Source organism: Methylovorus glucosotrophus (assembly GCF_009858335.1).
Lineage (GTDB): Bacteria > Pseudomonadota > Gammaproteobacteria > Burkholderiales > Methylophilaceae > Methylovorus > Methylovorus glucosotrophus.
Window position 1 is genome coordinate 511,531 of record NZ_VMSE01000002.1, and the last position, 55,868, is coordinate 567,398.

The following is a 55,868-nucleotide window of genomic DNA, read 5'->3' on the forward strand; positions in this document are numbered from 1 at the left end:
GAGTAGTAGCCGATCAGCTGTTCGGTCTGCTCATGGTAAACCTGCAGGCGCTTTTGCACGGTTTCTTCCTTGTCATCTTCACGCTGCACCAGGTCTTCGCCGGTGATGTCGTCCTTGCCTTCGACCTTGGGCGGGTTGAATTTGACGTGGTAGGTACGGCCGGAAGCCGGGTGCGAGCGGCGGCCGCTCATGCGTTCGACAATCGCTTCGTCGGGGACGTCGATTTCCACGACGTAATCGATGCCAACACCGGCTTGCTTCATCGCTTCGGCTTGCGGAATGGTGCGTGGAAAGCCATCAAACAGGAAACCGGCCTTGCAGTCGTCATCCTTGATGCGCTCCTTGACCAGACCGATGATCACTTCATCCGGCACCAGACCACCCGCATCCATGAATTTCTTGGCTTCCAGCCCCAGTTGCGTGCCTGCCTTGACTGCTGCGCGCAGCATGTCGCCGGTGGAAATTTGCGGAATATTGAATTTTTCCTTGATGAAATTGGCCTGGGTGCCTTTACCGGCGCCGGGAGCGCCAAGAAGTATCAGTCTCACGTGAGGTTCCTTTTTTGTACTGAGTGCGGAATCGAAACCGCGATTATATCAAACGAGGTAATTGGCGATGCTGACAAATGCGGAGAGCGGCAGATTTTCTGCGCGCCACTGCGAATCGATGCCGAGCGCTTCAAAGCCCGCGTCATCCAGCAGGCCCTTGAGCGTGTTGCGCAGCGTCTTGCGGCGCTGGCCGAATGCGGTCGCCACCACACGGGAAAACAAGGCGTAATCCTTGGCGGGAAATGGCAGCTCGGTATGCGGCACGCAGCGTACAAAGGCGGATTCCACCTTGGGGGCCGGGTCAAAGGCTTCAGGCGGCACGGTGAACAGATACTCCATGTGCAAATGGTATTGCAGCATGACCGACAAACGCCCGTAAGCCGCGCTGGAGGGCTCGGCGACCATGCGCTCGACCACTTCCTTTTGCAGCATGAAGTGCATGTCGATGATGTGGGTTACGTTATCCAGCAGATGAAACAGGATGGGGGTGGAAATGTTGTATGGCAGGTTGCCGACCACGCGCAGCCGGGGCGCAATGCTGGCGAAATCAAATTTCAGTGCATCCATGTTGTGCATGGTGACCTTGCCGGGGGCGTAGTGCTTTTCCATCCAGGCGATGATGTCGCGGTCAATTTCCACCACGTGCAGGTTTTCCAACCGTTGCAACAAGGGTTGGGTCAGGGCGCCAAGACCAGGGCCGATTTCGACCATGAGGTCATTCGCCTGCGGGGCGATGGCATTGACCAGGCTGGTGATGATGGCCTGATCTGTCAGGAAATTCTGGCCGAAGCGTTTTTTTGCAACGTGTTTCATGCGGAAGCGGATGTTTTCTGTGAGAGTTCAATGGCAAGCTGGATGGCGGCCAGCAGGCTGCCAGGGTTGGCGTTGCCGGTGCCAGCAAGGTCGAGTGCCGTGCCATGGTCTACCGAGGTGCGGATGATGGGCAGCCCCAGCGTGACGTTGACGCCGCCGCCGAAGCTGGCGTGTTTGAGCACCGGCAGGCCCTGGTCATGATACATCGCCAGCACCGCATCGCCGTGCTGCAGGTGATGAGGCGCAAACAGCGTATCTGCCGGTAGTGGGCCTTGCAGCAGCATGCCCTCGCTGCGCAGCTGATCCAGCACGGGGGTAATGGTGGTGATTTCTTCATCGCCGAGATAACCACCTTCACCGGCGTGCGGATTCAGCCCGGCCACCAGAATGCGCGGCTGGGCGATGCCGAATTTATGGATCAGGTCGTGATGCAGGATGCGCAGCGTGGTTTCCAGGCTGCGGCGTGTAATGGCAGCACTGACGGCGGTTAAGGGCAAGTGGGTGGTAGCCAGTGCCACGCGCATGCCGCCGCCTACCAGCATCATCACCACTTGCGCGGTGCCGGTTTTTTCTGCCAGAAACTCGGTGTGGCCGGTAAAGGCGATACCCGCATCATTGATCACGCCTTTGTGTACGGGAGCGGTGACCATGGCGTTGAAGCGACCATTGGCGCAGCCCTCTAGCGCGATCTCCAACGTGCGCAGCACATAGGCGCTGTTGCGCGCATCCAGCGTGCCTGCCATGGCCGGGCTGGCTAGCGGGGTATGGTGCACCCGCAGCTCACCCTTGCCCTGGTGCAGGGATGGAGCCGTTTCGTCGGAGGTGATGGTGAGGGGCAAGCCCAGTTGTTGTGCGCGTGCTGTGAGCAGGTCGCGGTCCGCAATGACGGTGACGCAGGCCGCCAGTGGCTGACTGGCCAGCATCACACACAAATCGGGACCTATGCCGGCGGGTTCGCCAGCGGTAATGGCAATGTGGGGTAAGCGCCTGTCCACTGCTTAATATTTGTCTTCCAGGCGCAGCTCGACATAGGCGCGGTCACGCAGTTCGCGCACCCAGTCCTGGTAAGCTTCATCAGCTTTGCGCTGGCGGATTTCCTGACGCGCTTTCATGCGTTCTGCTTCGCGCGTCATGTCCTGGTTGCGGCGTTCCAGCACCTGAATCAGATGCCAGCCAAAAGGCGAACGCACGGCGTCACTGATCTGCCCTGGCTGCAAGGCATTCATGGCTTTTTCAAATTGTGGAACGGTGTCACCCGGGTTAACCCAGCCGAGGTCGCCGCCATTGGCTGCCGAGCCATCGTTGGAATAGCGTTTGGCTGCCTCACCAAAATCCTCACCGTTATCAATCAGTTGCTTGATGCCATCAATCTTGCGCTTGGCTTCTGTTTCCGACAGCACTTCGCTGGTCTTGATCAGGATGTGGCGGGTATGCGTTTGCTGCACCATGGTGGAGGTATTGCCACCACGACGGTCGGTAAGCTTGAGAATATGAAAGCCATTGGGGCTGCGCAGAATGCCGGATAACTGGCCGACCTGCATGGGCTTCAGTGCTTCCAGGAATAAGGCGGGCACCTGGGCCGCGGTCTTCCATCCCAGCTTGCCGCCTTCCAGTGCATTGGGTGCATCGGATACGCGGGCGGATACCTGTCCGAAGTCCTCGCCGGCCTGAAGTTTTTTCAGGGCATCTTCGGCTTTTTCACGCAGGCGCTTCAGATCTTCAGGCGATCCATCTTCTGGCGCGCGGATGAGGATGTGGGAGATTTCATATTCGTCCGACGAGTCCTGACGGGAGGATTGCGTGGTCAGGAAGTTATCCACTTCGGATTCGGTGACATTGACGCGGTTGTCCACTTCACGCTCGCGCAAGCGCGCCAGCAGGATTTCGTTGCGGATGTCTTCGCGGAATTTCTTGTAGACAATGCCTTCTGCTGCCAGGGCTTCCTTGAACTCCGGTACTCCCATCTTGTTCTGCTCGGCGATACGCATGATGGTCTTGTCGAGCTGGTCATCGTCTACGCGCAGGCCGGTCTGCGCTGCATACTGAAGCTGCAACCGGTCGTTGATCAGGCGCTCCAGTATCTGTTTTTCGAGCACATTGCGTGGCGGTAACTGGTTGCCTTGCTTTTCCAGTTGCGCGCTGACGATTTCAATGCGGTCGTTTAATTCTTTCTCGGTGACGACGCCTTGGTCGACGACGGCCACGATACGGTCAATCTTGTTGACAGAGCCGTCCTGTGCGGCGATAGCGACATGCGGCAGCAAGGCGCCAGCCCACAGGAACAGGCCTGCCATCAGGCAGTTTTTAATGGTCATATTACTCATAGGAGGATGGTTGTTGCTGAACGGTATCGGGGAGCAAGCCAGTGCTGGTGTAGCCTGGAATACCCCGGTTTAACAGAGTTAACGGATTGGAACCAATGGAGGCCAGGCCGCCCAGTTCCAGTTGGATAAAGAAGGCATAGTTGGCACTGGCCGTTGCGGTGGAGACGCGTTGCAGCACGGTACGCGCCTGCCAGCAGCCTGCGTTGTATTCAAGCCCCGCCAGACCTTCAATCGGGCGGGTTTCACGCAGGGAGTAGTTCCAGCGGCCCAGGCCATACCAGCCATTGCCCAGCGGCCATTGGCTGGAAAGATTGATCTGTTCGAGGCGATCCTCGGTGTAACGGTAGCCGATATTCAGCACTTTGCCGGGCTCGGGGTTGTAGCGGGCACCGATGTTGGCCTTGGTGGTGCGGCTGCGATCCGTATTGAACTGCCATGCCGTATCCAGGCTCCACTTGTTGAGCAGCTTGGCAGTGAGGGCGGTCACGATATCGGAGGAGTCACCGGTACGCAGGTTTGCACCGGGAAGACCCACCTTCTGGTCAGCAAAGTAAAAGCGCTGGCCTACGGTGGCGGCAAGCCGCTGCTCACCCGTGCGACTGTCGATCATGCGTGAGGTGACTGCCAGGGTTATCTGGTTGGCGTTGTTGATGCGGTCATTGCCGTTGAACTGGTTTTCCAGGAACAGGGTGCTCATGCTCAAGTCGGACTGTGAACTGTCAAACACCGGCAGCATGGACTGATCGCGATACGGAATGTACACATAGTAGAGACGGGGCTCCAGTGTCTGTGTGTACATGTTTTTGACCACACGTACCTGGCGGTCATAGAACAGTCCGCTGTCTATGCTGGCGATCGGCAATGTGCGGTCGGTGGATTCATAATTGCCGCTGACTGAACCCAGGGTGTAGGCGGAGTTTTCCAGTCCGTAGCTTGTGTAATGCAAACCAATTTTTGGTGTGATATAGCCATATGGCCTGGCCATGGGCAGGCTGACAGATGGGTAGGCGGTAAAGCGATTGCCGGTAACAGAAGTGGTCAGTGTCTCGCCGCTATCGGTAGTACGATTTACTGGACTGCTGGGGTTGCGGTCAAAGCTGACCCATTGGGAGTACAGGTTGGTGTTGAATGCACCGACATCTTTGTTGCCGGTCAGTGTCAGTTGTGGCAGGCGTTCATATGGGTAAGATACCCCATCCAGTGTCTGGTACTTTTGCACGAGGCCATTGAAATTCCATGTGTCGTCCGAGTAATTCAAATATGCCTGTTGCGGCAAATTCACGCGGCTGGTTACCGTAATGCGGGTAGAGAGTTCGGAGAAGTATTTGTCATCCGATACCTTTTCGAACTGGTAACCCGTCGACCAACCATTGGGCAATGTCTGGTCATGCTTGAAGCGCATGTAGTAACGCGTATCGCCCGTGCTGGAGTCACTTGGAAGATATTCGACGTTATCAATGCCCGAGTAGGTTTCACCCAGATAGCGGAATTCCCCTTGGTATTGCATGCCGCGCGTACCCAGATAACGGGTGGCGACGGTGGCGTCCATATTGGGCGCGATGTTCCAGTAAAACGGGGTCAGCAATTCAAAACCGCTACGCGATGTGGTGCCAAAGGTCGGCGACAATAAACCGGTCTTGCGCTGATTCAGGAAGGAAAAACTGATCCATGGCGTATACAGAATCGGCGTATTCAAGAACTCCACGCGCGCATTGCGGGCGGTGGCCGTCTTGGTGTAATCATCCAGCTCAAGCTCACTGGCCTTGATGTACCAGTCATCCTTGCCCACTTCGCAAGTGGTGTAGCGTGCACTGGTCAGGCGCTTTTTATCCTGGCCTTCAAAGAAAATGGCCGAGGCATCACCGCGCGATGCGCCTATTTTCTTCTGGAAGCCTGGCGAACTGCTGGATTTGTCGTCTATATTTTGTGAGCTGATCTGCGAGTTGCTGTCCGCTATGATTTCATTCGGGTCGGCAAAGGTTTTTGTGGTGCCCAGGTTGGCAGCGCCTGCCAGCGGGATCCCGGTGAACTGATTATTGAGCTTGAAGGAGGCGTCGCGCATTTCGCCTATGTTTTCATGCAGCTGCATGCGCAGCTCCGGGCCGGTGACGACACCGCCACCAGACTCGATGCGGGCATTGCCCAGCACGTGCAGGGCTTCGTTTTGCTCGTCGTACTCAATCACATCGCCGTATACATCCTGACTTTGCTGGTGCAGCGAGGCATTGCCGGTGGCTTTCATTTTGCGGCCCAGATTCATCTGCAGCTTGTCGCCTTCAATGACGACTTCACCCGGCTGGCTGTTGACGCCCACGGTCTGCAACGGAGCGCTGCCCATTTGCTCGAGTTCGGATGTCTCTGCGGCTTGGACTGAACTGTAGTTGAGGCAAATGAGGGCTACGGCAAATGGTAGTCGGCGGATTTTCACTATGGTTGGGCTACGCAAAAAGTGTGGGTGGGACTTTGTTATAGGGTGATAAAATCGCATAAATTCAATTTTTAGGCAATGCATATCTTTGCCGCCGATAGCGTGAAAACCGCGTCGCGCAAGCATTCGCAGGCGTTGCCACAAGTGTTAATTTTGTCAGGAAGTTTTTACCCCATGCGATTGACTCAACTGCAGGCGTGGCTGGATCAGGTTCTGAACCATGCCGCTTATCAGCTGACCACGGCCTCGGCCGATGCCAGTTTCCGGCGTTATTTTCGAGTACATCTGGCGGACCGCACCCTGATTGCGATGGATGCGCCGCCGCCTCAGGAAGATTGCCGGCCATTCGTCGAAGTCGCCAGGCTGCTACTGGAGGCTGATCTTCATGTGCCGCAGGTACTGGCGCAAGATCTGGAGCAGGGATTTTTGTTATTAAGTGATCTGGGCGACACGACCTACCTGCAAGTGTTGACGGCAGACAATGCCAGTGCCTTGTATCGTGATGCCTGTCAGGCGCTGGTGTCATTGCAGCGCGCCAGTCGCCCTGGCGTTTTGCCTCCATACGATGAAGCCTTGCTCATGCGGGAAATGCAGCTGTTCCCGGACTGGTATGTCAAACGGCATCTGAACAGGGAGCTGGATGCAAAACAACAGGCGGTGCTGGACAGCACCTTTGCCGTCCTTACCCAAAATGCGCTGTCTCAGGGCCAAGTCTATGTGCATCGTGATTACCATGCCCGCAACCTGATGCTCTGCGAGCCTAACCCCGGCGTGCTGGATTTTCAGGATGCCGTGTATGGGCCGATTACCTATGATCTGGTCTCTCTGTTCAAGGATGCCTACATCGCCTGGGAAGAAGAGCAGGTGCTGGATTGGACGGTGCGCTACTGGCAATCGGCACGCGATGCAGGTTTGCCGGTGCCGCAGGATTTTTCCGAGTTTTATCGCGATTTTGAGTTCATGGGCGCGCAGCGTCATATCAAGGTGCTGGGGATTTTTGCCCGTCTGAATTACCGCGATGGCAAGGATGGTTATCTCAAGGACATGCCACTGGTGCTGGAATATTTGCGCCGTGTCTGCGCCCGCTATACCGAGCTGCGCCCGATGTGGCGCCTGCTGGATCAACTGCATGATGTTGCCCCGCAGCAGGGTTTGACCTTCTGATGCGCGCGATGATACTGGCGGCGGGCCGCGGCTCCCGCATGCGGCCGCTGACCGACCATACGCCCAAGCCTTTATTGAAAGCGGGTGGCAAGCCATTGATCGTGCATCACCTCGAGCATCTGGCCGCCGCGGGCTTTTCCGAGGTGGTCATCAATCATGCCTACCTCGGCGCGCAAATTGAGCAGGCACTGGGGAACGGCAGCGCCTGGGGCCTGTCGATAGAGTACTCGCGAGAAGCCGAGGCGCTGGAAACAGCGGGCGGCGTAGCCGCGGCCTTGCCTTTGTTGGGCGATGCGCCTTTTCTGGTGATCAGTGGCGACATTTATGTTGAGGCGGATTACCGGGAGTTGAGCGAAGGTTTGCTGGCCGAAAATGATGCTGCCCTGGCCTGCCTGTGGATGGTGGACAATCCATCCTGGCACGCGGCCGGGGATTTTGGTCTGGTCGATGGCTTGATTCAGCTGGATGGCAACCCCAAGCTGACCTATGCCAATATCGGGGTTTTTCAGCCTGCTTTTTTTGCCAGCGTACCCGCGGGGGCAAGCATGCCCATGCTGCCCCTGTTCAAACAGGCGATCGCCAGGCAGCAATTGGCCGGCCGGCATTTTTCGGGTGTTTGGGACAATATAGGCACGCCTGCCCAGCTGGCGCAGCTGGATGCCTATCTGAATGAGTCACATGCTTAAGGTCATGCCATGCTAGATATACCGCATTTGCAATCCCGCCGTGCCACCCTTGCCAGCCGCATGGGGCAGGGTGTCGCCATCATCCCTACCGCCGCAGAGGCCCTGCGCAATCGGGATACCCATTATCCCTATCGCTATGACAGCTACTTTTACTACCTGACGGGCTTTACCGAGCCCGAAGCCGTGATCGTGGTGATTGCCGGGGATACCCCCAAAAGCATCCTGTTCTGCCGCAACAAGGATATGGAACGCGAAATCTGGGATGGCTTTCGCCATGGTCCCGCCGGTGCGTTGGCCGAGTTCGGCGTCGACGAAGCCTACTCCATCAGCGAACTGGATACCCGCATCCCGGCCTTGCTCGCCAATCAGCCCGAACTTTACTTCAGCCTGGGCGCCGATGCGGCCTGGGATCAGCGCGTGACGGGGTGGATCAATCAATTGCGCAGTCAGGGCCGGGCGGGGGTCAGCGCGCCTGCTGCGATTCGCGATGTGAGAGCCTTGCTGGACGAGATGCGGCTTATCAAGTCGCCGCAGGAGCTTGCCACCATGCGCCGTGCGGCCGTTATTTCGGCTGAAGCACATGCGCGTGCCATGCAGGTCACCAGGCCCGGCAAGCATGAATACGAAATTGAAGCCGAGTTGCTGCATACCTTTTATCACCATGGCAGCCAGTATCCAGCATATACCTCCATCGTGGCCGGCGGCGCGAATGCCTGCGTGCTGCATTACATCGCCAACAATGCGCCGCTCAACGATGGCGATCTGTTGCTGATCGACGCGGGCTGCGAACTGGATGGTTATGCTTCGGACATTACGCGGACTTTTCCCGTCAATGGCCGATTCAGTGGGGCGCAAAAGGATGTTTATGAGCTCGTGCTGGCGGCGCAATACGCCGCCATCGCCCAGGTCAACCCGCAATCGCACTGGAACGCCCCGCATGAAGCCGCACTCAAGGTGTTGGCGCAAGGCTTTATTGATCTGGGCCTGTGTCGTGGCACAGTGGATGCGGTGCTTGAGTCGGGCGATTATCGCCAGTTTTACATGCATCGCACTGGCCACTGGTTAGGCCTGGATGTACATGATGCAGGTGAGTACAAGCTGGACGGCGAATGGCGCACATTGCAGCCAGGCATGGTGCTGACGGTGGAGCCGGGTTGTTACATTCGACCTGCCGACGGTGTGCCGGAAGCGTTCTGGAATATCGGCATCCGTATTGAAGATGATGCGCTGGTGACTGCCGAGGGTTGCGACATCATTACCGAATCGGCACCTAAAACCGTCGCCGCGATTGAAGAGTTGATGAGGGCAGCATGAGTGATCAGGCCGATATCATTATCGTAGGTGGCGGTCCGGTCGGCGCTACTCTGGCACTCACGCTGCGCAAGCAGGGCCTGCGTGCCACCTTGCTGGAAGCCCGTGCGCCCGGTGCAGCACATGCGGATCAGCGCGCGCTTGCTTTGTCTTATGGTACGCGCGTCATTCTGGAAAAGCTCGGTCTATGGAGCCAGCTTGCAGAGCAGGCGACCGCCATCAACACCATTCATATTTCACAACGTGGCAGCCTGGGCCGCTCGCGCTTGCGGGCGGAAGAGCACGGCCAATCGGCGCTGGGTTATGTGCTCTCCTATGGCAATCTGAGCCGTGTGCTTGATCGCGCATTACAGCAGGATAACGAGACCGATATCCGCCATGAAGCCGAGGTGCTGACGATTACGCCTTCAGCCGAACATGGTGAAGTGAGTTACCGGCAGCATGGCGTGACACATACCCTGACCGGCAAGCTGGTAGTCCTGGCCGATGGTGGCCGCAGCCTGGGCGATATTCCGGGGCTGAAGCGCGAAACCAAGCACTATGGACATGATGCCCTGGTTACCAAGGTCCGCGCCGAGCTGGCCCACGACAATATTGCCTATGAGCGATTCACCCCGGATGGCCCGGTCGCCCTGTTGCCCAATGGGCCGCGTGACTTTTCGCTGGTATGGACTGGACAGGCAGATGCCATCCACGGTTTGCTGGAACTGCCGGACGAGGTCTTCCTGCAGCAGTTGCATCAGCACTTTGGTGATCGCGTTGGGCGTTTTTTGCAGGTGGAAAAGCGCATGAGCTTTCCGCTCAAGCTGTCCTATCTTGATCCCGTAACTGCGCCCCATCTGGTGGTGATCGGCAATGCCGCCCAGACCATGCATCCGGTGGCCGGGCAAGGTTTCAATGTGGGGCTGCGCGATGCCTGGGAGCTGGCCAGGAAAATTGCCGAAACGCCTGCCGCCGCATGGGGAAGCCCGGATATGTTCAAGGCTTACAGTGCCAGCCGTAAAACCGATACCAAGCGCGGTTTGCTGTTTACCGATTTCCTCGTCAACCTGTTTTCCAATGACATTGTCGGACTCAATCGCATGCGGGGTGTAGGCCTGGGTTTGCTGGATGTGGTGCCTTTTGTTAAACACAGATTGGTGCGCAAGATGAGTTTTGGGAGCCGTGGATGAGTACCCGCGCTGAGATGGTAGTGGTAGGTGGCGGCCTGGTGGGGTTGGCAACGGCGCTGGCGGCCACGCCCCAGGGCATGCATGCTATTTTGCTGGATCGTGCAGCACGCTCTTCCGAGGAACTCACGCATGACTGGGATAGCCGGATTTATGCCATCACCCCGGGCAATGCCGAGTGGCTGGCAGCGCTGGGTGTCTGGTCGCGTATCCCCGCGGAGCGAATTTGCCCGATCGATCGCATGATGGTCTGGGGCGATAGCGCCCAAGACCAGTTGCATTTTGACGCCGAAGACATAGGCGCCTCCCAACTGGGGTTTATTGTTGAAAACATGGCCTTGCAGCAGGCGCTACTGCAAGCTCTGGACGAGGCTGGCGTTGATCTGCGATTTGGTACTGCGTGTGCGGGTGCCTCTTTCAGTGACAAAGCCGCTACGCTGACGCTGGAAAGTGGTGAGAAAATTAGTGCCGACCTGCTGGTGGCAGCCGATGGCGGGGCCTCCTGGGTACGGCAGCAGGCCGGCATCAGCAGCGATAAACATGTGTATGCCCAGCAAGGGTTGGTGGCGAATTTCGAAACGGCATTGCCACACGGCAATATCGCGCGGCAATGGCTGAATAAGGATGGAATCCTGGCCTGGTTGCCATTGCCGGGGAACCGCATTTCGATTGTCTGGTCCACGGAGGGGGCAAAAGAATTACTTGCCATGGATGCCGCGGCGCTGGAGGCACGTGTGGCTGAGGCTGGGCAGCATGCCTTGGGCGCTTTGCGCCTGATTACGCCAGCTGCTGCGTTTCCTCTGGTCAAACAGACATCGCATGTGCTGGTGAAGCCCCATCTGGCGCTGGTGGGCGATGCCGCGCATCAGGTGCATCCGCTGGCTGGGCAAGGAGTGAATCTGGGCTTTCGCGATGTGGTTAGCCTGATGCAGAGTCTGACCCGGCGACACGCCCTGCAAAGCTGGGGCGATATTCAGCTTTTGCGTCATTACGAGCGGTCGCGCAAGACGGATATGGTATCGTTGCAGGGATTGACGCATGGCTTGCAACTGCTTTTTGCCAGTGAGCATCCGGTGCTACGGCGTTTGCGTAATCATGGCATGCGGCTGGTAGATGCTTCCGCATTGAAAAAACCGCTGATACAGCACGCTATTATTTAAGCAGTTTGATTAAGGAAATTTCATGATTAAGAAGTTGATGGGAATGATGCTGGTTGCGGCGTTCAGCCTGAATGTCCACGCCGATGAAGCCAGCCTGCGCAAGGCGATTGAAGCGACGTATCCCAAAGTGCGGGTTGAAAGCATTACCAAAACCAGCTATGCCGGCTTGTATGAAGTATTTCTGGATGGTCAGATTATCTATACCGACGACAAATTCAGCTTTCTGATTGCGGATGGCCGTCTTATCGAGCCCAAGTCCAAGCGTGATGTGACTGGCGAGCGTCTGGATGAACTGACCAAGGTGGACTTTTCTTCCTTGCCGCTGGATCAGGCCATCAAGGTCGTCAAGGGCAATGGCAGCCGCAAGCTGGTCGTGTTTTCTGACCCCGACTGCCCTTATTGCAAACGGCTTGAGCAAAAGGAGCTGGTGAACATCAACGATGTCACGATCTACACCTTCCTTTTCCCGCTGGAACAACTGCATCCTGATGCGGTAAACAAATCCAAGGCGATCTGGTGCGCTGCTGATCGCGCCAAGGCCTGGCAGGATTGGGTACTGAATGGTCAGCTGGCCAAAGCCGGTAACTGCGATACTTCTGCGATTGATAAATCGGCCGAGCTTGGTCGCAAACTGGGCGTGGTGAGCACCCCCACCCTGATTTTTGCCGATGGCAAACGCATGCTGGGTGCGTATCCTGCGAAGGATATTGAAAAAGCCATGAGTACCACGCCAGCCAAGAAATAACAGTCACTGTTTTCGGGCTGTAAAAAAAGAGGCGGTAATCCGCCTCTTTTTTTGTGTCCGCAACCCGCTGAAAAGCCAGCGGGCTAATCTGTTGCAACGCGCCTTAAACCACTTGCCCCATCTTGAAGATAGGCAGGTACATGGCGATGACCAGCCCCCCGATCAGCGTGCCCAGCACGACCATGATGATAGGCTCCATCAGGCTGGACAAGGCTTCTACGGCATCATCCACTTCTGCTTCGTAGAAATCGGCGACCTTGGACAGCATCGAGTCAAGCGCACCCGATTCCTCACCAATGGCGACCATTTGCAATACCATATTCGGGAAAACTTCTACATTCTGCATGGCCACGGTGAGGCTGGTACCCGTGCTGATCTCGCTTTGAATCTGCTTGGTTGCCTCATAGTAAACGCGATTGCCCGATGCGCCGGCAACGGAGTCCAGTGCTTCCACCAGTGGCACGCCGGCGGCAAACATGGTGGAGAGGGTGCGGGCAAAGCGGGCGATGGTGGCCTTGCGTATCAACTCTCCAAATACCGGAATTTTAAGAACAAGCCGGTCCATGGTCGCTTGCATCTTGATCGAGCGCTTCCATGAGTAGAAGAAAAACCACACGCCGCCACCAATGGCCCCAAAAATTGCCCACCAGTATTCGACGAAAAAGTCGGAAATCGCCATGACCAGCAAGGTGGGCGCTGGCAAGTCTGCACCAAAGCTGGTGAACAACTCCTTGAATGCCGGAATCACGAAAATCATGATGACGGCAGTGATGATAAAGGCGACGACAACGATGGAGACGGGGTAAAACAGCGCCGATTTGATCTTGCTTTTGATCGCGAGGATTTTTTCTTTGTAGGTCGCCAGGCGCTCCAGTAGCGAATCCAGAATACCGGCTTGCTCACCCGCGCCTACGAGGTTGCAATAAAGGGCATCAAAGTAAAGCGGGTATTTTCGGAACGCCTGGCTGAGACTGCTGCCAGTTTCCACGTCGGATTTGATATCGCCCAGCAGTTTGGAAACCGCGGGATTGTTATGCCCTTTGCCGACAATCTCAAATGCCTGTAGCAGCGGCACGCCGGCTTTCATCATGGTGGCCAGTTGACGCGTAAATAGCGTGACATCCTTTTCCTTGACCTTGCCGCCAGACTTGAGGCCGCTCTGTTTTTTGATCTTGGTAACGGTAATGCCCTGGCGACGCAAGGTGGCATTGACGAAGGCTTCGCCACTGGCTTTGACTTCGCCTTTGATTTTTTTGCCTTTTTTGTCCGTGCCTTCCCAGGCGTAGATCACTTCCTTGCTAGCTTGTGCGGCCATAATTACCCCTGAGTGATGCTATGGTTGGCGGATTATTCATTGGTCACTGCCTCAACCTCTGCGATGGAAGTGAGACCCTGTTTGACTTTCATGAGACCTGACTGGCGAAGGTCACGTACGCCTTCGCGCTTGGCCTGGTCCGCAATATCATGCGCGGTGCCGTTTTTCATGATGATACGGCTCATTTCGTCTGAAACGGGCATGACCTGGTAAATCCCCACCCGACCTTTGTAGCCGCCATTGCACATCTCGCAGCCACCCTCGCGCGGCCCATACAGTTGCCAGCTTCCATCCAGATCAGCTTCGGTGAATCCCACACTGAGCAGCGCTTCTTTTGGCAGGTCGAGTGGCTCTCTGCAATGCGGGCACAAGCGTCGTGCCAGGCGCTGGGCTGTAATCAGCGAAACAGCCGAGGCAATGTTGAAAGGCGCTACGCCCATATTCATCAGGCGGGTCAGGGTCGATGGCGCATCGTTGGTATGCAGGGTGGACAGCACCATGTGGCCGGTCGAGGCGGCCTTGATCGCCATGTCGGCGGTTTCCAGATCGCGAATTTCCCCGATCATGATGATATCGGGATCCTGCCGCAAAAATGCTTTCAAGGCAGCGGCAAAGGTCAGGCCCTGCTTGTCATTCACATTCACCTGGTTGATGCCAGGCAAGGGTATTTCCGCCGGGTCTTCCGCAGTGGAAATGTTGACGCCTGGGCTATTGAGAATATTGAGGCAGGTATAGAGAGACACGGTTTTGCCAGAGCCAGTGGGCCCAGTGACCAGTACCAATCCATATGGGCGGCTGACGGCACTGAGCAGTGCCTCTTTCTGGTCAGGCTCATAACCCAGTGCCTCAATGCCTAGCGTGGCGCTGCTTGGGTCCAGAATCCGCATGACGATTTTTTCGCCATTGATCATGGGCAGGGTGCTGACGCGGAAGTCGATGGTCCGGGTTTTGGACAGCACCAGTTTCATGCGGCCATCCTGCGGAACACGCTTTTCCGAGATATCCAGATTGGAGATCACCTTGATGCGGGAGGCCATTTTTTCCTTGATGGCCAGCGGTGGCTGGGCGATTTCCTGCAACACACCATCTACCCGATAGCGAATGCGGTAATACTTTTCATACGGTTCGAAATGCAGGTCAGAGGCACCCATGTTGATCGCATCCAGCAGTATCTTCTGGATGTATTTCACCACCGGAGCATCGTCAATTTCCGCACTGCTGACTTCTTGCTCCACCGGCTCATTGCCGGATTCCATGTCCAGGCTAAATTCATCGCTCATGCTGAGCGATTGCATGCTGGTATCGCTCGCTTCCACCAGTCTGGCAATCCACTTGCTCAGTTTGTCTTCTTCGACCACCACAGGGGAAAGCGCCATGCCCACCTGAAACTGCACATCATCCAGGGCATGCAGATTGGTGGGGTCGGACAGGGCGACAAACAGCGAATTGCCGCGGCTTTGCAATGCCATGACACGGCTGCTCGCCATGAGCTTGGTGTCTATCGTTTTGGCCGGAATGTAATCGGGATTTAAAGCATCAAGATCAAACAAGGGGAAGCCGAAGGCATTGGCTGCCGTCTCGGCAATTTTCAGTGCCGGCAGTTTCTTGCTTTGTACCAGTTGGCTGACAAAGGGGATGCGTTGTGCAGTTGCACTGGCCTGTACACTGGCCGCGTCTTCTTCCGATAGCAGTTGCTCTTGCACCAGCATGCGTGCAAGCCCGCCTAACTTACTGGGAAGGGTGGTGGCTGCCATTCAGATAACCGACCTTGCTGTGCTTGTATTGGGAGTTTTCACGACATTTAATAATGCACGGTCGGCTTTTTTTTGTAAAGCAAGTGACATATACAGGTGACAAATTTTGCATTTCAATACAGATAAATAGCCATTGCACTTCAGAATCCAAGTGAATACTTGGCGTGCCCCGTCAGATTAGGGGTAAATAGCGTAGTTGAATTAGGTACTTAGCTGTCTTGTATTGGAACTGTTTTAAAAAGTTCAAATAAAATGCAAAAAACGCTAAAAAAACCTTGACTTCTTGATTCAACACACGTAAAAACGCGTTCAGGCGTTTGGATTCGAGGTCATAGTAGCCGGCACTACCGACTTAAAGTCTTGAAGTACAAACTTTTGAGGACGCCTCCTCTTAATGTTTTAGCAAGGAAGTATGAAATGGCAACAGGTACCGTAAAGTGGTTTAATGACTCCAAAGGTTTTGGTTTCATTACCCCGGACGATGGTGGCGACGATTTGTTCGCACACTTCTCCGCAATTGTAGAGTCTGGCTACAAAAGTCTTAAGGAAGGTCAGCGCGTAAGCTTTGACGTTACCGAAGGCCCTAAAGGCAAACAGGCTTCCAACATCCAGAAGGCCTAAGCTTTTTAAGCTAACCAGTCTTCATGAAAACGGCCCGTCACGCGGGCCGTTTTCATTTGTAGTGAGTTTTGCGCATGTTAGCCACCCGCATGGCGTGGCTAACATGGCTGGCTGATTACATGTTGTTGATGATTTCGTCGCCAAATTGAGCGCTGCCCACTTGCGTAGCGCCTTCCATTTGCGAGGAAAAGTCATGCGTGACGCGTTTGGCGCTAATCGCTTGCCCCACGCCTTTTAGCACCAGGTCGGCGGCTTCTGCCCAGCCCATGTGGCGCAGCATCATCTCAGCGGAGAGGATGAGTGAGCTTGGGTTGGCGATATCCTTGCCTGCAATCTTGGGGGCAGTGCCGTGTGTTGCCTCAAACATGGCCACGGTATCCGACAGATTGGCGCCTGGCGCAATGCCAATACCACCTACCTGCGCGGCCAGCGCATCGGACATGTAGTCGCCGTTCAGATTCAGGGTGGCTACCACGTCATAGTCCTGCGGATGCAGCAGGATTTCCTGCAGGAAGGCATCGGCAATGCAATCCTTGATGATGATGCCATTTGGCAGCTTGCACCATGGGCCGCCATCAATCTCCACCGCGCCAAACTCTTCCTTGGCAACTTCATAGCCCCAGGTCTTGAATCCTCCTTCGGTGAATTTCATGATGTTGCCTTTGTGGGCAATGGTCACCGATTTGCGGTTGTTGTCGATCGCATATTGAATAGCCTTGCGAACCAGGCGCTTGCTGCCATCCACCGATACTGGCTTGATGCCGATGGAAGAGGTTTCGGGGAAACGGATTTTCTTGCGCACGCCCATGTCGGAAAGGAAGTCGATGACTTTCTTGACTTCATCGGTCCCTGCCGCCCACTCGATACCAGCATAAATGTCTTCGGTGTTTTCACGGAAAATCACCATGTCGGTTTTTTCCGGGTGTTTAACCGGGCTGGGCACGCCAGTGAAGTACTGTACCGGGCGCAGACAGACATACAGATCCAGTTCCTGACGCAGGGTCACATTCAGCGAGCGGATGCCACCGCCTACTGGCGTTGTCAGCGGGCCCTTGATCGAGATCACATAGTCGCGCACGGCTTTCATGGTTTCTTCAGGCAGCCAGGTATTGTCTCCATATACCTTGGTGGCCTTTTCACCAGCGTACACTTCCATCCAGGCAATCTGGCGCTTGCCGCTGTAGGCCTTATTTACCGCAGCATCCACAACCTTGATCATGGGGGGCGTGATGTCAACGCCAATGCCATCGCCCTCAATAAATGGGATAATCGGCTGATCGGGAACGTTGAGAGAGTTATCTGCGTTTACGGTGATTTTTTCGCCAAAGCCAGGCACAACGATTTTTGTAGACATTGAGTAGATCCCTAGAAATTAAATGCTTATTCTGTTCAACAAGCCTTTTGGCGTAGTTTGCCAGTTCAGCGCGCATGAAAATCATCCCACGCTCAAGGATTACATCGCGATGCCGGATGTATATGCAGCGGGGAGACTAGATACGGACAGCGAAGGTTTGCTCATTTTAACCGATGACGGCCGCTTGCAACACAGGATTGCGCACCCCAAGCATAAAGAAATCAAGATATATTGGGCTCAGGTGGAAGGTGCGCCGGACGATGAAGCACTCTCGCCGCTGCGCCGTGGTGTCGATTTGGGCGATTTTGTGACTCAGCCTGCACAGGTGAAGATTATTGCCGAGCCTGCCCATCTATGGGCACGGGTTCCGCCCATCCGCGAGCGCAAAGCCATTCCCACCACCTGGCTGGAAATCCGCATCAGTGAGGGCAAGAATCGCCAGGTAAGGCGCATGACGGCCAAGATCGGCTTTCCTACCCTCCGGTTGATACGCTATGCGATAGGCGCACATACCCTGGCCGGGTTGCAACCTGGCGAGTTTAAGATACTGGCGACCTGATGGTTTTGTGTCAGCCAGCCGGTTGCCAGAAAAGCTATCTCTGATGGATGTCGTTTTTTAATTAACCCGCTTTTTATGAGGATTACGCATGAAGCCCGTCATCATTTTTCGTCACGCTGCGGTTGAAGGTCCCGGATTTCTTGCGCAGTTTCTGGATGCGCACCAGATCCCCTGGCAATTATTGAAGATTGATCAGGGTGAAAACTTGCCCACATCGATTGCCGACTACAGTGGCGTGGTCTTGATGGGTGGCCCCATGAGTGTGCATGATGATCTGCCATGGATAGCGCCTGTGCTGGGCCTTATCCGTGAAGCGTATGCACTGGATATCCCGCTGCTGGGGCACTGTCTGGGCGGCCAGCTGATCAGTCAGGCACTCGGCGGTCAGGTAACGCTGAACCCGATCAAGGAAATCGGCTGGGGCGAGGTGTCACCAACGGCTGCGCCGGAAGCAAAAGCCTGGTTTGGTGATCAAGCCCATTTTCTGGCATTCCACTGGCATGGTGAAACCTTTGCGCCGCCACCGTCGGCGACTCCATTGCTGGTCAGCCCGTATTGTGAGAATCAGGCTTATGCCATCGGCAAGCACCTGGCCTTGCAATGCCATATTGAAATGACCGAGCAAATGGTGCTGGACTGGTGCCGTGTCGGAGCGGATGAAATCCAGGCCGCTGCGGCCAGCCCTGGTGTGCAACAGGTCGCCGATATCACGGCGGCGCTAAGTGCAAATGTGGCGGTGCTGCAGAAAACGGCAGAGCGCGTCTACACGCAATGGATTCGCGGACTCAAGGCTTGAGGCGCGGCATGCCAGTCTGGCGCTTATGGTAAACTTCAGCCTTTTCAGGCTTATACGCAAGAGAATCTCATGTCCGGCAATACACTAGGCACACTTTTTACACTTACCTCCTTCGGTGAGTCTCACGGCCCCGCCATTGGCGGTGTGGTAGACGGGTGTCCGCCGGGCATGGCCCTCAGCGAGGCTGATCTGCAAGTGGAGCTGGACCGGCGCAAACCCGGTACCTCGCGCCATGTCACGCAGCGCAAGGAGCCGGATACGGTTGAAATCCTGTCTGGTGTGTTTGAAGGTAAAACCACCGGCGCGCCGATAGGCTTCATTATTCGCAATCAGGATCAACGCAGCCAGGATTACGGCAAGATCGCCGAGACATTCCGCCCCGGCCATGCTGATTACACCTACTGGCAGAAATACGGCATCCGCGATTACCGCGGTGGTGGCCGCTCCAGTGCCCGCGAAACGGCAGTGCGTGTGGCGGCAGGCGCCATTGCCAAGAAGTGGTTGAAAGAGCGTTACGGCGTCACCATTCAGGGTTATATGAGCCAGCTGGGTGAGCTGACCATTCCCTTCGAGACCTTTGATGCTGTCGCAGAAAACCCCTTCTTTGCGCCCAATCGCACCATCTTGCCTGAGCTTGAGGCTTATCTGGACAAGATTCGCGCCGAGCGTGACTCCGTGGGGGCCCGCATTTCCGTGGTGGCCCGTGGCGTGCCAGTTGGCTGGGGCGAGCCGGTCTACGATCGTCTGGATGCCGAGCTGGCATACGCCATGATGAGCATCAATGCCGTCAAGGGCGTTGAGGTCGGCGCAGGTTTTGCCAGCGTGGCGCAGCGTGGCTCGGAACATAGCGACGAGCTGACGGCGCATGGTTTTGCCACCAATCATGCCGGCGGCATACTCGGCGGTATTTCGAGCGGGCAGGATATTGAAGTCCACCTCGCGCTCAAGCCAACGTCCAGCATTCCCCAGGAGCGCCGCTCCATCGACAAGCAGGGCGACGAACTCACCATGCAGACGACTGGTCGCCATGACCCCTGTGTCGGTGTGCGTGCGACGCCCATTGCCGAGGCCATGATGGCGCTGGTGCTCATTGATCACGCCTTGCGTCATCGTGCGCAATGCGGCGATGTTGTGACCCCCACACCACATATCTGATTTTCTCTGAATAAAACCGCAGACGTCCGGTATGCATAAGTCTCTCTACTGGCGTCTGTCTGGTTTTTATCTTGCCTATTTTGGCTTCGTCGGCGCCTTTACGCCGTTCTGGAGTCTCTACCTGAAATCCCTCGCCTTCAGCGCTTTCCAGATCGCGATTCTCATGTCGCTGTTTCAGGTGGCGCGCATATTCTCGCCCAGTTTGTGGGGCTGGCTGGCCGATCATCTGGGCCATCGCGTCCGTATCATCCAATGGCTGGCGGGCTTGAGCCTGCTGGCATATGCCGGTGTCTTCTTCGGGACCTCATTTGCCTGGCTGTTTGCGGTGATGCTGGCGTTGAGTTTTTTCTGGAGTGCTTCCTTGCCATTGATTGAGGCAGTCACGCTCGGGCATCTGGGGGATAGGTTTGATCGGTATGGCCGCATCCGCCTGTGGGGGTCGATCGGATTTATTGCCGCCGTCATTGGCCTCGGTTACCTGCTGGATTTCAGTGATATCCGGGCGCTGCTGTGGGTGGTGCTGGGTTTGCTGGTCGGGGTGTTTCTGTTTTCACTCAAGCTGAATGATCCCGCCGTACTTCGGCACCATGATGATGCCGGATCACTCTGGGCGATTATTCGCCGGCGCGAAGTGATCGCGCTGATGGTCGCCTGTTTCACCATGTCGGCGGCGCATGGTGTGTATTACACCTTTTACTCGATCTATCTGGTGGCGCATGGTTATAGCGCCACCCATGTCGGCTGGTTATGGGGGCTGGGCGTGGTGTGCGAGATTCTGATTTTTCTTGGCATGCCGCGGCTGACTGCCATGTTCGGCTTGCGCCGCATCATGATGGGCAGCCTGGTCCTGGCCTTTGTACGATTCAGTGTGATTGGCTGGGCGGTGGATAGCTGGGTGCTGATTCTGCTGGCGCAGACCCTGCATGCGGCAACCTTCGGCTCTTATCACGCCGCCGCCGTGGCGCTGACCCATCAATACTTCAAGGGCCGTCATCAGTCCAAAGGGCAGGGACTGTATACCAGCGTCTCTTATGGCATGGGCGGCACGGCAGGAGCGATTGCCAGTGGTTATGCCTGGGATACGCTGGGTCCCAGCTGGACATTTACCCTCTCGGCCAGTTGCGCTATGCTGGGCTGCCTGTTATTTGCCTGGCTGATGCCCAAGAAAAACCACTGAGTCCTCTCTGAAGGAGACCCGCATGCCGCGGCTGTTCACTCTTGCTTTGCTCTGCCTGTGGCCGTTTGCCGTGCATGCGGATACCGATATCAATGTGGTGGCCCTGTTTAACAACAAGGCGATGCTGATTATCAACAAGGGTAAGCCGCAGACTCTTTCTGTGGGCCAGGTCTCGCGTGAAGGCGTCAAGTTGGTGGCGGCCGATACCAGCCGGGCGGTGCTTGAGGTGGACGGCAAGCGGCGTGAACTAGGGATGGGGCAGGCCGCTACTGTGGCGGGAAATCAGGCCACCGGCCCTGCCAGTGTCACTCTTTATGCCGATGGAGCCGGGCACTTTGTGACGGATGGCATGGTGAATGGCCGCGAGCTCCGATTTCTGGTTGATACCGGGGCTACATTGATCGCCATGAACAGTGGTGATGCGGTGTATGCAGGCATTGATTACAAAAAGGGAGTTCGCATTCCTATCCATACTGCCTCGGGGGAGGAGGTGGGGTACCGCGTGGTGATCAATACGCTGAAGCTGGGAAACGTGATCCTGAATCAGGTCGATTGTGTGGTGCTGGAGGGTGGTTCGCCCGCGATGGTATTGTTGGGCATGAGTGCGCTGAACCGCATGGAAATGCGGCGCGACGGTATCACCATGACGTTGACCAAAAAATACTGACCTTGCGATTTTTGCTGGGTTTCGGCAACAAAAAAGCGCATCTGGTGGGATGCGCTTTTTTATTTTCAGCTCGCTACAAGGCTTGCCAGCGTTAAGCCTGGATACGTTTATCCCGCTCGATCAAGGCATAGGCCGAGTGATTGTGAATGGACTCGAAATTCTCAGATTCCACCACGTATTTCACAATGCGCTTTTCCACATTCAGTTGGGCTGCTACATCGCGCACCATGTCTTCCACAAACTTGGGATTGTCATAGGCATGCTCGGTGACGTATTTTTCATCTGGACGCTTCAGCAGACCAAACAGCTCGGAGGAAGCTTGTGTTTCCACGATGCGGATCAGGTCTTCCACCCAGATGAAATCATTGATCAGGGCAGTGATGGTCACATGCGAACGCTGATTGTGCGCGCCGTAGTTGGAAATCTTCTTGGAGCATGGGCACAGGCTGGTGACCGGGACCATGACTTTGACCGTGATATCAAATTTGCCCTTGTTGATTTCACCAATGAAGGTGACTTCATAATCCAGCAGGCTTTGCACGCCAGAGATCGGCGCTGCCTTGTTGATGAAGTACGGGAAGGTCATTTCGACGTAACCGGACTCTGCTTCCAGCCGCTCTACCATGGCACGCAGGATAGTCTCGAAGGACTCCACCGAAATCTCGCGCTCGTTCATGTTGAGAATCTCAACAAAGCGCGACATGTGGGTGCCCTTGAAGTTGTGCGGCAGATGCACATACATGTCAAACATGGCGACCGTATGCTGCACACCGCCAGTTTTGTCCTTGACCTTTACCGGATGGCGTATGGATTTGATCCCCACCTTGTCGATGGCGAGATGTCGCGTATCCGGCGTGTTCTGGACATCTTCAATGGCTGGTGTAACTGGCTGGTTCATGGGGCGTTCCAATATCGTAAAGAGAGTGCGGTGTAATACTTGAGTATACTACTAGGTTAATTTTTTCTCAATTGAGGCAATGATGCCTTCCGCATTGAGACCGCATTCCGCCAGCATGGTTTCATGCACACCATGATCAATGAAGGTATCCGGTAAGCCCAGGCTAAGGGTAGCCACTTGCGGATTGATCTGCTGCAATGCTTCCATCACCGCCGCGCCTGCGCCACCGAGTAATGTGTTTTCCTCTACCGTCACCAGCAGGCTATGGCTGGCGGCCAACTCGGCAATCAGGGCCACATCCAGCGGCTTGACGAAGCGCATGTTGACGACGGTGGCATCCAGCTTTTCACCAGCTACCAGCGCGGGTGTCAGCATGCTGCCAAAGGCCAGTATGGCAACGTTCTTGCCATGGCGGCGCACTTCGCCCTTGCCGATGGGCAGGGCTGTCATGACCTTTTCAATGACGGCACCAGGGCCGCCACCGCGAGGGTAGCGCACCGCGCTGGGGCCATCATGCTGATAGGCGGTATACAGCATCTGGCGGCATTCATTTTCATCCGACGGCGTCAGGATCAGCATGTTGGGGATGCAGCGCATAAAGCTCAAATCAAAGCTGCCCGCATGGGTCGGGCCATCGGCACCCACCAGGCCAGCGCGATCAATTGCAAACACGACAGGCAGGTTTTGCAATGCAATATCGTGAATAAGTTGATCGTACGCGCGCTGTAAAAATGTCGAGTAAATGGCGACCACCGGCTTCATGCCATCGCAGGCCATACCCGCGGCAAAGGTGAGGGCATGCTGCTCGGCAATGCCCACATCAAAAAAGCGCTTGGGGAATTTCTCGGCAAAGGCATTCAGGCCAGATCCATCGCACATGGCCGGGGTAATACCGATCAGGCGCTCGTCTTGTTCTGCCATGTCGACCAGCCAGTCGCTGAATACCTGGGTGTAGGTTTTTTTGCTGCTGGTGGCAACAGAGCAGCCATTGCTCGGATCGAATTTTCCCACGCCATGGTATTTGCCGGGATTATCCTCGGCAGGCGCATAGCCATGGCCTTTTTGCGTGACGATGTGGAGAAATTGCGGGCCCTTGAGCTTGCGGATATTTTTCAGCGTGGTAATCAGGGTTTCAATATCGTGGCCGTCAATCGGGCCGATATAGTTAAACCCGAACTCTTCAAACAGTGTGCCTGGCGTGACCATGCCCTTGACGTGCTCTTCCGCACGCTTGGCAAATTCCAGCATGGGTGGCACCACGCCCAGCACCTTCTCGCCGGAGCGGCGCATGGACGCATAAAAGCGGCCGGAAAGCAGCTTGGCCAGATAGTTGTGCAGGGCGCCCACATTCGGCGAAATCGACATGTCATTGTCGTTGAGAATCACTAGCAGGTTGGCATCCATCGCCCCTGCGTTGTTGAGCGCCTCAAAGGCCATACCGGCGGTCATGGCACCGTCACCGATGATGGCAACCGCGCGGCGCTCTGAACCCTGCTGCTGGGCGGCAATCGCCATGCCCAGTGCGGCGGAGATCGAGGTGCTGGAGTGCCCCGTGCCAAAGGTATCGTATGGGCTTTCGTTGCGACGCGGGAATCCGGCGATGCCATTCGGCATGCGCAGATCGGCCATGCCATCGCGGCGTCCGGTCAGAATCTTGTGCGGGTAGGTCTGGTGGCCGACATCCCACACCAGCCGGTCTTCCGGGGTATTGAATACATAGTGCAGGGCGATGGTCAGCTCAACCACGCCCAGGTTGGATGAAAGATGGCCGCCCGTGCGCGCCACGCTATCAATCACAAAGGTGCGCAGTTCCTGGGCCAGCTCGGGAAGCTGCTTGCGATCAAGTAATCGTAGCTGTTCCGGCGATTGGATAGTGTCGAGTAATGGATACATATCAGAAGCTGCGTTGCGTAATGAATTTAGCCAGCTGCTGCAGGCGTAAGGCGGAATCCCCGTAAGCGGCCAATGGGGCCAGGGCTTCGTCGTAAAGTTCTTGCGCCAGCTGCTTTGCCCGCTCCAGACCGAGGATGGTGACATAGGTCGGCTTGTTGCTGTCGGCGTCCTTGCCAGCGGTTTTGCCCAGCGTGGTGGTGTCGGCTTCGCTATCGAGAATGTCGTCCACCACCTGGAAGGCGAGGCCGATCGCCTGGGCATAGTGGTCGACGGCTTTGACGCGGTCGGCATCAACCGTATCCGCGCTCTCGGCGCCCAGCAGGGCGGCCGCGCGAATCAGCGCACCGGTTTTGTGGATGTGCATCTGTTCCAGTTCGGTCTGCGTCAGGTCGAGGCCCACGCTGGCAAGGTCAATTGCCTGCCCACCGGCCATGCCGCGGGAGCCGCTCGCCACCGCCAGAATATGCACCATATGCAATTGGCGTGCTGCATCACGAAGCAGCCCCGGCTCCGCCAGCACTTTGAAGGCCAGCGTTTGCAGGGCATCACCGACCAGAAGTGCGGTGGCGTCGTCGTATTGTTTATGACAGGAGGGTTTGCCGCGGCGCAGATCGTCATCGTCCATGCAGGGCATGTCGTCATGCACCAGGGAATAAGCGTGTATCAGCTCTACCGCAGCGGCTGATTGTTCCACCGCCGAAATCGGCGCCTGACAGAACTCCCCCGCAGCGTGGGCGAGCAGGGCGCGAACGCGCTTGCCTCCGCCCAGCACAGCATAGCGCATCGCCCCATGCAGGCGCGATGGTATGATATTTGCAGCAGGTAATATGTCGTCCAGCACCCGCTCCATGCGGGTCTGGATATCCAGCGACCATGCGTTGAAATCCATTATTGTTGATCGCTAAAAGATTTGAGTTGGTGGGTATCGTTCAGTATCTGAACTTGTTGATCGACATCGGCCAAGGTCTGCTGGCAGAATTTCAATAACTCGGCCCCGCGTTTGTAGGCGGCCAGCGAGAGCTCCAGCGGTAGCTGGTTGGTCTCCATCTGCTGAACCAGTGCTTCGAGTTCGCTCACAGCACTTTCGTAAGTGAGTGGCGCATCGGCAATTTTTTTGCTCATGACATTGATTATTCTGGGGCGTGCGTCTGTAAAATGAAGGCCGCGAGGCGATAACGAGTATGCATTTCTAGCCTGAATTATATAGTTTACGCTATATCTTTGTCAGGGCTAAATGCAGGGTCGGGAATAACAATACAACAGGGAGCAGCGCAGGCTGCAATAACGATGATGAAGAATGCTACCTCGCTGGACGAAGGCTGGCTGGTTCGCCTGGAGTCAGCCAACCAGGCCTTGTCCAAAGCCATGCCGCTCGGTGATCTTGAAGCGGTGATCTATCTGCAACAATCGTGTCGGCCGGATTTGCTGTCACTGACGCGCTACTTTGCTACCACGCCCAAGCTCGATGTCGTGATGGAAAACCGCATTGTGCGTACCGTCGGCGAGCATCTGCAACAATCGCGCGTGGCATGCACCAACCATATCAAGGCCTTGATGGCCCGCCAAAGCAAGCAGCAGCTCATGCAATTGCTGCTGGAAAAGCTGCAGGTCATGGCCTTGATCGCCAAATGGTGTTATCTGCGTTATCAGCCTATCCCCGAGCGTTACTGGCTGGAGCTGCATGCGGATTATCTGCTGGCCGAACGCTTGCGGTTGGATATCCCGGCATTTCAGTCTGGCTATGTGCATATTCTGATGCTGGACAGCATCAATCTCAGCAGCATGCAGAAAGCAGAAATCGAAGCGCTGGATCGCTGGGTAGCGCAGTGGAGCGTGCAAGTGGCAGTCACGGCGCATTGCGACGACCGGCCGCATGCCATGTTTGTCGACCTGGGGCAGGATGTCGGTGCCCGTCGTCTGCGCAACTTTACGCCGACTGAAAATTTTCGCTGCTGGGTGATTGAGATGATCTTGCGTGATCTGGAGCAGATGCGCGAGCAGCTCTCTGCTGGCGCCATCAGCCTGCCGATATTGCCAGACGCCACGACAGTCCGAAGCGCCCAGATCATTGACCTGCTTATCATGGCCTGGTCTGATCTGCGTGAGCAACGCCGACGCGTCGAGCGTGCCGCCGTCTCCAAGCTGGCGCAAGCGGTCAATGGCCTGTTTGCCGTATGTCAGCAAATCCGAAACGAAGCCTACCGCCCGACTTTTCTTCATCCGGATGATGTGCAGCCCCTGCCCAATTCGTGGGAGGTGCAGAACGAGAGCGTATTTGGCTTGGGCGCTGTCGTGAATGCGGACCTGAATCTGTGGGTCAAGCCCGGCGCCTTGCTATCTCTGCAGTTTGCGCTGAATCCGGATATGGAAGTGCTGGCCGTGGTGCGTAGCCTCCAGCAGCGGCCGGGGCGCGAGCTTTATGTCGGCCTGGAAGTGATTTCCTATACGCCGGCCTATGTGCAGCTGACGACAGAAGACCCACCTGCCGACGAAGAGCCCATTCCTGGTCTTTACCTGGGGCGCGATGACGACAGAAACTGGCCGCCGAGTTTGCTGCTGCCTCTGCAGCCGCAAGCCGACGTTGGCGAACTGGTAATGCATCTGGAGCATTCCGATTATCGTGCCACGCTGGGCGATGTGCTGGAACAGCAGGCCGACTGGGTGCGCATAGCCGTCATGGTGCGCGATTAACGCGCTGCGCCCGGGCATGCTCGAGGTTGTTGAAGAGTATGCCGCGTGCCGGAAAGCGATGAGCCTTAACGCAGCACGCGCTGCAAAAACTGGCGGATGTCGTCAATTTCTTCGGCGCATACGCTATGCGGCATGTCGTAGGTATGCCATTCCAGCGCATAGCCATTCTCCCGGAATACATCCCGCGAGATAGCCGCCGTCGCCGGCAGAATCACGCTATCGTCCGTGCCGTGCGCCATGAAAATGGGCGTCGCCTGGTTGGCGGCGTGTTTCTCATTAGCCAATGTCTGCTTGAGTGGTAAATAAGTCGAGAGCGCGAGCACGCCAGCCAGTCGATGCGAGTAGCGCAATGCTGTTTGCAGCGCCATGGCGCCCCCCTGTGAAAAGCCCGCCAGTACAATACGCTCAGCCGGGATTCCACGCGCTATTTCATCCTGAACAAGGGTTTCGATCTCGGCCTGCATGGCGCGTATGCCCGCTTCATCCTGCTGGCTATCCAGCCCCAGGCCAAAAATATCGTACCAGCCGCGCATGGGGTAGCCATTGTTGAGACTGATAGGCCGTACCGGCGCATGCGGAAAAATATACCGCACTTGCGGCAAGTCCAGCTCCTCGGCAATCGGCACGAAATCATGACCATCGGCGCCCAGGCCATGCAGCCAGATAATGCTGGCGGTCGCCAGCGCTTGAGGTTCCAGGGTGATTTTTTCGAGCATGTGTGGATTATCCAGATAATGTTGTTGGCCGGGCGCTGCTAGGCTGGGCGGGGAATACGCGCTACCATCGTGCCATGCCCGTCTGTCAGGCAGTGGGCAAGCATCTATCATAACAAAAGACGGAAGCGGGGCTATATGGAGCGAGCGCCATGCAAGTGAAAGTATTGGGATGTAGCGGCGGCATAGGCGGCAATCTGCGCACGACCTCATTGCTGGTGGACGACGATATCCTGATCGACGCAGGCACCGGGGTGGGCGATCTCAGTATTGAGCAGATGGCGAAAATTGATCACGTCTTCCTCACCCATTCGCACCTGGACCATATTGCCTGCTTGCCGCTGATGCTGGATACGGTGGCTGGTCTGCGCGAAGCGCCCGTGACTATTTATGCGCTCCCCGAGACCTTGCATGCGCTTAAAACCCACATCTTCAACTGGATCATCTGGCCTGATTTCAGCGTGGTCCCCAGCGAAACAAGTCCCTTGATGCGCTACGCCGAGGTCGCGCTAGGTAAAGCCGTAAGCTTAAGCGGACGCAGCATTACTCCGCTACCTGCTAATCATACGGTTCCCGCCGTTGGCTACTGGCTGGATAGTGGTAGTAATAGCATCGTATTCACGGGTGACACGACCACGTGCGATGCCCTGTGGGAAAAGGTAAACAGGATTGAAAACCTTAAATATGTGCTGATTGAAACAGCGTTTGGCGATGGTGAGAAGGAATTGGCACAAGCGTCCAAGCATCTGTGCCCGGCATTATTGTTTCAAGAATTGAGTAAACTGGAGCGATCCGCCCATATTTACATTACCCATCTGAAGCCGGGCGAGGGAGGGGAGATCATGTATCAGATTGAGGCGCGCGCTGAACACGTTGCCTTGAAAAGCCTGCAGAATATGCAGGTGTTTAAGCTGTAGTTACTTCCAGGATTCTGGAAGAAAACGCGTAGGAATAGTGCCGCCCGTTATTGACTGTCTGGTTTCAAATACACCACTGCTGACATCATAAGTCATTTTAATCGTTGTGTTTTCTATGCCATTGGTCACATCAGAATTTTTAAATGTTGAGCTTATCGTGCATACAGGACTGGCCCAAGTTCCGGTGGTCGAGGCTACATATTTGCCTGAAGTAGCCGCCGAAGCGGGGACTGTGCAATTAAATTCCGAGGGGTCTTGAGACAGCAATTCTGCCATTGTCGATTTGAGCCCATCCATCAATGAAATAGCCTCCGAGGCTTGCGCTTTTCCTATGTAGGATTGGTAGGACGGAATTGCAATAGCGGCAAGAATGCCAATAATAGCCACCACTATCATGAGTTCGATCAAAGTAAACCCGTGATTCTTTTTCATGATGTACCTCTGGGTTGAGCAATGATGATGGAAAAAAGCCCTGCTCAGATGTGCAGGGCTTTTTAGACATAACCGAATTTATTATTGCCAAGCTTTAGGACGATATTTTGCTTCCAAGTCACCGCCATTATATGTAAACGCATTGGTTGAGGCTGTGTAGGTCATGATAACGGTTTTATTTGCGATATTGCTATTGACCCCAGCTGCTTTGATGGTAGCAGTTGCGGTACAAACACCGTTAGCGTTGGTTGGCTGAGCGATTGTCGTGTATTTGCCATCGGCTGGAGCAGCTGTTACGCCACAATTGGCTGCCGTTGGGTCTTCGGACATAGTGCTGGCGATAGTGGATTTCAGGCCGTCTAGTTGTATGAATGCTTCAGAAGCCTGAGCTTTAGCGGTGTAATCCTGATAAGCCGGAATGGCTACCGCTGCCAAAATACCAATAATCGCGACCACGATCATCAGTTCGATAAGAGTAAAACCTTGCTGTGCGTTTTTCATGTCATCACCTTTCAATCAATTTAGGAGAGTCTCTAGCAGATGTCTGCCAGGGGTGTTGCGTCGATAAACGGGGTGTTGGTTGATCACTTCGTTTATCAGATGAATCAAGCATAACGCAGGCATAAAAAAAGCGGATGGTGTCATCCGCTTTTTTGATTTTCAGTGACAAAAAATGTCACCGTTTGCTGATGGCAATTATTTGCCTTCAGCCACTTTCTTCAGGTTGGCCAGGCCAGCGTCGTAGACACCGGTCACCGCGTTGATGGCGGATTCGTCATCCTGACCTGGTGGGATAGGTGGGTTCAGCTTGTACACGCGGTAGAAGCGACCTACCCAGGTCACGGTGCTTTCGCCAGCGCCAGGGCCTGCCTTGACGGTGATGAAGGAGTTGTAATCAGCCACGGGCAATACGCCTTCCACGATTTCATATTTCAGCTTCATGTCGGCATCGTCAGCGCTACGCAGTTTTTCGTAGATGGTGCCGCCGCCTTTGAGGGTCAGCAGGCGATAGGTGTCACCATCCTTGGTTTCCAGCTTGGTGCTGGCAACGGCGGGGTGCCATTTCTGCATGTTGCCGAAGTCCTTGATCAGCGCCCACACCTTGGCTGGTTCAGCCTTGATGGTGACTGTTTTTTCAACTTTTTGTGGCGATGGACCGTGCGCAGCGGCGGTCAATGGAATGACGGCCATGGCAATGAGGGCGAGTAGTTTTTTCATGCGATTTTTCTCCGTTGATAAAAGTCTTGGTGCTAAATCCGAATCCGGGGCTGGATTCATTCTCAGTGCGCCGTCTCCTGAATAAACTGGCCAAATGCCCGGCTTTGCTTGTCCGTGGCAATGGTATTAACCAGTTTATTGTTGCTGGCGTCGATCACTGAAACCGTGTTGTCGAACCAGTTGGCAACATATACCCGCTGGTTCGCATGATCAAAACTGATGCCTTCGGGGTAACCTCCCACCGGCACGATGCTGATGACTTTTTGCTGGGCAACATCAATTACCGAGACATTGTCGCTTTGCGTATTGGTGACGTAGATGCGGCTGCCATCTGTGCTGACCGTGACGCAATAAGGATGTTCCCCCACCTTGATGGTGTTGACCCGGTGTGTTTGCGTATCAATCATGGAAACGCTGTTGCTATAAACATTAACGGCGTAAAGCTGCTTGCCATCCCGGCTAAGGCCCAGGCCAAATGGGTGTTCACCCACGGCAATACGCTTGACGATCTGCATGCTGGCGGTATCAATGATGGCGACATCGTTGCTATCGCGATTGGCAACATAAAGCTGCTTGCCATCCGGGCTGACGATAATGCCTGCTGGCGCCTTGCCGACATTGACTGTGCGCTGTTGTGTAAGATCGGCGGTATCCAGCGCCAGTATCTTGTCTTCAAACCAGTCGGCGACAAACAGGGTTTTGCTGTCTGGCGAGAGGGCAATGCCGACCGGCGAGCCATGCAATGGCAACTCTTGCAATACTTTGTAATGCTGAGAGTCAATCACGCTGATGGATTGGCCGTCGACATTACTGATATAGGTGCGGCCCAGGGCTGCAGAAGTCGCGACACCAACAGGCGCTTTGCCAACTTCTATGCTGGCAATGACCTGATTCGACGCAAGATCAATCACCGATACCGTGTTATTCCCCTGATTGCTGATGTAGGCAAAGCCGCCAGCCTGGCATGACCATGCGATACAGGCGGAGAATGCGGCAAGGAAGATAAGCAACGGTTTCAATGGAAAGCGGATCTGCGGAATGGTTGTGATGTGAATCAAACGCTTGAAAAGCCGATATGGTTGACTACGCAGTATACGGGGGGCTTGCAAACAGCGTCAAGGCGCGCTTGGCAGGTGATATTCCCGAATTTGCACGGCCTGCAGGCGTGATCCTCTGGCTTCCAGTAAGGCAAGTTGGCATGCGGCTTTCAATCGGGGCTGAAGTGTGAAAAAATTACACTAAATTATTAAGGTAGTACGTCATGATAGATCGCGATGGATATCGCCCGAATGTCGGCATCATATTATGCAATGCCCGCAATGAGGTTTTTTGGGGCAAGCGTATTCGCGAACACTCCTGGCAGTTTCCGCAGGGTGGCATCAAGCACGGCGAAACGCCCGAGCAAGCCATGTACCGTGAGCTTATGGAAGAGGTTGGCTTGCGCCCGGAGCACGTCAAAATTCTTGGCCGCACCCGCGACTGGTTGCGGTATGAAGTCCCCACCAACTGGATCAAGCGTGAGTGGCGCGGTAGTTATCGCGGCCAGAAGCAGATCTGGTTCCTGCTGCGTATGGTAGGTCGCGATTCGGATGTGTCACTGCGTGCCAGCACGCATCCTGAGTTTGATGCCTGGCGCTGGAGCGAGTATTGGGTGCCCATGGAGAGTGTGATTGAGTTCAAGCGCGAGGTGTATCGCCTGGCCCTGAATGAGCTTGCGGCTCACCTCAGCGGGGATACGCGCAAAAAACCGCGCAATCACAGCAGTTCCATTATTGCCTCCTGAGCAAGGCTTGCGTGGGGCTGATGCGTGCTAGCCCCTGTTTGCCATGGCTTCGCCCAGCTGGATCGGGCGGCCTTCCTGCCATACCGGATTAAACTGCAAGGGCTGTTTTGGAAAAAGCAGCACCACCGTCGAGCCCAATAAAAACCGACCCATTTCCTCATTCTGCTTGAGGTGAATCTGGTGCTCGGCATATTCCCATACCGAAATATTGCCCGGACGTGGCGGATTGACCACGCCATGCCAGGTGGTGGCCATGCTGCCGACGATGGTGGCGCCCACCAATACCAGCACAAACTTGCCATGCGCTGAGTCAAACTCGCATACCACGCGCTCGTTGCGCGCAAACAGGCCAGGCACGCCTTGCGCAGTCACCGGGTTGACCGAAAACAGATCGCCGGGGACGTAGGTCATGCGCAGCAGGTGCCCATCGCAGGGCATGTGGATGCGGTGATAGTCTCTGGGGCTGAGGTAGAGGGTGGCAAAGTGGCCATCCTGAAATTCATCTGCCAGTGCCTGATTGCCTGCCAGCAATGCCGTGGTGGAGTAGTGGTGGCCTTTGGCCTGAAAAATCTGGTCGCCAACAATGGGGCCGATCTGGCTGATAGCACCATCAACCGGGCATAGCCAGGTAGCCTCAGCGACGGGGCGGGCATCTGCGCGCAGGGGGCGGGTGAAGAATTCGTTAAAACTGGCGTAGCGCTTGATATCGGCCTCAACGGCCTCTTGCATATTCACTGAGTAGCGAGCGACGAACCAGCGAATAATCGCTGTTGTTACCCAGCCCATGCGGGCATTGGCGACCCATCCGGCGAAAACGGTGATGGCCTGTTTGGGCAAGAGATATTGCAGGGAGACGGCGAGACGGTTCAACACACAAGATTCCGGATGGGCAATGAGCGGACTATTATAATGATAGCGGAGGCAAGTCCCAAGGATGGTGGTGTATAGGCAATAAAAAAGGCGATGCATGAGCATCGCCTTTTTTATGGTGTCATGCGTTGAATTTACGCATGACGGAGATGTTGCTTAGTTCTTGCTTTGGTCAACCAGCTTGTTCTTGGTGATCCAAGGCATCATGGCGCGCAGTTGGCCACCAACTTGCTCAATCGGGTGAGCAGCGTTCAGGCGACGACGTGCGGTCATGGATGGGTAGTTGGTGCGGCCTTCAGCGATGAACTGCTTGGCGTATTCGCCAGTCTGGATGTTCTTCAGGCATTCCTTCATGGCAGCACGTGCCTGATCAGCAATCACGCGTGGGCCGGTCACATATTCACCGTACTCAGCGTTGTTGGAGATCGAGTAGTTCATGTTGGCGATGCCGCCTTCGTACATCAGGTCCACAATCAGCTTTAGCTCGTGCAGGCACTCGAAGTAGGCCATTTCAGGCGCGTAACCAGCTTCGGTCAGGGTTTCAAAGCCAGCCTTTACCAGCTCAACCGCGCCGCCACACAGCACAGCCTGTTCGCCGAACAGATCGGTTTCGGTTTCTTCGCGGAAGTTGGTTTCGATCACGCCACCCTTGGTGCCGCCGTTGGCGCAAGCGTAGGACAGTGCAACATCCTTGGCCTTGCCGGATTGGTCCTGGTAAACAGCGATCAGGGTAGGTACGCCGCCGCCCTTCAGGTATTCGGAACGCACGGTGTGGCCTGGGCCCTTGGGTGCAATCATGATCACATCCAGGTCGGCGCGTGGCACGATCTGGTTGTAGTGAATGTTGAAGCCGTGAGCAAATGCGACGGTAGCGCCTTGCTTCAGGTTGTTTGCGATGTCGGCATGGTAGATTTGCGGCATGGTTTCATCTGGCAGCAGAATCATGACCAGATCGGCCTGCTTCACAGCATCGGCGATTTCAGCGACTTGGTGGCCGGCATTCACAGCCTTGCTCCAGGAGCTGCCGTCTTTGCGCAGGGCCACGGTCACATTGACACCGGAGTCCTTCAGGTTTTGTGCATGGGCATGGCCTTGAGAGCCATAACCGACGATGGTGACTTTCAGATTCTTGATCAGTGAAAGGTCGGCGTCTTTATCGTAATAAACTTTCATTTCAACTCCTAAATTTATAGTGTTTGGCGTGAGTCCGGATATTTGAAATCAGGTCTGGGCCATGCAGCGCCAGAAAACGGGCATCCAATTGCCCGAACTCACATTGATTAAATCTTGAGAATCCGGTCGCCGCGTCCGATGCCAGAGGCCCCGGTACGCACTGTTTCCAGTATGGCCGTCTTGTCCAGCGCTTCCAGAAACGCATCCAGCTTGCTGCCAGTGCCAGTCAGCTCAATGGTGTAACTGCCATCGGCCACATCGATGATGCGACCACGGAAGATATCGCACATACGTTTCATTTCGTCGCGGAAAGGGCCAGTGGCCTTTACCTTGACCAGCATCAGTTCGCGTTCGATATAACGACCATCGTTAAGGTCGAGTACCTTGACCACATCGACCAGCTTGTTGAGCTGCTTGATGATCTGCTCGATCACTTCGTCGGATCCGGAAGTGACGATGGTCATGCGTGACAATGTGGGATCTTCGGTAGGAGCCACAGTCAGGGATTCAATATTGTAGGCACGCGCCGAGAACAGGCCGGCCACGCGGGACAAGGCGCCCGCTTCGTTTTCCATGAGTAAGGAAATAATGTGTTTCATCTAACAGCTCGCTCTACAGTTCTTCGGCCAGAATCATCTCGGACAGCCCCTTGCCATTTGGCACCATCGGGAATACGTTTTCCTTCTGGTCAGTGAGGAAGTCCATGAATACCATGCGCTCTTTCAGCTTGGGGCCAAAGGCCTCTTTCAGCGCTGGCTCTACATCGGATGGCTTCTCGATGCGCATGCCAACATGACCATAAGCCTCCGCTAGCTTGACGAAGTCAGGCAGCGCATCCATATAGGATTCGGAGTAGCGGTTGCCATAGAAGAATTCCTGCCACTGGCGCACCATGCCCATGTAGCGGTTGTTCAGCGTGACTACCTTGACCGGCAGGTGGAACTGCTTGCAGGTGGATAGCTCCTGAATACACATCTGGATCGAAGCTTCGCCAGTCACGCAGGCTACCTGCGCATCGGGGTAAGCCAGCTGCACGCCCATGGCGTAAGGCAGGCCCACACCCATGGTGCCCAGGCCGCCAGAATTGATCCAGCGACGTGGCTTGTCGAATTTGTAATATTGCGCCGCCCACATCTGGTGCTGCCCCACGTCGGAGGTGATAAAGGCATCGCCCTTGGTCACTTCCCACAGTTTTTCCAGCACATACTGGGGCTTGATGATGTCGCTGTTGCGGTCATAGCTCAGACATTTCTTGCTGCGCCATGCCTCGATCTGGGTCCACCATGCCTGAATGGCCGCTTCTTCCGGCTTCTTGTCGGCAGCGGCTTTGAATTCGCCATCCAGCAGATCATTCATCTCGCCGAGCACTGACTGTACGTGGCCGACAATCGGCACATCCACTTTCACGCGCTTGGAGATGGAGGAGGGGTCGACATCAATGTGAATGATGGTGCGGCTCTTGCTGAAGAAGTGATCCGGATTGCCGATAACGCGGTCATCAAAACGCGCGCCGATGGCAATCAGCACATCACAGTCCTGCATGGCCATGTTGGCTTCCAGCGTGCCGTGCATACCCAGCATGCCGACAAACTGACGGTCGGTGGCGGGGTAGCCGCCCAAACCCATCAGGGTATTGGTGATTGGGAAGCCCAGGCGACGTGCCAATTTGACCAGCTGTTCGGACGCATCGCCCAGAATAATGCCGCCACCGGTGTACAACATCGGGCGCTTGGCATCCAGCATCAGACGCAGGGCTTTCTTGATCTGGCCGGAATGTCCCTTGAGTATCGGGTTGTATGAACGCATTTCCACCGTTTCAGGGTAGCTGAAGGCATGGAACTGCGCTGTAATGTCCTTGGGAATATCGACCACAACCGGGCCTGGACGGCCGGTGCCTGCAATATAGAAGGCCTTCTTGATGGTGGCAGCAAGATCCTTGATGTCCTTCACCAGGAAGTTGTGCTTAACACAGGGGCGTGTAATGCCGACCATGTCGACTTCCTGGAAGGCGTCCATGCCAATCGAGGGCGCAGGTACCTGGCCACTCAGCACAACCAGTGGAATCGAGTCCATATAAGCAGTTGCAATGCCGGTCACGGCATTGGTCGCACCTGGACCTGAAGTCACCAGTGCAACACCGACCTCGCCCGTGGCGCGTGCGTAAGCATCCGCCGCATGCACGGCAGCCTGCTCATGGCGAACCAGCACGTGCTTGAAGTGGGATTGATTGAAAATCGCGTCGTAAATGTTCAGGACAGCGCCGCCAGGATAGCCGAAAACGAATTTAACGTTTTCTTCCTGTAAGCAGCGAATAACGATTTCTGCGCCCGTGCATTGATTGCCCGTGGTCGGATTGCTAGGGTCTTCCATAAATCTTGCTGTTTTTACTGAGAATTGGGGAACCCTGAACAGTAACTGTTTGAATGTATTTGGTCAAGAATCAAAATGCGAAATTGACGGATGTACAAACATATTCGGCACAGATAATGAAATTTGCGCCAAGCAGGCTTATTCCAGAGGTGGCGCGACCTTGCTCAATTCTTCCATGGTGGTGAGTCCGGCCGCGATTTTTTCGGCACCATTGATGAGCAATGGTTGCATGCCTTGCTTGTAGGCCATGGCACGAATTTTCGCCAGGTCGGCATCCGGGGTGATGAGTTTTTTAATCTCGGGGGTGATGGTCAGCATTTCATAAATACCGCTACGGCCGCGATAGCCGGTCATGCGGCACTCCAGGCAGCCGGTAATGCCATGTGCATGCGCTGGCGCGGGCAGCTTCCAGGGTGCGGTGTATTGATGCCACTGGTCGCTGTCTATGGTCATGGGCTGTTTGCAAGCAGGGCAGAGGGTGCGCACCAGCCGTTGCGCCATGATGCCGAGCACCGTGGACTGAATAAGGTAGGACGGCACGCCAAGATCCAGGAGGCGGGTGATGGCCGATGGCGCATCGTTGGTATGCAATGTCGACAGCACCAAGTGGCCGGTAAGCGCCGCCTGGATTGCCATTTCGGCGGTTTCCACATCGCGGATTTCGCCGACCATGATGATGTCCGGATCCTGCCGCAGCAACGTACGTATGCCATCGGCAAAGCTCAGGTCAATGTTCTGCTGCACCTGCATCTGGTTGAAGGCTGGCTCCACCATTTCAATCGGCTCTTCCACCGTGCAGACGTTGACTTCTGGCGTGGCCAGTTGCTTGAGGGTGGAATACAGCGTGGTGGTTTTGCCAGAGCCGGTGGGACCGGTGACCAGAATGATGCCGTTCGGTTGGCGGGTCCAGGCGCGCCATTGCTCATCTTGCGCAGGTGAAAAGCCCAGTTCGATGAAGTCCTTGACGATGACATCCGGGGTAAATACCCGCATCACCAGTTTTTCGCCAAAGGCGGTCGGCATGGTGGAAAGACGCAGCTCGACCTCATTGCCTTCGGTGGTCAGCGTTTTGATGCGGCCATCCTGCGGTCGGCGTTTTTCCACCATGTCCATGCGGCCCAGCAGTTTGATGCGGCTGGTAATGGCATTCATGATGGTGGAAGGCAGCTGGTACACCTGATGCAGCACGCCATCAATGCGGAAGCGCATGATGCCGATATTGCGGCGGGGTTCCAGATGGATATCGCTGGCGCGCTGCTCAAACGCATATTTGAACAGCCAGTCCACGATGTTGACGATATGTTGCTCGTTGGCGTCCAGATTCTTGTTCTTGCCCAGCTCCACCAGTTGCTCGAAGTTCTGTACCCCGATGATCTGCCCGGCCTTGGCGGTATTGGCCAGGTTGATGGAGTTGGCGAGGTTGTACACCTCGGGCAGGTAACGGTTGATCTCCAGTGGATTGGCGATGACCAGGCGTATCTTGAGATTCATGATGCGCTCAAGATCGGGAATCCAGTCGGTCAGGAAAGGCTCTGCCGTGGCGATGGTGGCTTCGTTGGCGCCCACCTTGACCGGCATGATCTTGAGCCGTTCGGCATAGGCTTTGGAGACGACTTGCGCTACCGATCCGAAATCCAGATTGAGCGGGTCTATATGAAAGTAATCGAGGCCTACCCGTTTTGCCAGCCACTCGGTCAGGTTTTCAACGGACAAGGGCTTGTGTGGGCTTAGCAGGCTTTTCCACTTTTGTTCGCCGATGACGACCAGTGGATGCAGGTTGGATTTGTCCAGCTTGCGGTCTTTATATAACTGCTCGGCATCCTTTTTTTCCACCATGCCGTCATTCACCAGCATGCGCAATACATCGCCGATGGTGAGGCGGCCTTGCAAAGGTTTGGCTGTGGCAGCGACTTTGCTCATGTGGGGTCCTTCGGTATGCCCTGTTGTCATATTTCAGTCATTCAGGATAGTGGCAAACGCGCTCACGGGTCTAGCGTTTTTACGATTGTAAGTGTTGTTGTTTCAAGACTTTGAATCTTCACTCTTCGATATTCAGTCTTGAAACCGGAGCGATAAGTCTATCGCATGTACGTGTTTGGTCAGGCCGCCAATGGAAATGCGGTCCACACCGGTTTCCGCAATGTCGCGCACGGTCTCCAGCTCCACTCCCCCCGATGCTTCCAGAATGGCACGTCCGGCATTCAGTGCCACTGCCTCGCGCATGCCGGCCAGATCAAAGTTATCCAGCAGAATTAATTCTGCACCTGCGGCCAGCGCTTCTTCAAGCTGAGCCAGGGATTCCACCTCAATCTGCAGGCTGGCATGCGAGCTCAATTTGATGGCGGCTTGCATCACCGCCGCAATGCTGCCTGCAGCGGCAATATGATTTTCCTTGATCAGAATGCCATCGTACAAGCCCATGCGCTGGTTCAAGCCACCGCCGACGGTGACCGCATATTTTTGTGCCATGCGCAGTCCGGGCAGGGTTTTACGGGTATCCAGAATTCGCGCTTTGGTGCCCTGCACCGCTTGCACGTAGCGCGCGGTGACCGTGGCGGTCGCCGATAAGGTCTGCAGGAAATTCAGCGCGCAGCGCTCGGCAGTCAGAATTTGTCGGGCATTGCCAGTGATGATGCACAAGGTTTGTCCGGCGCTGACTTCAGCCCCTTCGCTGATCTGCCACTGCAGCCTGGCTTGCGGAGCCAATCGCGCAAAGCAGGCCTCCACCCAGGGAATGCCGCATATTATCGCCGGCTCGCGGCTGATCAAGGTGGCATGCGCATGCTGGTCGGCGGGTACCAGACTCGCGGTCAGGTCGCCGCTGCCAATGTCTTCGGCAATGGCCGCCTCGATATTGCGCTGGATCGCGCTTTGTAATTCGGGGGAGAGCAGGGGAACGGATAGGGTGGTGGTCATGATTTACATTATAATGCCGACTAAGCTTATCTTCGTCGAATCCTCCATCCTTATGAAGCTCTATTACTCACTCACCAGCCCTTATGCCCGCAAAGTTCGTGTGGTCGCTGCCGAAAAACGGATTGATATCGAGATGGTGCAGGTGGTGCTCTCTGACCCTGACTGTCCCGTGCCTGACCATAATCCCTTGGGCAAGATACCCGTTCTGGTGCTGGATGATGGGGAGAGCATTTTTGATTCGCGCGTGATCGTCGAATTTCTGGATCACCGTACCCCGGTGGCTCACCTGATCCCGCAGGATCATGGGCAGAAAATTCGCGTTCGTCGCTGGGAAGCCCTGGCCGATGGCGTGTGCGATGCCGCCGTGGCGGTGATCATGGAAGGTCGCCGTGCGCCTGAAAAGCAGGATGCGGCTGCGCTGGAAAAACAGATGGGTAAAGTCACGCGCGGCCTTGCAGCCATGAATGATGAACTGGGCGCGGCCAAATGGTGTGTCAACGGCAACTTCAGTCTCGCGGACATTGCACTGGGCTGTGTGCTGGGCTACCTGGATCTGCGCTATGCCCATCTTGGCTGGAAGGACACCTACCCCAACCTGGCACGGCATTATGCGGCCATGCTGCAACGCCCCTCGTTCAAGGATACGATGCCACCCGCCCAATAATGGCTTGGCAGGCGGCGGTGCTGGAGAGTCCAGTGCTGCAGCCTGCCGATCTTCAATGCTGGGACTTCCAGGTCATTTCTTCCGCCCCAGCTTCAAATGCCGCTGCCATCGAGCAGTCCAGCCATACTTTCTATCAAACGGTGCCAGTCAAACTGCGCGGGTAATGATGCCACCACCCAAACACACCTGACTTTCATAGACCACGGCGGATTGCCCCGGCGTGATCGCCCATTGCGGCTGCCCGAAGCGGATTTCTGTTTCGCTTTCTTCCAGGCGATCAATCTCGCAGGGTGCATCTGGCTGGCGATAGCGGGTCTTGGCCGCATATACCCAATGCGTTTCCGGCGCTTCGCCTGCAATCCAGTGCAATTGGCTGGCCACCAGGCCATCGTTGCATAGCAGCGGGTGGTCATGGCCCTGCACGACGATCAGCACATTGCGCTGCATATCCTTGCCCGCCACAAACCACGGCTCGCCATTGCTTTCACGCGAGCCGCCTATTTTCAGGCCCTGACGCTGACCCAGTGTGTAATACATCAGGCCTTCGTGTTCGCCCACCACTTTGCCTTCCGGCGTTTGCATTTCGCCGGGTTCGCGCGGCAGGTAACGATTCAGGAACTCGCGGAACGGACGCTCGCCGATAAAGCAGATGCCGGTGGAGTCTTTTTTGCCTGCCGTGACCAAGCCTTCGCGATGGGCGATTTCACGCACCTCGCGCTTCAGCAGGCCGCCCAGCGGAAACAGGGTTTTGCTGAGCTGAAGCTGGTTAAGGCGATACAGGAAGTAGCTTTGGTCCTTGCTACCGTCTTCTGCCTTTAATAGCTGGAACAAGCCGTTTTTCTCGCGTACTTGCGCGTAATGGCCGGTGGCGATCAGATCCGCGCCCAGGCCCATGGCATGATCCAGAAAGGCCTTGAACTTGATTTCCGAGTTGCAGAAGATGTCCGGATTCGGCGTGCGGCCCGCCTGATACTCTTCCAGAAAGTTCTGGAAAACACGTTCTTTGTATTCCTTGCTGAAGTTAACCGCTTCCAGCTCAATGCCGATCTTGTCGGCGACCGCCGCGGCGTCTATCAGGTCCTGCTTGGCCGGGCAGTATTCATCGGTGTCGTCGTCTTCCCAGTTTTTCATGAAAAGACCCACGACGTCATAGCCTTGCTCCTTCAATAGCAAGGCCGTTACAGAAGAGTCGACGCCGCCGGAGAGGCCAACGACTACACGCTTTTTACTCATGGTTCACCGCGTTCCAGATGGGTAATGATGTTGAGCGGGAAACGTTGTCCCGCCAGATAATGTTCGATGCAGGTCAGCACCTGCGGGCTACGATGCAGCGCGCGGCATGCCTGGATTTCCTCCAGGCTCATCCACAAGGCGCGCCGTATGCCGCTATCCAGTGGCTGCTCGGGATCGTGATCGGACACTGCGCCAATAAAGGCATACCGCATATAGGTAATGTCTTTTTGCGGATGGTGCCACTGATAAATGCCGAGCAGGGCTTGCGGCTCAAAGCGGTAGGCGGATTCTTCGCGGGTTTCGCGGATCACGGCTTCCAGCAGCGATTCGCCACGCTCCAGATGACCGGCCGGCTGGTTGAAGCGCACGCCGTCGGCGGTGTCTTCTTCTACCAGCAGAAATTTGCCGTCCTGCTCAACGATGGCGGCGACAGTGGTGTTGGGTTTCCAGACCATGCAATTGCTTGAAAAATTGCATATTTTACCGCGCTTGCTACGGCTTAGCCATTCAAACCGGGAAAAAGTCCGCTAACACCCTGCGCAATGAACTCCACCGCCATCGCTGCCAGAATCAGGCCCATCAGGCGGGTCACGATGTTAATCCCCAGTGTCCCCAGCTTGTGGGCAATCGCCGAAGACAGTCGCAAGGTCAGCCAGATCAGCAGGCATACCGCGGCTACCGGCACAATCAATGACACATGCCCCCAGAAACCGGAATGCTTTTGCGCCGTGATGATCATGCTACTGATGGCGCCCGGCCCAGCCAGTAGCGGAATGCTGAGCGGCACGATGGCGATGACCTCGCGCTCGGCGACTGCCTGGGCTTCTTCCGGCGTCTGCCGGGCGTGGCTTTGCTTGCCGTGCATCATGGAGATGGCGATCAGCATGACCAGTATGCCGCCACCGACCTGAAACGAGGGGATGCTGATGCTGAAAAAATCCAGAATGCCGTTGCCAAGAAACGCCGATGTCATCAGTACAACAAATACCGTCAGCCCAACTGTTTTGGCAGTGCGTGCGCGATCTTTGGGACTCCAGCCATCGGTAGCGCTGATAAAGATAGGCACGCTGCCCACCGGGTTGACGATGGCAAACAGGGCAATGCCGGTTTTGAACAGGTAGGCCCATTCGCTCATAGCTTCAGATTCTCCGTGACAGGCTTCGGTTGGTGGTTTTTGTAGACATCAGTTAGTATTTGTCACCATTTGATTATAACTGCCGCACAAGGTTTTATGCCCTCTGTATTGATTCCACTGGCCCATGGCTGTGAAGAGATGGAAGCCGTCATCGTGATGGACATTCTGCGTCGCGCTGGCGTGGATGTTGTGGCGGCCAGTTTGACGCCAGGCCCGGTGGTCTGTAGCCGGGGAACACGCCTGCTGGCGGATGCCTTGCTGGATGAAGTATTGCAGCAACCATTCGACATGCTGGTATTGCCCGGCGGCATGCCAGGTTCCGAGCACTTGAAAAATGATGCGCGCATTCAGACACTGCTGACGCACTATGCTGCAGAAGGCCGCTATATTGCCGCCATCTGCGCGGCGCCCATGGCCCTGCATGCGGCCGGATTGCTTGAAGGCAAGCGCGCAACCAGCTTCCCCGGTGTGCTGGATCAGTTGCCGGGCACGCATCACTATGTGGAAGATGCCGTGGTCAGGGATGGCAACACCGTCACCTCACGCGGCCCCGGCACGGCGATGTCGTTTGCGCTGGCGCTGGTGGGCTTGTTGTGTGGCGAAGCCAAGCGTCAGGCGGTAGAGGAACCCTTGCAACGATCATGATGAAAAAACGCCTATACCTGGCATCGCGTTCTCCGCGCCGTGCCGAGCTGCTCCAGCAATTAGGCCTGGAGACGATATTCATGGCGGCCGATGTGGATGAGTCGCCGCTGCCTGATGAAGCCCCCCACGATTATGTGCTGCGCCTGGCGCGGGCCAAGGCGGAAACCGGCCTCGCCGCATTGCAGGCGCAGGGGGGTGAAGCCCTGCCCCTGCTCGCGGCGGATACCACGGTGGCGATTGATGGGCTGATACTTGGCAAGCCGGAAGACGATGCGGATGCCCGCGCGATGCTGTTGCGCATGTCCGGGCGCTGGCATGAGGTGCACACCGGTGTGGCTGTCGCCTCGGCATCGGGCGTGCATGTCCGCTTGTCTACCACCCGTGTGGAGATGACGACGCTGGACGAGGCCACCATTCAGGCTTACATTGCCACCGGCGAGCCGCGTGACAAAGCGGGGGCCTATGGCATCCAGGGCTTGGCCAGTACTTTTATTCGCCGTATTGAAGGCAGCTATTCCGGGGTGATGGGCTTGCCGGTGTTTGAGACGTCCGAACTATTGAAGCAGGCAGGAATTTCCGTGTTGTGAACGTCATGCATGCATGGCAGAGAGCTGGTAAATGAGTGAAGACATTCTGATCAACGTGACCCCGCAAGAAACGCGGGTAGCCATTATCGAGCAGTGCATCGTGCAGGAGCTGCATATCGAGCGCAATACCTCGCTGGGTCTGGTGGGCAATATCTACCGGGGCCGCGTCTGCCGGGTGTTGCCGGGCATGCAGTCTGCGTTTGTCGAGATCGGCCTGCAGCGCGCGGCATTTCTGCATGTGGCAGATGTGCTGGAGTGCGCCAATAGCGACAAGGACAAGGAAAAAACCATCCAGGAAGTGCTGCACGAAGGCCAGCCCATCATGGTGCAGGTGATCAAGGAGCCGATAGGGACCAAGGGTGCGCGCCTCACTACCCAGATCAGCATAGCCGGGCGCTTTCTGGTGTATCTGCCACAGCAGCAGCATATCGGCGTGTCGCAGCGGATTGAAGACGAAGCCGAGCGCGAATTTCTGAAAGAGCGGTTGCTGAAACTGTTGCCGGAAAACCGGCAGGGCGGTTACATCATACGCACCATGTCCGAGACCGCCACCGATGATGAATTGCTGGCGGATGTGGATTATCTCAACAAGGTCTGGAGCAATATCCAGGCGGCCAGCCATGGCGCGGCAGACCGCTCGCTGGTGTTTCAGGATCTCAGCCTGCCCATGCGCGTGTTGCGCGATGTGGTGAATGAAGACACTGACCGCGTGCTGGTCGATTCGCGCGAGACTTACCAGAAGCTATTGGAGTTTGGTCAGCACTACGCGATAGGTGCGGTGAAAAAGCTGGAACATTACCAGGGCGAGCGCCCGCTGTTTGATATGTACCACGTCGAGCAGGAAATCGAGCGTGCCATGTCGCGCAAGGTGGAGATGAAGTCCGGCGGCTATCTCATTTTTGACCAGACCGAAGCGCTGACCACGGTGGACGTGAACACCGGCGGTTTCGTCAATGGTCGCAGTCTGGCCGATACCATCTTCAAAACCAATCTTGAAGCGTCGCAATGTATTGCCCGGCAGCTGCGCCTGCGCAATCTGGGCGGCATCATCATCATCGACTTCATAGACATGGATGAGGATGAACATCGCGTGGCGGTGCTGGATGAACTGAAACGCGCACTGGCCAAAGACCGCGCCCGTACCGGTATCAGCGGATTCTCGGCACTAGGCCTGGTGGAAATGACGCGCAAGCGCACGCGCGAGAGTCTGGCGCATATTCTGTGTGAACCATGTCCGGCCTGTCAGGGGCGCGGTGAAATCAAAACTGCGCAAACCATCTGCTATGAAATCCTGCGCGAGCTGTTGCGGCATGCCCGCCAATTCACGGCGCGCGAGTTGCGCGTGCTGGCCTCGCCCAAGGTCATTGATCTGTTGCTGGATGAAGAGTCGCAGAGTCTCGCCAATCTGTCGGACTTTATTGGCAAGCCGGTGTCGCTGCAGGCCGAAACCCAATATCCGCAGGAAAACTTCGACATCATCCTGATGTAAGGCGGCATGCTTGATAAATAAAAAAACGGCGCGACCATCTGATCGCGCCGTTTTTTATTGGATATCTGCGAAGAGACTGTAGCTTAGAACAGCTTGAGGAATTGCAGCTCCAGTGGCGCCACGACCAGCATCAACAGCAATTGGGCGATGATGAAGACCAGAATCGGCGTCAGATCAAAGCCCCCTACCAGCGGTACCCGATTACGCAGCGGGGCCAATATGGGACGGGTCAAAGCATCCAGCACTGGAGTAATCACCGTGTAGGGATTCACCCAGCTCAGGATAGCCTGCAGGATAACGGCATACAGGAAGATATAAATGCTGAGCTTGATCAGCCCGACCACGGCGAGACCCACCAGCGCAATCCATACGCCACCGCCTGCAACCATCAGCGGAAAGTCACTCAACCATAATGAAGCGAGCTTCAATATCAGCTGGGCGACAAAAGCCACGATCAGCGTGGAGATATCCAGTCCGCCCCAGCCAGGAATCACCCGGCGCAGCGGCTTGACCGCAAAGTTGGTAATGGCCACGACGAATTGCGATGCCGGGTTTTTGAAAGGCGCGCCAGTCAGCTGCAGGTAAAAACGCAGCAGCGCGGCCAGGGTAAACATGCCGAGTATGGTTTCCAGCAGAAATTGCAAAGCGTTGGCGATCATGTCATTCCTTACCTAATTGGTCGCCCAGCTCGGCAGAGCGGGCGGCAGCAGCGTGAGCTGCCTGAATAATGGCGTTTTTAACCCCGGCGGTATCCATGGAGAGCAGGGCGCGTTCGGTGGTGCCGCCTTTGGAAGTCACCTGCGCACGCAACGTGGCGGGCGTCTCGCTGCTCTGGGCGGCGAGGGCGGTTGCTCCGGCAAAGGTCTGCAGGCTGAGCAAGCGGGCGTCTTCTGCACTCAAGCCCAGCTCCAGCGCGGCTTGCTGCATGGCCTCTATGAAATAAAACACATAGGCGGGGCCGCTACCGGAGATGGCGGTGACCGCATCCATTTTCTGCTCGGCGTCCAGCCACACGGTTTTCCCCGCGGCCTGCATGATGGTGTCGGCAATGTCTTTTTGTGCGGCGCTGACGGCAGGCAAGGCGTACAGGGCGGAAATCCCCGCCTGTATCTGCGCCGGTGTATTTGGCATGACGCGCACGATGGCCTGGTAACCGCCAAGCCAGCGCGCCAGATCCTGGCTGCGGATACCGGCGGCAATCGAGATTACCAGCTGCCCATGCAGCAGGCTACCCAGAAAGATCGCCAGGTCGCGCAGTTGCTGCGGCTTCACGGCCAGCACAATGACATCGGCACTGCTCACGCTGGGCAGTTGCTCGGTCACATGCACACCATATTCTGCGTGCAGTTGCTGGCGCTTGTCGGCATCCGGCTCGATGACGCTGATGGCATCCATGGCGTAACCATTGCTCTGCAGGCCGCCGATAAGGGCGCGCGCCATATTGCCGCCGCCGATGAAACTGATTTTTGTCATGGTTTATCGTTCAGTATTTAAAGTGTTTTGCGTTGCACTGCGTGTTGCGGTTGTCCTGACATGCGCTCCCCGCGGGTCATGCCGTCGCTGCCTTCGCCGGACGTGGGCCGAAAATGGCCGAGCCCACCCGCACGATAGTGGCGCCTTCGCCTATGGCAACCGGAAAATCTTCCGACATGCCTATCGACAAGGTATCCAGCGCGATGCCTTGCTGCCTCAGCGCATCATACAGGGCGCGCACCATTCTAAACTGCGCACGTTGCAATTCCATATCGGGCGTAGGGGCAGGTATCGCCATCAGACCGCGCAGTTGCAGGCGCGGCAATTGGGTGATGGCACTCGCCAAGGCGTATGCCTCCTCTGGCGCAATGCCGCTTTTGCTTTCCTCATGGCTGACATTCACTTGCAGGCATATCTGCAGTGGGGGCAGCTCCGCTGGCCTGGCGGCGTTCAGTCGCTCGGCAATCTTGAGCCGGTCCACACCATGCACCCAGCTAAAGTGCTGGGCGATAGGCTGAGTTTTGTTACTCTGGATGGGGCCGATGAAATGCCACTCAATCGGCAGGTCTTGCAGCAGCGCCTGTTTGTTCAGGGCTTCCTGCAGATAATTCTCGCCAAACCGTTGCTGACCAGCGGCCCATGCATCGCGGATGGCATCGGCGTTTTGCGCCTTGCTGACGGCCAGCAGGGTAATCTCCTGCGGGTCGCGTCCAGCGGCCGTGGCCGACTGACAAATACGGGCTTGCACGGCTTGCAAGCGTTCTGTGATTGCGCTCATAATCCATTCATCATTTTTATAAAATTATAGCAGGAGCCTAGGGTGGATATTTCGGATTTGTTGGCGTTCTCGGTTAAAAACAAGGCTTCTGATTTGCATCTTTCCGCCGGTATGCCACCCATGATCCGGGTGCATGGCGACGTGCGCAAAATCAACCTGCCGTCCATGGATCACAGCCAGGTGCACGACATGGTGTATGACATCATGAACGACGGCCAGCGCAAGATTTACGAAGAAACCCTGGAGTGCGATTTCTCGTTCGAGATTCCCAATCTTGCCCGTTTCCGGGTCAATGCCTTTAACCAGAATCGCGGTGCGGGCGCGGTATTTCGTACCATCCCCTCCAAGATTCTGAGCATGGAAGAGCTGAACTGTCCGCCTATCTTCCGTGAAATCGCGCAAAACCCGCGCGGCATCGTGCTGGTGACCGGGCCAACCGGTTCCGGCAAATCCACCACGCTGGCGGCCATGGTCGATTTCATCAATGAAAACGAGTACGGCCATATCCTGACGGTGGAAGACCCGATTGAGTTCGTCCACACCTCGAAAAAGTGTTTGATCAACCAGCGCGAAGTCGGTCCGCATACCCTGTCGTTCTCGAATGCCTTGCGCTCAGCGCTGCGTGAAGACCCTGACGTGATTCTGGTTGGCGAAATGCGCGACCTGGAAACCATACGCCTGGCCCTGTCGGCCGCTGAAACCGGCCACCTGGTGTTTGGCACCCTGCATACCAGCTCGGCGGCCAAAACCATAGACCGTATCGTCGATGTATTCCCCGCGGCCGAAAAAGAAATGGTGCGCTCCATGCTCTCTGAGTCCTTACGGGCGGTGATCTCGCAAACACTGTGCAAAACCAAGGATGAGCAGGGCCGTGTTGCCGCGCATGAGATCATGATAGGCACGCCGGCCATCCGTAACCTCATCCGCGAGAACAAGATTGCGCAGATGTATTCCGCCATCCAGACCGGGCAGAATGTGGGCATGCAGACGCTGGACCAGAACCTGCAGGAGCTGGTGAAGCGCAATATCATTTCGGTGGGCGAAGCCCGTGGCAAGGCTGCCAACAAGGAATCCTTCGGCGGCTAAGCAGCTTTTCGTACGATTATTCAACGCGTTTATTTAAGGTAGTCTTCCATGGAAGAAGGTCAGGCAGAGAAGTTTGTTTTTGATTTGTTGCGCATGATGATTGCCAAGAAAGCCTCTGATCTGTTCATCACGGCGGCCTTTCCACCGGCAATGAAGATCGATGGCAAGATGACGCCCATGAGCAGCCAGCCGCTCACCCCCCAGCATGTGCGCGAGATTGCCCGTGCCATCATGAACGACAAGCAGGCTGCCGAATTTGAAGCGACCCGCGAATGTAACTTCGCCATCAGCATGCCGCGTGTGGCGCGGTTCCGGGTCAATGCCTTTGTGCAGCGTGGCTCGGTCGGCCTGGTGTTCCGTACCATTACCTCGGCCATTCCCAAATTTGATGATCTGCATCTGCCCGAGGTGTTGAAGGAAGTCTCCATGACCAAGCGAGGTCTGGTGATTCTGGTCGGCGGTACCGGCTCTGGTAAATCCACCACGCTGGCGGCGATGATGGGCTACCGCAACGAAAACAGTTACGGTCATATCATCACCATTGAAGATCCGATTGAATTCATACATGACCACAAAAACTGCATCGTGACCCAGCGCGAAGTGGGCGTGGATACCGATAACTGGTTTGCCGCGCTGAAAAACACGCTGCGCCAGGCACCGGATGTGATCATGATCGGCGAAATCCGCGACCGCGAAACCATGGACTACGCCATTGCCTTTGCCGAAACCGGCCACCTGTGCATGGCGACCCTGCACGCCAACAGCACCAACCAGGCGCTGGACCGTATCATCAACTTCTTCCCTGAAGAGCGTCGTCAGCAATTGCTGATGGATCTGTCGCTGAACATGCGGGCCTTTGTCTCGCAACGCCTGATCCCCAAGCGTGATGGTCAGGGCCGTGCGGCGGCGATTGAGATCATGCTGAATTCCCCCCTTATTTCTGACTTGGTGCTGAAGGGCGAAGTGCATGGCATCAAGGAGATCATGGCGAAGTCACGCGAACTGGGCATGCAGACCTTTGACCAGGCCCTGTTTGATTTGTATGAGCGCGATGAAATCACCTACGAAGATGCGCTGCGCAATGCAGACTCCATCAACGATATCCGCCTCAAGATCAAGCTCGAAGGCAAGGATGCGCAAGATCGCGATATGTCCTCCGGGCTCGATAAACTTGGAATAGTCTAGCTTTCAAACGCTGTAGTGATTGGTGCTGGTCATCTGGGGGAACGAACTTTGCCCTGACTTCGCTTACCAAAGGATATGGCGGCTGATATACGGATTGGTATTTCTGGTTGGCGATATCCTCCCTGGCGTGGCGTCTTTTATCCCGAAGACCTCACGCAGGCGCGGGAGCTTGAGTTTGCCTCCCGTGCGCTGCCCAGCATTGAGCTGAATGGCTCGTTTTACGGATTGCAGCGCCCAACCAGTTACCAGCGCTGGTATCAGCAAACTCCCTCCGATTTCATCTTCAGCATTAAAGCCACGCGTTATGTCACGCATATCCTGCGTCTGCGCGATATTGAGACTGCCATGGCGAATTTTTTTGCCTCCGGTCTGCTAGCACTCAAGGAGAAGCTCGGTCCCATCCTCTGGCAATTCCCGCCCAGTTTTAAATTCGATGCCGCCCTGTTCGAGCATTTCCTGCAACAGCTGCCACGCGATACCCATGACGCCGCTGCGCTGGCCCGCCACCATAGTCCGGAAATGGCGGGCAAGACATGGTTTGAAGTGGATGAGAAGCGGCGCCTGCGGCATGCGGTGGAAATACGGAACTCCAGTTTCGAGCATGCGGAATTCATTGCCTTGTTACGCCAATATGGAGTGGCGCTGGTCGTGGCGGATACCGCAGGCAAATGGCCGTACATGGAAGATGTGACGGCAGATTTTGTTTACCTGCGCTTGCATGGCGATGCGGAGTTATACGCCAGCGGCTATGGCGAAGAGGCCTTGAAGCGCTGGGCGAAACGTATCAGCCAGTGGAGCCATGGCGATGAACCCGCTGACGCAAGTCGGGTTGCGGAAGCGGATGCTGCGCCATCTGCCAGAGCGCGGGATATCTATTGTTATTTTGATAATGACATCAAGGTGCGTGCACCGTTTGATGCTCGTAAGCTGTTGCAGGTGCTGGGCCGTGATCAGGGACTGGTGCCGCTGGATGCCTCCGCGCTGGAGAATGCGGTAAAGCCGCCGAGGAAGCGGGCGCCCCGCCGGCAATCGATAAAAAAATAACGCCAGCCGATGTGGCTGGCGTTTTTGCGATCTGCGGCCATGGTCAGGCCTCGAACGAATTTATGTGGCCTGATAAACCAGCTGGCCGTTGACCAGGGTATAGCGTACCTTGCCCCGCAAGTGCAGCCCCAGGAAGGGGGTATTTTTGCCCTGGCTTTGCAGCGCATTGGCTTCCACTTTCCACTCCTGTGCCGGGTCAAGCAGACAAAGGTCGGCGTCTGCATGCAAGGATAACTCGCCCGCTGGAATATCCAGTATGGCCGCTGCCTTGGTGGTGACGGCGGCAAGAGCCTGGGTCAGCGGAATATTCTGCTCATCAGCCCATTTGCATACCAGGGGCAACAATAACTCCAGCCCGGTGGCCCCGGCTTCTGCTTCCCCAAACGGTTGCAGTTTGGCGTCGTCATCCACGGGCGTGTGATCCGAGCAAATGGCATCAATGGTGCCGTCGATGACGCCCTGACGCAGGGCATCGCGATCGCGCTGGCCGCGCAATGGCGGACGCAGGTGGCAGTTGGGGTCAAAGTATCCGATGTCATGCTCTGTCAGGTGCAGGTGGTTGATGCTGACGTCGCAGGTAACAGGCAGGCCTTGCCGCTTGGCTGCGCGCACCATTTCCACACCTTCCGCCGTCGAGAGGCGGCACAGGTGGATGCTGGCGCCTGTTTCGCGGGCGATGGTCAATATGCTGGCAATCGCCAGCGTTTCCGCTGCCGCCGGGATGCCTTTGAGGCCGAGGCGGCTGGCGACTTCGCCGTCGTGGGCTGTGCCGCCGCTGGCGAGGTAAGGTTCTTCCGGCCGCAGCCAGATGGTATAGCCGAAGGTGGCAGCGTACTGCATGGCGCGCCACAACACCTGGGTGTCGGTAATCGCGACATCGGCTTGCGAAAAACCTACACAACCGGCCTCGGTCAGTTCGGACATTTCAGTCAGCTGTTTGCCCTGCAACTGGCGCGTAATGGCGCCCAGCGGATACACATGGGCCAGGTGCAATTGCTTGGCCTTGTGCTTGAGCATTTCCACCAGGCCGGGTTCATCCAGCACCGGATCGGTATCGGGCGGGCAGGCCAGGCTGGTAACACCGCCAGCAACGGCGGCCTGCATTTCACTTTCCAGCGTGGCTTTGTGCTCAAAGCCGGGCTCGCGCAGGCGGGCGGACAAATCCACCAGTCCGGGCAACACCAGCAAGCCGCTGGCATCCAGAGTCTGTGTCGCTTCGAAGCCAGCAGGGCCGCTGCCTATGCCGACGATCTTGCCTGCGGCAATGTAGATATCCTGCGTGGTGTCGATGTTGTTTTTGGGGTCGATCAGGCGCCCGTTTTTAATCAGTATTTTCATGCGCTGTTTCCTGCAAGCATGGACATGACCGCCATGCGTACGGCGATACCATAAGTGACCTGGGGCAATATCACGGATTGTTTGCCGTCAGCGACGGCGGAGTCGATTTCCACCCCACGGTTCATGGGGCCGGGATGCATGACAATGGCGTCCGGTTTGGCCAGGGCCAGTTTTTCCGGGGTCAGGCCATAACACTTGAAGTACTCCTGCGCGCTGGGCAGCAGGGCGCCACTCATGCGCTCGTTCTGCAGGCGCAGCATCATGATCACATCCACATCCTTCAGGCCTTCGCGCATGTCGTGATACACCTGCACGCCCAGTTTTTCTACGTGCTGCGGCAGCAGGGTCTTGGGCGCGATGACGCGCACTTCGGGCACGCCCAGCGTGGTCAGGGCATGAATCTCGGAGCGGGCCACGCGGGAATGCAGCACATCCCCTACCAGCGCCACGCGCAGGTTGTGCATGTCCGGCTTGTAGCGGCGGATGGTGAATACATCCAGCAAGCCCTGGGTCGGGTGCGCATGGCGGCCATCACCGGCATTGATCACGTGGATATGCGGCGCCACATGCTGCGCGATCAGGTGGGCAGCACCGGATTGCGCGTGGCGGATGACGAACATGTCGGCGTGCATGGCCGTCAGGTTGTCTATGGTGTCCAGGATGGTTTCGCCCTTGGATTGCGAGGAGGTGTTGACGTTGAGGTTGATCACGTCAGCGGACAGGCGCTTGGCGGCAATCTCGAAGGTGGTGCGGGTGCGGGTGCTGTTTTCGAAGAAGATGTTGCACACGGTTTTTCCGCGCAGCAGCGGCACTTTTTTCACTTCACGCTCGGCCACCCCGACAAAAGATTCCGCGGTATCCAGAATCTGGTTAAGGATGGCGCGCGGCAGGCCTTCGGTAGACAGCAGGTGTCGCAGCTTGCCATCCGGGGTAAGTTGGGGGTTAAGCATCAGAGGCTGTCTTTCAGTTCAAAATGGAAACGGCCGTCTTCCGATTGCAGCAGTTGCAAGTTCTGGCTTACGGGCAGTGGAATATCCGCCGCGACAATCTGCGGCACGATGGGCAACTCGCGGCCACCCCTGTCCACCAGCACCGCAAGGCTGATGCTGGCCGGGCGGCCGTAATCAAAGAGCTCGTTCATGGCAGCGCGTATGGTGCGGCCGGTATGAAACACATCGTCAACCAGGATGATGTGCTGATCCTGTACATCAAAGGGAATCTGCGATGGCTTGTTTTCGGCACGCAGGCCACGCTGGTCGAAATCATCCCGATAAAACGAGATATCCAGCGTTCCGCGTGCCACAGGGCGGCCCAGCAGTGGCAGCAGGCGGTCTACCAGCCAGACGCCACCACTGTGAATACCCACCAGTGCAGTGTTGTCGGTGATGAGCGGTTTCAGCTTTTGCAGCAGCACCTCAAAGGTGGCTTCGGCGTCAGGCAGTATCATGGCGATGTGCTCTATTCATGGTGTCATTGGCTCCCCGCATGCGGTTGCGCGACGGAGAGGGAAGACAATGTGTCAAAGTAGGATTGCAAGATATGTTGGGCGGCCACCTGATCCAGCATGACTTTCTGCTTGCGGCCATATACGCCGCTTTCATTCAGCGAGCTGCTGGCTTCTGCCGAGCTCAGGCGCTCATCTATCATGACCACGGGCAAACCAAAGCGGCCATCGAGCCGACGCGCAAACTTGCGGCAGAGCAGGCTGGTGGCATGCTCTTCGCCCTCAAGCGACAGCGGCAGGCCGACGATCAGCACCGTGGGGCGCCATTCGTTGATCAGCGTGGTAATGGCGGCAAAGCGCACATCGTTGGCTTCACTTTCGATGGTGGTGAGCGGGTGCGCGATGCCCAGCAGGTGTTCGCCTACGGCTACGCCTATGCGTTTTTCGCCAAAGTCAAAAGCCAGCGCCGTTCCCTCTGAGGTGAGCAGCAATTGCTTGGCGGGATCGTTGTTGATGGTGTTGAGGCGAGGGGTGGCGGTCTGCATGCGCTCAGGCAGGAAGAGAAGTAGGGGCCATATCAGGCATGCCCGGCCTCTTCCGAAAGCTTGGCAAAATCAAGCCCCAGCAGTTGCATGGCCGCGGTGAGTTTGTTTTCACTGGGCAGGTCAAACAATACCGTGTCGTCGGCAGGGACGGATAACCAGGCATTCTGTGCCATTTCCTGCTCCAGCTGCCCGGCAGCCCAGCCGGAATAGCCCAGCGAGATGAAGATTTTTTCTGGCCCCGTGCCATTGGCGACGGCTTCCAGCACATCTTTCGAGGTGGTGAGCGTCGTCTTGCCATTGATGGAGATGCTGGACTGCCAGTCACCGGGCGGCTGATGCAGCACAAAGCCGCGGTCTATCTGTACCGGTCCGCCAAAGTGCACGGCACTGGCGGCCATCTCGGCATCGTCGAGCGACAGGTTGATCTGGCTGAACAGCTCCTGCAGCGTCATCTCGGTCGGGCGGTTGATCACGATGCCCAGCGCACCATCCGCATTGTGCTCGCATATATAGGTGACCGACTTGGCAAAATTGGGGTCGGCCATGGCGGGCATGGCAATGAGAAAGTGATTGGTAAGATTGACGTTTTCCACGGTTCCAATTATCGCATAAATATCAGGTCGGGGAAGCTTCCAGATAGCCAACGACTTCCAGCCCGAAGCCGGTCATGCTCGGCATTTTGCGCGGGGCTGCCATCAGCCGCATTTTGCGCACGCCCAGGTCGAGCAGGATTTGCGAGCCTATGCCGTAATTCCGCAGATCCTGCTTGTGCCGGATGGACTGATCCGCACGCTGGATGCGGTCTACCAGATCACTGCCGTGTTCGTCACCACGCAGCAGTATCATCACGCCGCATTCGGCCTGGCTGATGGTTTCCATGGCTTTCAGGGTATTCCAGGAGTGCGAGCAGCTGGAACTGTCGAGCAGGTCGAATACCGACAGCGGCTCGTGCACGCGCACCAGCACTTCTTTCGATTCATCTGGTGCGCCTTTGATCAGCGCCAGATGGGTCTGGTCATTGATGCGGTCTGTGTAGGCAATCAGTTGCAGCGGGCCGTAAGGCGTCTGCACCGTGCGCTCGGCGCTGCGCTGTACCAGGCTTTCGGTCTGGCTGCGGTAGTGAATCAGGTCGGCAATGGTGCCGATTTTGAGCTGGTGTTCGCGCGCGAATTCAATCAGGTCAGGCAGGCGGGCCATGCTGCCGTCGTCCTTGAGGATTTCGCAGATAACGCCGGCGGGCTCCAGACCAGCCAGGGCGGCAAGGTCACAACCCGCTTCGGTGTGACCGGCGCGTACCAGGACGCCACCATTTTCTGCCGTGAGCGGGAAGATGTGCCCAGGGCTGACAATGTCGGCCGGGCTGGCGTTGCGGGCAACGGCAGCCTGCACTGTGCGTGCGCGGTCTGCGGCCGAAATGCCGGTGGTGACACCTTCGGCGGCTTCAATCGAGACGGTGAAAGCGGTGCCCAGCGGCGCGCCATTTTTCTGCACCATGGGTGGCAGTGCCAGCTGCTGGCAGCGGTCTTCGGTCAGGGTCAGGCAGATCAGGCCGCGACCATATTTGGCCATGAAGTTGATGTGCTCGGGCGTGGTGAATTGCGC

Annotated in this window: 57 protein-coding genes (2 of these 57 only partly in view); 22 read left to right on the plus strand and 35 right to left on the minus strand. The window is 56.3% G+C overall.

All coding sequences use genetic code 11. The features are described from left to right. The 5 genes in view from adk to FNL37_RS13530 are tightly spaced (at most 48 nt apart) and all read right to left on the minus strand, a layout consistent with a single transcriptional unit that may run on beyond the window. Window positions 1-548: the 5' portion of an adenylate kinase gene (adk, locus tag FNL37_RS13510; RefSeq protein ID WP_013441405.1), read on the minus strand. 106 nt of this gene lie to the left of the window's left edge; 548 of the gene's 654 nt are visible here — the first part of the coding sequence; it begins with the start codon at window positions 546-548; the stop codon falls past the left edge of the window. Window positions 549-596: 48 nt separating this feature from the next. Then, complete coding sequence (gene rsmA, locus FNL37_RS13515) at window positions 597-1,361, minus strand: 16S rRNA (adenine(1518)-N(6)/adenine(1519)-N(6))-dimethyltransferase RsmA (RefSeq protein ID WP_159356486.1); 765 nt, start codon at window positions 1,359-1,361, stop codon at window positions 597-599. After that, window positions 1,358-2,356: a 4-hydroxythreonine-4-phosphate dehydrogenase PdxA gene (pdxA, locus tag FNL37_RS13520; RefSeq protein ID WP_159356487.1), complete on the minus strand. Its 999-nt coding sequence runs from the start codon at window positions 2,354-2,356 to the stop codon at window positions 1,358-1,360. The genes rsmA and pdxA overlap by 4 nt, the downstream gene beginning before the upstream one ends. 3 nt (window positions 2,357-2,359) lie before the next feature. Then, window positions 2,360-3,676 (minus strand): peptidylprolyl isomerase, encoded by a 1,317-nt coding sequence (locus FNL37_RS13525; RefSeq protein WP_013441408.1) that lies wholly within the window; start codon window positions 3,674-3,676, stop codon window positions 2,360-2,362. 1 nt (window position 3,677) lies between these two features. Beyond that, a complete protein-coding gene (locus FNL37_RS13530) occupies window positions 3,678-6,023 on the minus strand; it encodes an LPS-assembly protein LptD (protein ID WP_244948306.1) in 2,346 nt (781 codons plus the stop codon). 264 nt (window positions 6,024-6,287) lie between these two features. Between FNL37_RS13530 and FNL37_RS13535 the strand changes: the two genes are divergently transcribed. From FNL37_RS13535 to FNL37_RS13560, 6 genes are read left to right on the plus strand one after another with little or no spacing between them, the layout of a single operon-like run. Further along, entirely contained in the window at window positions 6,288-7,277 is a 990-nt protein-coding gene (locus tag FNL37_RS13535) for an aminoglycoside phosphotransferase family protein (RefSeq protein ID WP_159356488.1), read from the plus strand. Then, complete coding sequence (murU, locus tag FNL37_RS13540; protein ID WP_159356489.1) at window positions 7,277-7,963, plus strand: N-acetylmuramate alpha-1-phosphate uridylyltransferase MurU; 687 nt, start codon at window positions 7,277-7,279, stop codon at window positions 7,961-7,963. The genes FNL37_RS13535 and murU overlap by 1 nt, the downstream gene beginning before the upstream one ends. 9 nt (window positions 7,964-7,972) lie before the next feature. Beyond that, window positions 7,973-9,277 carry an aminopeptidase P N-terminal domain-containing protein gene (locus tag FNL37_RS13545; RefSeq protein ID WP_159356490.1) on the plus strand — a complete coding sequence of 435 codons (1,305 nt, stop codon included), beginning with the start codon at window positions 7,973-7,975 and terminating at the stop codon, window positions 9,275-9,277. Further along, window positions 9,274-10,446, plus strand: a complete 1,173-nt coding sequence (locus FNL37_RS13550) for an FAD-dependent oxidoreductase (RefSeq protein WP_159356491.1) — start codon at window positions 9,274-9,276, stop codon at window positions 10,444-10,446. Before FNL37_RS13545 ends, FNL37_RS13550 begins: the two co-directional genes overlap by 4 nt. Beyond that, window positions 10,443-11,603 carry an FAD-dependent monooxygenase gene (locus tag FNL37_RS13555; protein ID WP_159356492.1) on the plus strand — a complete coding sequence of 387 codons (1,161 nt, stop codon included), beginning with the start codon at window positions 10,443-10,445 and terminating at the stop codon, window positions 11,601-11,603. The genes FNL37_RS13550 and FNL37_RS13555 overlap by 4 nt, the downstream gene beginning before the upstream one ends. 22 nt (window positions 11,604-11,625) lie before the next feature. After that, entirely contained in the window at window positions 11,626-12,348 is a 723-nt protein-coding gene (locus FNL37_RS13560; protein WP_159356493.1) for a DsbC family protein, read from the plus strand. Window positions 12,349-12,451: 103 nt separating this feature from the next. Here the strand turns inward: FNL37_RS13560 and FNL37_RS13565 are convergent, their stop codons facing one another. Together FNL37_RS13565 and pilB are read right to left on the minus strand one after the other, a co-directional pair. Further along, complete coding sequence (locus tag FNL37_RS13565; RefSeq protein ID WP_159356494.1) at window positions 12,452-13,663, minus strand: type II secretion system F family protein; 1,212 nt, start codon at window positions 13,661-13,663, stop codon at window positions 12,452-12,454. A gap of 32 nt (window positions 13,664-13,695) precedes the next feature. Next, window positions 13,696-15,417 carry a type IV-A pilus assembly ATPase PilB gene (gene pilB, locus FNL37_RS13570; RefSeq protein ID WP_015829464.1) on the minus strand — a complete coding sequence of 574 codons (1,722 nt, stop codon included), beginning with the start codon at window positions 15,415-15,417 and terminating at the stop codon, window positions 13,696-13,698. Between the two features lie 417 nt (window positions 15,418-15,834). Between pilB and FNL37_RS13575 the strand changes: the two genes are divergently transcribed. Then, window positions 15,835-16,038 carry a cold-shock protein gene (locus FNL37_RS13575; RefSeq protein WP_013441419.1) on the plus strand — a complete coding sequence of 68 codons (204 nt, stop codon included), beginning with the start codon at window positions 15,835-15,837 and terminating at the stop codon, window positions 16,036-16,038. A gap of 115 nt (window positions 16,039-16,153) precedes the next feature. Here the strand turns inward: FNL37_RS13575 and icd are convergent, their stop codons facing one another. Then, entirely contained in the window at window positions 16,154-17,392 is a 1,239-nt protein-coding gene (icd, locus tag FNL37_RS13580) for an NADP-dependent isocitrate dehydrogenase (protein WP_015829465.1), read from the minus strand. Between the two features lie 22 nt (window positions 17,393-17,414). On the opposite strand from icd, the gene FNL37_RS13585 reads away from it, so the two are divergent. From FNL37_RS13585 to FNL37_RS13605, 5 genes are all read left to right on the plus strand, one after another. Continuing rightward, window positions 17,415-17,951, plus strand: a complete 537-nt coding sequence (locus FNL37_RS13585; RefSeq protein WP_159356495.1) for a pseudouridine synthase — start codon at window positions 17,415-17,417, stop codon at window positions 17,949-17,951. An 88-nt stretch (window positions 17,952-18,039) separates the two neighbouring features. After that, entirely contained in the window at window positions 18,040-18,747 is a 708-nt protein-coding gene (locus FNL37_RS13590; RefSeq protein WP_159356496.1) for a type 1 glutamine amidotransferase, read from the plus strand. Between the two features lie 69 nt (window positions 18,748-18,816). Then, window positions 18,817-19,902, plus strand: a complete 1,086-nt coding sequence (aroC, locus tag FNL37_RS13595; RefSeq protein ID WP_159356497.1) for a chorismate synthase — start codon at window positions 18,817-18,819, stop codon at window positions 19,900-19,902. Window positions 19,903-19,933: 31 nt separating this feature from the next. After that, the gene (locus tag FNL37_RS13600; RefSeq protein WP_159356498.1) at window positions 19,934-21,079 is read left to right on the plus strand and encodes an MFS transporter; all 1,146 of its coding nucleotides are present in this window, start codon (window positions 19,934-19,936) and stop codon (window positions 21,077-21,079) included. Window positions 21,080-21,101: 22 nt separating this feature from the next. After that, window positions 21,102-21,746: a retropepsin-like aspartic protease family protein gene (locus FNL37_RS13605; protein ID WP_159356499.1), complete on the plus strand. Its 645-nt coding sequence runs from the start codon at window positions 21,102-21,104 to the stop codon at window positions 21,744-21,746. Window positions 21,747-21,837: 91 nt separating this feature from the next. Here the strand turns inward: FNL37_RS13605 and folE2 are convergent, their stop codons facing one another. Genes folE2 through FNL37_RS13625 form a run of 4 tightly spaced genes read right to left on the minus strand, consistent with a single transcriptional unit; the run spans window position 21,838 to window position 25,659 of the window. Further along, complete coding sequence (folE2, locus tag FNL37_RS13610) at window positions 21,838-22,644, minus strand: GTP cyclohydrolase FolE2 (RefSeq protein ID WP_013441426.1); 807 nt, start codon at window positions 22,642-22,644, stop codon at window positions 21,838-21,840. 51 nt (window positions 22,645-22,695) lie between these two features. After that, the gene (dxs, locus tag FNL37_RS13615; RefSeq protein ID WP_015829470.1) at window positions 22,696-24,537 is read right to left on the minus strand and encodes a 1-deoxy-D-xylulose-5-phosphate synthase; all 1,842 of its coding nucleotides are present in this window, start codon (window positions 24,535-24,537) and stop codon (window positions 22,696-22,698) included. A 1-nt stretch (window position 24,538) separates the two neighbouring features. Further along, window positions 24,539-25,426 carry a polyprenyl synthetase family protein gene (locus tag FNL37_RS13620; protein WP_159356500.1) on the minus strand — a complete coding sequence of 296 codons (888 nt, stop codon included), beginning with the start codon at window positions 25,424-25,426 and terminating at the stop codon, window positions 24,539-24,541. Next, on the minus strand, window positions 25,426-25,659 hold the full coding sequence (locus FNL37_RS13625; protein WP_013441429.1) for an exodeoxyribonuclease VII small subunit: 234 nt from the start codon (window positions 25,657-25,659) through the stop codon (window positions 25,426-25,428). The genes FNL37_RS13620 and FNL37_RS13625 overlap by 1 nt, the downstream gene beginning before the upstream one ends. A 165-nt stretch (window positions 25,660-25,824) precedes the next feature. Between FNL37_RS13625 and FNL37_RS13630 the strand changes: the two genes are divergently transcribed. Next, entirely contained in the window at window positions 25,825-27,228 is a 1,404-nt protein-coding gene (locus tag FNL37_RS13630; protein ID WP_159356501.1) for a hypothetical protein, read from the plus strand. A gap of 65 nt (window positions 27,229-27,293) precedes the next feature. Here the strand turns inward: FNL37_RS13630 and FNL37_RS13635 are convergent, their stop codons facing one another. After that, complete coding sequence (locus FNL37_RS13635) at window positions 27,294-27,944, minus strand: alpha/beta hydrolase (protein WP_159356502.1); 651 nt, start codon at window positions 27,942-27,944, stop codon at window positions 27,294-27,296. A gap of 149 nt (window positions 27,945-28,093) precedes the next feature. Between FNL37_RS13635 and FNL37_RS13640 the strand changes: the two genes are divergently transcribed. Further along, on the plus strand, window positions 28,094-28,858 hold the full coding sequence (locus FNL37_RS13640; protein WP_159356503.1) for a 3',5'-cyclic-nucleotide phosphodiesterase: 765 nt from the start codon (window positions 28,094-28,096) through the stop codon (window positions 28,856-28,858). On the opposite strand, the gene FNL37_RS14090 is transcribed toward FNL37_RS13640, so the two are convergent. The 4 genes from FNL37_RS14090 to FNL37_RS13660 form a co-directional block, all read right to left on the minus strand. After that, window positions 28,859-29,290, minus strand: coding sequence for a pilin (locus FNL37_RS14090; RefSeq protein ID WP_159356504.1), 432 nt, complete (start codon window positions 29,288-29,290; stop codon window positions 28,859-28,861). An 81-nt stretch (window positions 29,291-29,371) separates the two neighbouring features. Further along, on the minus strand, window positions 29,372-29,791 hold the full coding sequence (locus FNL37_RS13650) for a pilin (RefSeq protein ID WP_159356505.1): 420 nt from the start codon (window positions 29,789-29,791) through the stop codon (window positions 29,372-29,374). Between the two features lie 195 nt (window positions 29,792-29,986). Next, entirely contained in the window at window positions 29,987-30,508 is a 522-nt protein-coding gene (locus FNL37_RS13655; protein ID WP_015829476.1) for an SRPBCC family protein, read from the minus strand. Window positions 30,509-30,570: 62 nt separating this feature from the next. After that, the gene (locus FNL37_RS13660; RefSeq protein WP_244948307.1) at window positions 30,571-31,566 is read right to left on the minus strand and encodes a YVTN family beta-propeller repeat protein; all 996 of its coding nucleotides are present in this window, start codon (window positions 31,564-31,566) and stop codon (window positions 30,571-30,573) included. A 203-nt stretch (window positions 31,567-31,769) separates the two neighbouring features. Between FNL37_RS13660 and FNL37_RS13665 the strand changes: the two genes are divergently transcribed. Next, window positions 31,770-32,291 (plus strand): RNA pyrophosphohydrolase, encoded by a 522-nt coding sequence (locus tag FNL37_RS13665; protein ID WP_159356507.1) that lies wholly within the window; start codon window positions 31,770-31,772, stop codon window positions 32,289-32,291. 27 nt (window positions 32,292-32,318) lie between these two features. Here the strand turns inward: FNL37_RS13665 and asd are convergent, their stop codons facing one another. From asd to nadC, 6 genes are all read right to left on the minus strand, one after another. Then, a complete protein-coding gene (gene asd / locus FNL37_RS13670) occupies window positions 32,319-33,164 on the minus strand; it encodes an archaetidylserine decarboxylase (protein ID WP_159356508.1) in 846 nt (281 codons plus the stop codon). A gap of 153 nt (window positions 33,165-33,317) precedes the next feature. Further along, window positions 33,318-34,334, minus strand: a complete 1,017-nt coding sequence (gene ilvC, locus FNL37_RS13675) for a ketol-acid reductoisomerase (protein WP_159356509.1) — start codon at window positions 34,332-34,334, stop codon at window positions 33,318-33,320. Between the two features lie 107 nt (window positions 34,335-34,441). Beyond that, complete coding sequence (ilvN, locus tag FNL37_RS13680) at window positions 34,442-34,933, minus strand: acetolactate synthase small subunit (RefSeq protein WP_013441439.1); 492 nt, start codon at window positions 34,931-34,933, stop codon at window positions 34,442-34,444. A 13-nt stretch (window positions 34,934-34,946) separates the two neighbouring features. Beyond that, window positions 34,947-36,746, minus strand: a complete 1,800-nt coding sequence (locus tag FNL37_RS13685; RefSeq protein WP_280526128.1) for an acetolactate synthase 3 catalytic subunit — start codon at window positions 36,744-36,746, stop codon at window positions 34,947-34,949. Window positions 36,747-36,842: 96 nt separating this feature from the next. Continuing rightward, on the minus strand, window positions 36,843-38,624 hold the full coding sequence (gene tfpB, locus FNL37_RS13690) for a type IV pilus assembly ATPase TfpB (protein WP_159356511.1): 1,782 nt from the start codon (window positions 38,622-38,624) through the stop codon (window positions 36,843-36,845). A 132-nt stretch (window positions 38,625-38,756) separates the two neighbouring features. Next, window positions 38,757-39,620 carry a carboxylating nicotinate-nucleotide diphosphorylase gene (gene nadC, locus FNL37_RS13695; protein ID WP_159356512.1) on the minus strand — a complete coding sequence of 288 codons (864 nt, stop codon included), beginning with the start codon at window positions 39,618-39,620 and terminating at the stop codon, window positions 38,757-38,759. A gap of 52 nt (window positions 39,621-39,672) precedes the next feature. Here nadC and FNL37_RS13700 point away from each other — a divergent pair, with 52 nt between their 5' ends. Continuing rightward, window positions 39,673-40,284, plus strand: coding sequence for a glutathione S-transferase family protein (locus tag FNL37_RS13700; RefSeq protein ID WP_159356551.1), 612 nt, complete (start codon window positions 39,673-39,675; stop codon window positions 40,282-40,284). A gap of 147 nt (window positions 40,285-40,431) precedes the next feature. On the opposite strand, the gene mnmA is transcribed toward FNL37_RS13700, so the two are convergent. Genes mnmA through FNL37_RS13715 form a run of 3 tightly spaced genes read right to left on the minus strand, consistent with a single transcriptional unit; the run spans window position 40,432 to window position 42,652 of the window. Continuing rightward, complete coding sequence (gene mnmA / locus FNL37_RS13705) at window positions 40,432-41,517, minus strand: tRNA 2-thiouridine(34) synthase MnmA (RefSeq protein WP_013441445.1); 1,086 nt, start codon at window positions 41,515-41,517, stop codon at window positions 40,432-40,434. After that, window positions 41,514-41,972: an NUDIX hydrolase gene (locus FNL37_RS13710; RefSeq protein ID WP_015829484.1), complete on the minus strand. Its 459-nt coding sequence runs from the start codon at window positions 41,970-41,972 to the stop codon at window positions 41,514-41,516. Before FNL37_RS13710 ends, mnmA begins: the two co-directional genes overlap by 4 nt. 44 nt (window positions 41,973-42,016) lie before the next feature. After that, a complete protein-coding gene (locus tag FNL37_RS13715; protein ID WP_159356513.1) occupies window positions 42,017-42,652 on the minus strand; it encodes a YchE family NAAT transporter in 636 nt (211 codons plus the stop codon). 96 nt (window positions 42,653-42,748) lie between these two features. On the opposite strand from FNL37_RS13715, the gene FNL37_RS13720 reads away from it, so the two are divergent. From FNL37_RS13720 to rng, 3 genes are read left to right on the plus strand one after another with little or no spacing between them, the layout of a single operon-like run. Further along, window positions 42,749-43,297 carry a DJ-1 family glyoxalase III gene (locus FNL37_RS13720; RefSeq protein WP_159356514.1) on the plus strand — a complete coding sequence of 183 codons (549 nt, stop codon included), beginning with the start codon at window positions 42,749-42,751 and terminating at the stop codon, window positions 43,295-43,297. Then, window positions 43,294-43,884 carry a Maf family protein gene (locus FNL37_RS13725; RefSeq protein ID WP_159356515.1) on the plus strand — a complete coding sequence of 197 codons (591 nt, stop codon included), beginning with the start codon at window positions 43,294-43,296 and terminating at the stop codon, window positions 43,882-43,884. The genes FNL37_RS13720 and FNL37_RS13725 overlap by 4 nt, the downstream gene beginning before the upstream one ends. 31 nt (window positions 43,885-43,915) lie before the next feature. Further along, complete coding sequence (gene rng / locus FNL37_RS13730; RefSeq protein WP_013441450.1) at window positions 43,916-45,373, plus strand: ribonuclease G; 1,458 nt, start codon at window positions 43,916-43,918, stop codon at window positions 45,371-45,373. A gap of 83 nt (window positions 45,374-45,456) precedes the next feature. Here the strand turns inward: rng and FNL37_RS13735 are convergent, their stop codons facing one another. The 3 genes from FNL37_RS13735 to FNL37_RS13745 all read right to left on the minus strand — a co-directional run bounded on the left by FNL37_RS13735 (window position 45,457) and on the right by FNL37_RS13745 (window position 47,624). Continuing rightward, entirely contained in the window at window positions 45,457-46,032 is a 576-nt protein-coding gene (locus FNL37_RS13735) for a YggT family protein (RefSeq protein WP_159356516.1), read from the minus strand. 1 nt (window position 46,033) lies between these two features. Beyond that, entirely contained in the window at window positions 46,034-46,846 is an 813-nt protein-coding gene (proC, locus tag FNL37_RS13740) for a pyrroline-5-carboxylate reductase (RefSeq protein WP_159356517.1), read from the minus strand. 76 nt (window positions 46,847-46,922) lie between these two features. Continuing rightward, a complete protein-coding gene (locus FNL37_RS13745; protein WP_015829489.1) occupies window positions 46,923-47,624 on the minus strand; it encodes a YggS family pyridoxal phosphate-dependent enzyme in 702 nt (233 codons plus the stop codon). Window positions 47,625-47,666: 42 nt separating this feature from the next. Between FNL37_RS13745 and FNL37_RS13750 the strand changes: the two genes are divergently transcribed. From FNL37_RS13750 to FNL37_RS13760, 3 genes are all read left to right on the plus strand, one after another. Beyond that, window positions 47,667-48,710 (plus strand): type IV pilus twitching motility protein PilT, encoded by a 1,044-nt coding sequence (locus FNL37_RS13750; protein WP_013441454.1) that lies wholly within the window; start codon window positions 47,667-47,669, stop codon window positions 48,708-48,710. 48 nt (window positions 48,711-48,758) lie between these two features. Beyond that, a complete protein-coding gene (locus tag FNL37_RS13755; RefSeq protein ID WP_159356518.1) occupies window positions 48,759-49,895 on the plus strand; it encodes a PilT/PilU family type 4a pilus ATPase in 1,137 nt (378 codons plus the stop codon). Between the two features lie 75 nt (window positions 49,896-49,970). Continuing rightward, on the plus strand, window positions 49,971-50,939 hold the full coding sequence (locus FNL37_RS13760) for a DUF72 domain-containing protein (RefSeq protein WP_159356519.1): 969 nt from the start codon (window positions 49,971-49,973) through the stop codon (window positions 50,937-50,939). 60 nt (window positions 50,940-50,999) lie between these two features. On the opposite strand, the gene FNL37_RS13765 is transcribed toward FNL37_RS13760, so the two are convergent. The 6 genes in view from FNL37_RS13765 to ribBA are tightly spaced (at most 32 nt apart) and all read right to left on the minus strand, a layout consistent with a single transcriptional unit that may run on beyond the window. After that, entirely contained in the window at window positions 51,000-52,277 is a 1,278-nt protein-coding gene (locus FNL37_RS13765; protein WP_159356520.1) for a dihydroorotase, read from the minus strand. Continuing rightward, window positions 52,274-53,227, minus strand: a complete 954-nt coding sequence (locus FNL37_RS13770; protein WP_013441458.1) for an aspartate carbamoyltransferase catalytic subunit — start codon at window positions 53,225-53,227, stop codon at window positions 52,274-52,276. Before FNL37_RS13770 ends, FNL37_RS13765 begins: the two co-directional genes overlap by 4 nt. Then, window positions 53,227-53,724: a bifunctional pyr operon transcriptional regulator/uracil phosphoribosyltransferase PyrR gene (gene pyrR, locus FNL37_RS13775; protein ID WP_015829494.1), complete on the minus strand. Its 498-nt coding sequence runs from the start codon at window positions 53,722-53,724 to the stop codon at window positions 53,227-53,229. The genes FNL37_RS13770 and pyrR overlap by 1 nt, the downstream gene beginning before the upstream one ends. Before the next feature lie 23 nt (window positions 53,725-53,747). Next, the gene (gene ruvX, locus FNL37_RS13780; RefSeq protein ID WP_159356521.1) at window positions 53,748-54,266 is read right to left on the minus strand and encodes a Holliday junction resolvase RuvX; all 519 of its coding nucleotides are present in this window, start codon (window positions 54,264-54,266) and stop codon (window positions 53,748-53,750) included. Window positions 54,267-54,298: 32 nt separating this feature from the next. Then, window positions 54,299-54,859 carry a YqgE/AlgH family protein gene (locus FNL37_RS13785; RefSeq protein WP_013441461.1) on the minus strand — a complete coding sequence of 187 codons (561 nt, stop codon included), beginning with the start codon at window positions 54,857-54,859 and terminating at the stop codon, window positions 54,299-54,301. Window positions 54,860-54,881: 22 nt separating this feature from the next. After that, window positions 54,882-55,868, minus strand: the 3' portion of a protein-coding gene (gene ribBA / locus FNL37_RS13790; RefSeq protein WP_013441462.1) for a bifunctional 3,4-dihydroxy-2-butanone-4-phosphate synthase/GTP cyclohydrolase II. It continues 105 nt past the right edge of the window; 987 of the gene's 1,092 nt are visible here — the last part of the coding sequence; the start codon falls outside the window, past its right edge; its stop codon occupies window positions 54,882-54,884.

Excerpts from the sequence above, each read along its gene's own strand:
- rsmA (WP_159356486.1), bottom strand. The coding sequence starts at position 1,361 with ATGAAACACGTTGCAAAAAAACGCTTCGGCCAGAATTTCCTGACAGAT.
- FNL37_RS13525 (WP_013441408.1), bottom strand. The coding sequence starts at position 3,676 with ATGACCATTAAAAACTGCCTGATGGCAGGCCTGTTCCTGTGGGCTGGC.
- FNL37_RS13530 (WP_244948306.1), bottom strand. The coding sequence starts at position 6,023 with ATGGGCAGCGCTCCGTTGCAGACCGTGGGCGTCAACAGCCAGCCGGGT.
- FNL37_RS13535 (WP_159356488.1), top strand. The coding sequence starts at position 6,288 with ATGCGATTGACTCAACTGCAGGCGTGGCTGGATCAGGTTCTGAACCAT.
- murU (WP_159356489.1), top strand. The coding sequence starts at position 7,277 with ATGCGCGCGATGATACTGGCGGCGGGCCGCGGCTCCCGCATGCGGCCG.
- FNL37_RS13545 (WP_159356490.1), top strand. The coding sequence starts at position 7,973 with ATGCTAGATATACCGCATTTGCAATCCCGCCGTGCCACCCTTGCCAGC.
- FNL37_RS13550 (WP_159356491.1), top strand. The coding sequence starts at position 9,274 with ATGAGTGATCAGGCCGATATCATTATCGTAGGTGGCGGTCCGGTCGGC.
- FNL37_RS13555 (WP_159356492.1), top strand. The coding sequence starts at position 10,443 with ATGAGTACCCGCGCTGAGATGGTAGTGGTAGGTGGCGGCCTGGTGGGG.
- FNL37_RS13560 (WP_159356493.1), top strand. The coding sequence starts at position 11,626 with ATGATTAAGAAGTTGATGGGAATGATGCTGGTTGCGGCGTTCAGCCTG.
- FNL37_RS13565 (WP_159356494.1), bottom strand. The coding sequence starts at position 13,663 with ATGGCCGCACAAGCTAGCAAGGAAGTGATCTACGCCTGGGAAGGCACG.
- pilB (WP_015829464.1), bottom strand. The coding sequence starts at position 15,417 with ATGGCAGCCACCACCCTTCCCAGTAAGTTAGGCGGGCTTGCACGCATG.
- FNL37_RS13575 (WP_013441419.1), top strand. The coding sequence starts at position 15,835 with ATGGCAACAGGTACCGTAAAGTGGTTTAATGACTCCAAAGGTTTTGGT.
- icd (WP_015829465.1), bottom strand. The coding sequence starts at position 17,392 with ATGTCTACAAAAATCGTTGTGCCTGGCTTTGGCGAAAAAATCACCGTA.
- FNL37_RS13585 (WP_159356495.1), top strand. The coding sequence starts at position 17,415 with ATGCTTATTCTGTTCAACAAGCCTTTTGGCGTAGTTTGCCAGTTCAGC.
- FNL37_RS13590 (WP_159356496.1), top strand. The coding sequence starts at position 18,040 with ATGAAGCCCGTCATCATTTTTCGTCACGCTGCGGTTGAAGGTCCCGGA.
- aroC (WP_159356497.1), top strand. The coding sequence starts at position 18,817 with ATGTCCGGCAATACACTAGGCACACTTTTTACACTTACCTCCTTCGGT.
- FNL37_RS13600 (WP_159356498.1), top strand. The coding sequence starts at position 19,934 with ATGCATAAGTCTCTCTACTGGCGTCTGTCTGGTTTTTATCTTGCCTAT.
- FNL37_RS13605 (WP_159356499.1), top strand. The coding sequence starts at position 21,102 with ATGCCGCGGCTGTTCACTCTTGCTTTGCTCTGCCTGTGGCCGTTTGCC.
- folE2 (WP_013441426.1), bottom strand. The coding sequence starts at position 22,644 with ATGAACCAGCCAGTTACACCAGCCATTGAAGATGTCCAGAACACGCCG.
- dxs (WP_015829470.1), bottom strand. The coding sequence starts at position 24,537 with ATGTATCCATTACTCGACACTATCCAATCGCCGGAACAGCTACGATTA.
- FNL37_RS13620 (WP_159356500.1), bottom strand. The coding sequence starts at position 25,426 with ATGGATTTCAACGCATGGTCGCTGGATATCCAGACCCGCATGGAGCGG.
- FNL37_RS13625 (WP_013441429.1), bottom strand. The coding sequence starts at position 25,659 with ATGAGCAAAAAAATTGCCGATGCGCCACTCACTTACGAAAGTGCTGTG.
- FNL37_RS13630 (WP_159356501.1), top strand. The coding sequence starts at position 25,825 with ATGATGAAGAATGCTACCTCGCTGGACGAAGGCTGGCTGGTTCGCCTG.
- FNL37_RS13635 (WP_159356502.1), bottom strand. The coding sequence starts at position 27,944 with ATGCTCGAAAAAATCACCCTGGAACCTCAAGCGCTGGCGACCGCCAGC.
- FNL37_RS13640 (WP_159356503.1), top strand. The coding sequence starts at position 28,094 with ATGCAAGTGAAAGTATTGGGATGTAGCGGCGGCATAGGCGGCAATCTG.
- FNL37_RS14090 (WP_159356504.1), bottom strand. The coding sequence starts at position 29,290 with ATGAAAAAGAATCACGGGTTTACTTTGATCGAACTCATGATAGTGGTG.
- FNL37_RS13650 (WP_159356505.1), bottom strand. The coding sequence starts at position 29,791 with ATGAAAAACGCACAGCAAGGTTTTACTCTTATCGAACTGATGATCGTG.
- FNL37_RS13655 (WP_015829476.1), bottom strand. The coding sequence starts at position 30,508 with ATGAAAAAACTACTCGCCCTCATTGCCATGGCCGTCATTCCATTGACC.
- FNL37_RS13665 (WP_159356507.1), top strand. The coding sequence starts at position 31,770 with ATGATAGATCGCGATGGATATCGCCCGAATGTCGGCATCATATTATGC.
- ilvC (WP_159356509.1), bottom strand. The coding sequence starts at position 34,334 with ATGAAAGTTTATTACGATAAAGACGCCGACCTTTCACTGATCAAGAAT.
- ilvN (WP_013441439.1), bottom strand. The coding sequence starts at position 34,933 with ATGAAACACATTATTTCCTTACTCATGGAAAACGAAGCGGGCGCCTTG.
- tfpB (WP_159356511.1), bottom strand. The coding sequence starts at position 38,624 with ATGAGCAAAGTCGCTGCCACAGCCAAACCTTTGCAAGGCCGCCTCACC.
- nadC (WP_159356512.1), bottom strand. The coding sequence starts at position 39,620 with ATGACCACCACCCTATCCGTTCCCCTGCTCTCCCCCGAATTACAAAGC.
- FNL37_RS13700 (WP_159356551.1), top strand. The coding sequence starts at position 39,673 with ATGAAGCTCTATTACTCACTCACCAGCCCTTATGCCCGCAAAGTTCGT.
- mnmA (WP_013441445.1), bottom strand. The coding sequence starts at position 41,517 with ATGAGTAAAAAGCGTGTAGTCGTTGGCCTCTCCGGCGGCGTCGACTCT.
- FNL37_RS13710 (WP_015829484.1), bottom strand. The coding sequence starts at position 41,972 with ATGGTCTGGAAACCCAACACCACTGTCGCCGCCATCGTTGAGCAGGAC.
- FNL37_RS13715 (WP_159356513.1), bottom strand. The coding sequence starts at position 42,652 with ATGAGCGAATGGGCCTACCTGTTCAAAACCGGCATTGCCCTGTTTGCC.
- FNL37_RS13720 (WP_159356514.1), top strand. The coding sequence starts at position 42,749 with ATGCCCTCTGTATTGATTCCACTGGCCCATGGCTGTGAAGAGATGGAA.
- FNL37_RS13725 (WP_159356515.1), top strand. The coding sequence starts at position 43,294 with ATGATGAAAAAACGCCTATACCTGGCATCGCGTTCTCCGCGCCGTGCC.
- rng (WP_013441450.1), top strand. The coding sequence starts at position 43,916 with ATGAGTGAAGACATTCTGATCAACGTGACCCCGCAAGAAACGCGGGTA.
- FNL37_RS13735 (WP_159356516.1), bottom strand. The coding sequence starts at position 46,032 with ATGATCGCCAACGCTTTGCAATTTCTGCTGGAAACCATACTCGGCATG.
- proC (WP_159356517.1), bottom strand. The coding sequence starts at position 46,846 with ATGACAAAAATCAGTTTCATCGGCGGCGGCAATATGGCGCGCGCCCTT.
- FNL37_RS13745 (WP_015829489.1), bottom strand. The coding sequence starts at position 47,624 with ATGAGCGCAATCACAGAACGCTTGCAAGCCGTGCAAGCCCGTATTTGT.
- FNL37_RS13755 (WP_159356518.1), top strand. The coding sequence starts at position 48,759 with ATGGAAGAAGGTCAGGCAGAGAAGTTTGTTTTTGATTTGTTGCGCATG.
- FNL37_RS13760 (WP_159356519.1), top strand. The coding sequence starts at position 49,971 with ATGGCGGCTGATATACGGATTGGTATTTCTGGTTGGCGATATCCTCCC.
- FNL37_RS13765 (WP_159356520.1), bottom strand. The coding sequence starts at position 52,277 with ATGAAAATACTGATTAAAAACGGGCGCCTGATCGACCCCAAAAACAAC.
- FNL37_RS13770 (WP_013441458.1), bottom strand. The coding sequence starts at position 53,227 with ATGCTTAACCCCCAACTTACCCCGGATGGCAAGCTGCGACACCTGCTG.
- pyrR (WP_015829494.1), bottom strand. The coding sequence starts at position 53,724 with ATGATACTGCCTGACGCCGAAGCCACCTTTGAGGTGCTGCTGCAAAAG.
- ruvX (WP_159356521.1), bottom strand. The coding sequence starts at position 54,266 with ATGCAGACCGCCACCCCTCGCCTCAACACCATCAACAACGATCCCGCC.